Consider the following 56,028-nt stretch of genomic DNA (forward strand, 5'->3'; position numbering starts at 1 on the left):
CCAACGACAGCCGACCCTCCCGCAAATCCCGACTACACCGCGGGAACTGCTCCAACCGGCGCGCCACCGCCACGATCGTCTCAGCGTTACGAAACGAGGTCCCCAACTTCCACGCGATCAACCCCTCCATCGACTTCACCCCGGTGATCGCCCACAACCCGGCACCATCAATCTCGGCAGCGATCTGCGCAATACGCCCATCAATGGCATTGCGCTGACCCGCCAACTCCGCCAACTCCTCGAAACACACCTCAAGCCGATCAGACTGACGCACCACACCACCAGTGCCAGTACCAACCGCAACCCTCGAAGACATAACCCCATCCAACCAGCAGGGTCCGACAAAAACGGCCGTGCGACCACACCGCAGCGGCGCTATTTTCGATTGACCTTGACCGCTTCCCGGATCAAGGTCTTGAACGCTTCAGAGTCCAACTCGTCGCCTTCGTGAAGGTCGATGGAGCGCCCGACAGGCGCCTGGAGACTCGCGTTGAACAAGCTGTCCGGGTCGCTGATGGACGAACCCTTGGCGAAATTCACCTTGACCTTGCCCTTGTACATCTCCAGCGTGCAGATCAGGCCGTCCAACGAGAACGCCGGCACACCATCGGGATTCGACGGTTTGCGCCACTTGATCTCCTCGACGACGTCGGGCTCGGCTTCCTTGATCAGGGACCGAATCTCCTCGACCCGGTCAACACGCCAATCCTTGGTCATATCTCGAAGGTACGACTGAAGGTTCCGTCGAGGCTACCTCTGCGCTGAGGTTGGCTCACAACAAAAATCAACCAACTGCGCATGCGGACGAGAAATGACGGTTGCGGCACGCCGCATCCCGGAGCTGCGGATTGTCTTCCGCGCCGAGACGCCACGCACCCGGACGGCCTCACACGTTGAAGCGGAAGTCGACGACGTCGCCGTCGGCCACAGGAGCCGGCGTGGTAGCCGTGAGCTACGACTTCGCCTGGTGCGGAACACCGGTGAGGATGATCTCGGCGATACGGCGGGGCGCCTCAGCCAACATCGCGAGTGGGGCAGACCGCTTGGGAAGCCGCACATGTCGGCGACCCTTGAGGACGGCCTTGACGACCTCTTCGGCCACTCTTTCGCGGGGGGTGTCGACGGCAACCCCCCAGCGGTACGCACGCTGAAAGGACTTTGCGGTGGGCTCGTAGTTGTCGATCTTGGCGAGCAGGTCCGTTGGGATGGGCCCCAACTCCACGAGAGTGGTGCCGATCGGCAAACCACGGAAGTCTGTTCGCAGCCCCGCGGTGAAGTGCGACAGCGCCGCCTTGGAAGCTGAGTAGCTGACGAGGCCGGGGAACAGCACGATGCCACTGAGCGAAGACACGTTGACGATGTGGCCGCCGCCGCGTCGCAGCATCCCGGGTATCGCCTGGCGGCAGAGCTCGGCCGGCGCCAGATAATTGACGTCGGTGACTCGGCGCAATTCGTCTTCGGGTGCGTCGGTGAAGCACGCCGTACTTTCGATACCGGCGTTGTTGACCAAGACGTCGATCGGGCCGCCATCGTCTTCGACCCTCCGGATAAGGCCGGAAACCTGGGTCGAGTCAGAGAGATCGGCGGGGTGGACGGTGCCTCCGAGCTCGACCGCAAGCGACTCCAGGGAATCCCGGCTGCGAGCGACCAGCGCTACTCTGGCGCCAGCGCCGGCGAAGTTGTGTGCCAACGACTCACCGATCCCCCGCGACGCCCCTGTGATCAGTACGCGTTTCCCCCGGAGTTCCATTTTTGGATCCTACGCAGCAGCTTTGAGATCGTCAGGGATTCGAACGCCATTCGGTACCTGCTGACATCCAGCAGATCGTGGGGCCCCGCTGGATGCCTCTCCGCCAACCCTTGCACGTAGACGTTGCTTGAATTCGGAACTCAACGACGTCACCGTCAGCCATCGACTTGCGTTCCCCTCTCGACAGGACGAGGCTCAGGTGATGAAACCCAAGTGGGTCTCGAAGGTTCGGAATTGGTGGCAGGACCGCAGATACGGACCTTCGTACCGGCCACCACACAAACACGGCGGCAGCTGAACCCGGGCGCGCCCGTTCTATCCGAGAGCTGCGACAAGTCACTTCGCCGGCTTGGACGGTGAAGCGGAACTCCACCGCACGCCGGCACCGATAAACGTCACGCCAGCTCAGACCGGGGTGTACGCACCGCGTTCAGACGACCTTCTTGACCACGCTCGACTTGAGCTGCATGCGACCCAAACCGGGGACATTTGCGTCGATGTCGTGATCGCCGACGCCATCGGAGATGAGCCGGATTCCACGGACCTTCGTGCCGGCTTTGATGACCCCGCCACCGCCGCCCTTGACCTTCACGGTCGTCACGACGATCACAGTGTCTCCGTCAGCGAGGACGTTGCCGACCGAGTCCTTGACCGCGGCCCCGACGTGCGCAGAATCGACATCGGACACCTCATCAGCAGACCATTCGTGGCCGCACATCGGGCACACCAGGAGCGCCCCCTGCTCGTAGGTGAACGCCTCACCGCACGCCGGGCACGGCGGCAACTGATCTGACATTGTGGCGGACTCCTCGCCTGGCGGATTGTCGCGGTCAGCGTTGGCCGCGTTGGAACTAGCAGGTCACGGTCATGATGTGCTCGACCACGACGTCGTCACCCATCACGACCTGAGACATCACGGCCGGCTTAGACGTTGAAGCGGAACTCCACCACGTCGCCGTCGGCCATCACGTAGTCCTTGCCCTCGATCCGGACCTTGCCCGCCGCTTTCGCCGCGGCCATCGAGCCGGCCTCCACCAGGTCGTCGAAGGACACCACCTCGGCCTTGATGAAGCCCTTCTCGAAGTCGGAGTGGATGACGCCGGCCGCCTTGGGTGCGGTGTCGCCCTGATGGATCGTCCACGCCCTGGCCTCCTTGGGCCCGGCCGTCAGGTAGGTCTGCAGTTTGAGTGTGTGAAAACCGGCCCGCGCCAAGGCATCCAGACCGCGTTCGGTCTGGCCGATGGACTCAAGCAGTTCGGCGGCCGACTCCTCGTCGAGCTCCTGCAGCTCGGCCTCGATCTTGGCGTCGAGGAACACCGCGTCGGCCGGAGCTACCAGCTCCCGCAGCGCCGCCACCCGCTCCGTATCGGTGAGCACCGCCTCGTCGGCGTTGAAGACGTACAGAAAGGGCTTGGCGGTCAACAGATTCAGCTCGCGTAGCTCTGAAACGTCGAAACCCGCCGAGAAAAGCGTCTTGCCGCTGTCGAGGATCTTGCCGGCCGCGACCGCCGCATCGTAGACGGGTCGGCGGTCCTTGTGGGTGCGGGCTTCCTTCTCCAGCCGCGGCAGCGCACGTTCCAGCGTCTGCATGTCGGCCAGGATCAGCTCGGTCTCGATGACCTCGATGTCGGACTTGGGATCGACCCGGCCGTCGACGTGCACGACGTCGTCGTCGGCGAACACCCGCACCACCTGGCAGATGGCGTCACACTCGCGGATGTTGGCCAGGAACTTGTTACCGAGGCCTGCCCCCTCGGAGGCGCCTTTGACGATGCCCGCGATGTCGACGAAGGTCACCGGCGCCGGCAGGATCTTCTCCGAGCCGAAGATCTTGGCCAGCTCGGTCAGCCGCGGATCAGGGAGCGCCACCACTCCCTCGTTGGGTTCGATCGTCGCGAACGGGTAGTTGGCGGCCAGCACGTCGTTGCGTGTCAGCGCGTTGAACAAGGTCGACTTACCCACGTTCGGCAGTCCGACGATTCCCAGATTGAGGCCCACGGGAACCACAGTCTAAGCGTTGTGGTCGCCACGCCACCGAGCGCTGGCGGCGACCGATTGCCCGAGCCGGTACGGTCGACCTGTGTCAGAACAGCGCGCGCGGCCGGCGGTGGCTCCCGAGCACAGCTCTGCGCACCCCAATATCGCAGGGATTCCGTGGTGGGGCGCCATTCTGACAGCAGTTATCGCATCGGCGATCGGGTTCGCCTTCGACGCCGGGTCCGGCGGCGGCCAGCTCACCGCCGCGTTCGCCGCGCTCTACGTCGTCGGATGCCTGGTCGCGGTGCTCGCCGTGCAGCAGTCGAACCTTTTCACTGCAGTCATCCAGCCGCCTCTGGTGTTGTTCGTCACAGTGCCTGCCGCGTATTTCCTGATGCACAGCAGCGACATCCAGGGGCTCAAGGACATCTTGATCAACTGCGGCTATCCGCTGATCGAGCGATTCCCACTGATGTTCTTCACCTCCGCGGCCGTGCTGATGATCGGGTTGGCACGCTGGTATTTCGCGAAATCGGGCCACCAGTCCGGCACGCAGGACCGCGGGCGCCGCGCCCCGGCCGGCGCGGGGCTGTCCGCGAAGCTGTCCTCTCTGCTGGGCGGGTCGGCCGCCGACGGCGACGCCGCGGCCGACGAGCCGCCGAGGCGCCGTGCAACGGATCGCCGCCGCACCGCGCCGAAGCCGGCCGCCCGCAAGCCGTCGCGAGGCGACCGACCGGTCAAGCGGTCCGCCCCCCGCGCACGGCACGCGCCCGCTCCGGAGACCGAGATCATCGAGCCCGTCGCAGACCGGCCCCGCCGGCGCCGACCCAGACCGGAGGAGCAGCCCCCGACACCGGAGCCGCGGCGCCGCCCCCGGACGTCCTCGGCGCGGGAGCCGCGCGACGCCCGGTCACGCGATCCTCTTCCCCCGCGCGAACGCCGGAGCCCCTACGACGGCGACGATCGGTACGACCACCGGCCGGCGCGGGACCGGGGACCGCGGGAGCAGCCCCGGCGTCGAAGCCGCTTCGACGACCACGAGCCATTCGACCCGTACAGCTCCGCCGGCACCAGCAGCCACCACCCGATCTCGCGCGTGCGTTATCGGGGTGCCGACGACGTCGACGATCGGGCTGAACCCCGGAGCCGGCGGCGCAGCCCGCGGGACGCCGACGCCGACCGCTGGGAATTCGACATCTGAGCGCTCGGCCGACGGGGTTCAAGGTCCCCGGCGGCCGACGGCGCCGCGGTGCGGCCCTGGGCGGGTGAACAGCACAATCAGGCTGACGGCACCCACCCAGGCCGGAAAGACAAGCGTCACCCAGAGGCTCAGGCTGACGACGACGATCAACAGCGCCGCGACCAGATAGGTGATCACTGCCGTCCAGCGTGGCATCAGCCCGGTGCGAATCCAGATGGTGGCCAGCGAGATCATGAACACCGCGGCCGGTCGAACGCCCCACACATTGCTGATCTGAAGCATCAACGATCGGCCGAAGTAGATCAGCCCGTTGCTCGCCACTCCCGGAATCTCCGTGATGGTCAGAATCGCTCCGGCAATCCCCATCGAGACCGCCGTCATGGCCACGAAGAGAAGCCCACTGCCGAAGAACACCGACGCGAAGAACCGATCCTCGAAGTCTCCCAGCACATCCCGCATCACTCCGATGAACCAGAGAAAGGCGATGGCGGCCATCGGCGCCAACACCAGCGCCGCGCCGATCCGGGTTCGGCCGCCGTTGACCCACGCGATCTGGGCGAACGGATCGTCGGGGATGGCACTGCGCAGCAGGACAAGGCTGGCGGCGAACAGCACTGCAAACAACACTCCGGCGACAGCGGCCGAGCGTGGCGTCGTCAGCCGACGAAACTGCGGCTCGCCCTCGGCGTAGTCCATGCCGTCACAGCCTCAGCATCACTCCGAGAAGCGCGATGACGCCGAGGCCGGCGATCAGCGCCGCGAAGATCCCGGCCAGCGAGCCCGGCATGGGCCCGAAATCCGCCTGCAGTGCCTTCATCGCCCGGCGGTGCTGCACCCAGGCCAAGATGAGCGCGGTCAGGCCGATGACGATCATCGCCACACCGACGATCTGTGGGCTGACAAACGGGGCGCGCAGCCGCTCCGCGGTCGAGAGGTACCGAAAGATCTGGTAGATCGTGAACCCGAATGCGATCAACGCTGTCGCCGTCCGGATCCACGCCATCAGCGTTCGCTCCAGGGCGAGGCGGGTCCGTTCTGCCGCCAACCGGGTGTTCGGGTCCAGATTCGGGCTTGTCATGGGCACCTCTCACACGAGATGTGACGGCATCGCTGAAGTCGACGGCGCAGTTGGCGACCGAGATTACTATGCCGCTGTGGGCGTCCAGAAGGCCGCGACCACAACGTCGCGGGCGGGCCTTCGACAGCGAAAGGCTGCGAGACATGGGCGACAAGCCGAACATCCTCATCATCTGGGGCGACGACATCGGCCAGAGCAACCTGAGCTGCTACAGCGACGGGCTGATGGGATACCGCACGGCCAACATCGACCGGATCGCCGCCGAAGGTGCACGCTTCACCGACTACTACGGCGAGCAGAGCTGCACAGCGGGCCGGGCCGCGTTCATCACCGGCCAGAACCCCTATCGGACCGGACTGACCAAGGTCGGTATGCCCGGTGCGCCCATCGGGCTGCAGGCCGAGGACCCGACGATCGCGACCGCACTCAAGGCGCAGGGGTACGCCACCGGCCAGTTCGGCAAGAACCACCTGGGCGACCGCGACGAATTCCTGCCCACCATGCACGGATTCGACGAATTCTTCGGCAACCTGTACCACCTCAACGCCGAAGAGGAACCGGAGAACGTCGACTATCCGAAGGACCCGGAGTTCCGCAAGAAGTTCGGACCCCGCGGCGTCATCCGGGCGTGGGCCAACGGCGACGGCACCCAGCGCATCGAGGACACCGGCCCGCTGACCAGGAAGCGCATGGAGACCTGCGACGAAGAGTTCCGCGACGCCGCAATCGATTTCATCAAGCGCCAGCACGAGGCCGACACCCCGTTCTTCGTGTGGTTCAACTCCACCCACATGCACTTCCGGACCCACCCCAAGCCGGAGAGCATCGGCCGGTCGGGGCGTTGGCAGTCGGAGTACCACGACACGATGCTCGACCACGACGACATCGTCGGCGACCTGCTGAACACCCTCGACGAGCTCGGCATCGCCGATGACACGATCGTCATGTACTCCACCGACAACGGCCCGCACATGAACAGCTGGCCGGACGCGGGCATGACGCCGTTCCGCAACGAGAAGAACTCGAACTGGGAAGGCGCGTACCGGGTTCCGGCAGTGGTGCGCTGGCCGGGACGGATTCCGGCCGGCACCGTACTGAACGGCATCGTCAGCCACAACGACTGGTTCGTCACCCTGCTGGCCGCGGCGGGAGATCCCGACATCGCCGAAAGACTGTGCGCCGGAACCGATCTCAACGGCACCACCTACAAGGTGCACCTCGACGGGCACAATCAGCTTGACTATCTCACCGGAGCGACCGACGAAAGCCTGCGGCAGTATTTCTTCTACGTCTCCGACGACGGCGACCTGACGGCCCTGCGATACGACAACTGGAAGATCGTCTTCCTGGAGCAGCGGGCGGCGGGCACGTTGCAGGTCTGGCTCGAGCCCTACACCGAGTTGCGCGCACCGAAGCTGTTCAACCTGCGCACCGACCCGTACGAGCGGGCCGACATCACGTCGAACACGTACTTCGACTGGGTACTCGACCGGGTTTTCGTCTTCACTCCGGCGCAGGCGTTCGTCGCACAGATGCTGCAGACCCTCGTCGAGTTCCCGCAACGTCAGGCTTCTGCGAGCTTCAACCTCGAGCAGGTGATGGCGAAGCTGCAGGCCGGCATCCCCGATTCCTGACCGCCGGCCTGCCCGACGTCAGGGGATCGCGCGCAGGAAGCGGCCCGCCGCGTCCACCGCAGGCCCGGAACTGCCTGCGTCGCTGACGAACACCGCGAGCGCCAGATCGCCGCGGATGCCGACGAACCAACCGTGGGCGTGCTGATCGTCGATGTATTCGGCGGTTCCGGTCTTGCCCAGCAGGCCGGGGATGTCCTGCAACTGGGTGGCGGTGCCGTCGGTGATCGTCTCGCGCATCATCGCCTGCACCTGCTCGTCCACCGAGGGGGGCAGCGGTTCCGGGGTGCGGTCGGGCACGCCCGGCTCCCCCGCCACGATCGTCGGCGCGGGCACCGAACCGTGCGCGAGGGTCGCCGCCACCAGCGCCATACCGAAGGGTGACGCGGTGACCTTGCCCTGCCCGATGCCTTCCTCGACCCGCAGCGCGGAGGTGTCGGCGACGGGCACCGAGCCGGTGACGGTGGTCATGCCGCGTGCGACGTAGTCGATGCCGAGGCCGAGCTGGGCGGCGGCCTTGGTGAGCCCGTCCGGCGGCAGATTGACCGCGAGCCGGCCCATGGTGGTGTTGCAGGAACGGGCGAACGCGGTGTGCAGCGGCACGTCGCCGAGGTCGAAGTTGTCGTCGTTGGGGATCTGCCTGCCCTCGATGTTCTCGGTGCCCGGGCAGGCGACGATGCTGTCGGGGGTGACCTGCCCGGCTTGCAGCGCCGCCGACACCGTCACCGTCTTGAAGGTCGATCCCGGCGGATACAGACCGGTCAGCGCGATCGGGCCCTGCGCGTCGGCGGGGGTGTTCTGCGCGACGACGAGCAGGTCACCCGTCGACGGCTGGATCGCCACGATCGCGGCCGGGGTGGTCAACGGCGCCAGCGCGGCCTCCGCGGCGAGTTGCATACCGATGTCGAGGGTGGCCGCGATGTCGCCGACGGGTTTGGCGTCCTGCCCGCCCACCCTCTGGGCGCCCGCGGCGGTCTCCGCGATGATCGCCCAGCCGGCGGCGGCGTCGGTGCGCTGTTGCCAGAGGTCGGACAGTCCCGCCAGGGTCGGTGACGTCAGGGCGCGGTCGGTGGCCAGCAGTCGGGTCTGCGGACGCAGTGTCACGTGCGGTGTCGCGGCCAGCTGTTCCTCGATGGGCGCCAGGTCCTCCTCGCGCAGCGTGATGGCGGTGACCGGTTGGCCCGACGCCGCGGCCAGGTCAGCGCTCAGCGATGCCGGCGTGACTCCCGGCGCTATCGGGTTCAGCAGGGCGGCAACGGTATTCACGTCATTCGCGTTGATGCCGGGTGCGACGTCGACGAGGGTGACCACATGCTGGGTCAGCAGTTCGGCGCCGGTGCGGTCCAGCACCCTGGCCGCGGGTTGCGGGACGAGGGTGCTGTAGGACAGCGGCCCCTGGTCGAGACCGGGGGCGACCGTGGCCGCGTTCCATCCGATCGTCCAGTCGTCACCGGCGGCGGTTGCCGTGCCGTCGGTGGTGTAGGACCACTCGTTGCGCTTCTCGGGCCCGAACTTCCACGTCGCCGCCAGGGTGAACGTCGCCGAGTCCTCCTCGCGCCGGGTCGCGGTCACCTCGAAGCCGACGTCGGTGCCGAGGCTGGCGAAGAGCCTGCCGAGTGTGTCCGAAGCCGCGGCCTCGTCGCCGGTCAGGGCGGCGGCCGCCGGAGCGTCGCCGCGGCTGAGCGCATCGACGAAGCTACGCAGGGTCGACTCGAGCCGGTCCTCGGCGTCGCTGCAGCCGGCGAGCAGCAACATCACGGCGAGCAGGGCCGCCGCGCTTCTGCGGCTTGTGCGGACGATCACTCGCAGCGGGGTCACGGAGGTCGAAGGTACCCGCTACTGGCGGGCCGGACGGATCTCCCGAGGTAGGGCGAACACGAGTGTCTCGTTGGCGGTGGTGACCGGTTGCACGACGTCGTAGCCGTGCTCGGCGAGCCGGTCGAGGACCCCGCGGACGAGGATCTCCGGGACCGAGGCGCCGGACGTGACACCGACGGTGGTGACACCGTCGAACCACGCCGGGTCGATGTCGTCGGCGTAGTCGACGAGGTGGGCTGCAGACGCGCCGGCACCCAGCGCGACCTCGACGAGCCGCACCGAGTTCGACGAGTTCTTCGATCCGACCACGATCACCAGCTCGCACTCCGGTGCCATGGCCTTGACCGCCACCTGCCGGTTCTGGGTGGCGTAGCAGATGTCGTCGCTCGGCGGATCCTGCAACGTCGGGAACTTCTCCCGCAGCCGGCGCACCGTCTCCATCGTCTCGTCGACGCTCAGCGTCGTCTGGGACAGCCAGATGACCTTGTCCGGGTCCCGCACGGTGACCTTGTCCACCGCGTCGGGATTGTCGACCACCTGCACGTGATCGGGTGCCTCGCCGGCGGTGCCGACCACCTCCTCGTGGCCTTCGTGGCCGACGAGCAGGATGTCGTAGTCGTCGCGGGCGAAGCGCTTGGCCTCGTTGTGCACCTTGGTCACCAGCGGGCAGGTGGCGTCGATGGTCCTCAGGTGGCGGGCAGCGGCCTCTTCGTGCACCGTCGGCGCGACCCCGTGGGCGGAGAACACCACGATGGCCCCCTCGGGCACCTCGTCGGTCTGTTCCACGAAAATCGCGCCGGCCTTGGCCAGGGTGTCGACGACGTAGCGGTTGTGCACGATCTCGTGACGGACGTAGATCGGTGCGCCGTGCTTCTCCAGCGCCCGCTCGACGGTCTCGACAGCACGGTCGACGCCCGCGCAGTACCCCCGCGGTTCGGCCAGTAGCACCCGCTTACCTGTGACGTCGCCGGCAACCGAGCCCAACGCTGTCCGGCTGGCACCGGGAATCCCCATATTGACGGTCGGCGGCATGACTCAAGGGTACTTGGCGGTGGACATTTTGCCCGTGGCGGAACTCGGCGGCTTCCGCACTTTGACATCATCGGTTGTTGAGGCAGGCTGTGCCCATGTCGACTGCACCGTATGGCGTCCGTCTGCTCGTGGGTGCGGCAGTGACCGCCATCGAGGAGACCCGCAAACTCCCCCAGACCATCCTGATGTATCCGATGACCATCGCGAGCCAGCTCGCCCAGCTGGTCATGAAGATGCAGCAGGACGTCGCCGTCCTGGTCATCAAGGGCGACGAGACGCTGGAATCGATCTTCCCTCCCAAGGACGAACAGCCGGAGTGGGCGACGTTCGACGAGGATCTCCCCGGCGACGACGATGAGGTCGGCGCGGCGGCGGCGCGCGACGGGGAACGGCTGACCGAAGGCCGGTTCGCGTTGTTCAGCGGGGAGGCCGACGCCGCCAGGGCGTCGGCCTCGGACGACACCTCGGCGCCGTCGACGGCGGCGTCCCCGGATGCTCCCGAGATCGTGGCCGAGATCGAGTACGAATCGCTGACGCTGGCCCAGCTGCGTGCACGGCTTACCTCGCTGCGCCTCGCGGACCTGGAGGCGCTGCTGTCCTACGAGGAGTCCACCAAGGCGCGGGCCCCGTATCAAACCTTGTTGGCCAACAGGATCACCCGCGCGTCGGCGAAGTGACATCCGCGCAGGGCCATTCGCCGGAAAACCCGTTTCCGGTGCGCGGCGTCGCGATCCGCGTCGCGGGCTGGATCGACAAGCTCGGCGCCGTGTGGGTGGAAGGGCAGATCGCCCAGCTGACCTTGCGCCCCAATTCCAGCACCGCGTTCATCACGTTGCGCGACCCGGCGGCGGACATGTCGCTGTCGCTGACGTGTCCGCGCGATCTTGTGGTCAACGCCCCGGTCAAGATGACCGACGGCACCCAGGTGATCGTCTACGGCAAGCCCAACTTCTACACCGGTCGGGGCACCTTCTCGCTGCGGGTCAGTGAGATCAGGGCGGTCGGCATCGGTGAGCTGTTGGCCCGGATCGAGCGGTTGCGCAGGCTTCTCGACGCCGAAGGTCTGTTCGATCCCCGCCTGAAGCGCCCGATCCCGTTCCTGCCCGGCACCATCGGCCTGATCACCGGGCGCGCCTCGGCCGCCGAGCACGACATCGTGGCCGTCGCGACCGGCCGCTGGCCCGCGGTGCGGTTCGCGGTGCGCAACACCGTGGTGCAGGGTCCCAACGCAGTCCCCCAGATCGTCGACGCGCTGCGCGACCTCGACGCCGACCCCGACGTCGACGTCATCGTGCTGGCCCGCGGCGGCGGCAGCGTCGAGGACCTGCTGCCGTTCTCCGACGAAACCCTGTGCCGCGAGATCGCCGCCTGCACCACCCCGGTGGTCAGCGCGATCGGCCACGAGCCGGACAACCCGCTGTGCGATCTGGTCGCCGATCTGCGCGCGGCCACCCCGACCGACGCCGCCAAGCGCATCGTGCCAGACACCGCGGCGGAACAGGCCCTGGTCACCGACCTGCGCCGGCGCAGCGCCCGCGCGCTGCGCAACTGGGTGAACCGGGAGGCACACACGGTGGCGCAGCTGCGCAGCAGGCCCGTGCTGGCCCGTCCGCTGGCCGCGATCGACGCGCGCGCCGAGGAGATCCACCGCGCCCGAGCCGCCGCCCGCCGCGACGTCAAGCGCCTGCTGGCCACCGAAGCCGACCGGGTCGGGCACCTTACGGCCCGGCTGACCACATTGGGGCCTGCGGCGACCCTGGCACGGGGCTACGCGGTGGTGCAGACGATCGCGACGTCGGGGGAACCGCACGTGCTGCATTCCGTTTCAGACGCGCCGGCGGGGGCACGGCTGCGGATCCGGGTCACCGACGGGGCCGTCACAGCGATCAGCGAGGGTAGCGAATGAAGCCTATTAGTGAACTCGGATACGAACAGGCCCGCGACGAGCTGATCGAGGTGGTTGAGCGCCTCGAGCACGGAGGCCTCGACCTCGACACGTCGCTGAAGCTGTGGGAACGTGGCGAACAACTGGCGAAACGGTGCGAAGAGCACTTAGCTGGTGCCCGTAGCAGAGTCGAGAAGGCGCTGGCCGCCAACGACGAAGCCGAGGACTGACCCGGAGCGAATTCGCCGCCGGGATCTCGAAATTGGAACACGTTTCAGTTACTCTGCCCGCATGGGTGATGCAACAACACCGACGACTGAACTCGGCCGGGTCCTGGTCACCGGCGGCTCCGGATTCGTGGGCGCCAACCTGGTCACCGAGCTCCTCGACCGGGGCCTGCAGGTGCGCTCGTTCGACCGGGTGCCGTCCCCGCTGCCCGACCATCCCGGCCTCGAGGTGGTGCAGGGCGACATCACCGACGTCGACGACGTCGCCCGCGCGGTGGGCACCGGCGCGGACAAGGCAGACACCGTCTTCCACACCGCGGCGATCATCGACCTGATGGGCGGGGCCTCGGTCACCGAGGAGTACCGGCAGCGCAGCTTCGCGGTGAACGTCACCGGTACCAAAAACCTGGTGCACGCCGCCCAGAAGGCCGGCGTTCAGCGTTTCGTCTACACGGCGTCCAACAGCGTGGTCATGGGTGGGCAACGCATCGCGGGTGGCGACGAAACCCTGCCCTACACCGAGCGTTTCAACGATCTCTACACCGAGACCAAGGTGGTCGCCGAGAAGTTCGTGTTGTCCCAGAACGGCGTCTCGGGCATGCTCACGTGCTCCATCAGGCCCAGCGGCATCTGGGGCCGCGGCGACCAGACCATGTTCCGCAAGGTGTTCGAGAGCGTGCTCGCCGGGCACGTCAAGGTGCTCGTCGGCAACAAGAACGTCAAGCTCGACAACTCCTACGTGCACAATCTGGTGCACGGATTCATCCTTGCCGCGCAGCATCTGGTCGACGGTGGCACAGCACCCGGTCAGGCCTACTTCATCAACGACGGTGAGCCGATCAACATGTTCGAGTTCGCGCGGCCCGTGATGGAGGCGTGCGGCGAACCCTGGCCGACCTTCCGCGTGTCCGGGCGGCTGGTGTGGTTCGCGATGACCATCTGGCAGTTCCTGCACTTTCGGTTCGGGTTGCCCAAGCCGTTGCTCGAACCCCTTGCGGTGGAACGGCTTTACCTGGACAACTACTTCTCGATCGGCAAGGCCGAGCGCGACCTGGGTTACCGGCCGCTGTACACCACCGAGCAGGCGCTCGAGCACTGTATGCCGTACTACGTCGACCTGTTCGGTCGGATGAAGGCCGAAGCCGCACAGCCTGCCGTACAGGCCGCCGCGCCGGTCCCCCCTGCTGGGTGACCTCACGGACTCGTCATCATGTGATGACGACGAGGGGAGGCACATGCCGCGGTTCTGTTCCGTCGCCCACGACGGCGCCCACATCCGGTATCTCGACTCCGGTGGCGACGATCTCGGCGCGCCCATCGTGTTCGTGCCCGGGTTCACCGACGTCGCCGACGACTACATCGAGACGCTTCCGGCCTTCGGCCGACGGGCTGCCGTCGTCGAACTCCGCGGCCACGGACACAGCAGGGCCGTCGCCGGGCCCTACGATTCGGACACTCTCGGCCGCGACGTCGGCGCGGTGATCGACGCCGTCACCGACGGACCCGTGCACCTGATCACGTTCTCCCGCGGCACCGCCTACGCCCTGACGTGGGCGCTCGCACATCAGGCGCGGGTGCGTTCGCTGTCGATCGGGGACTACGTGCCCGAGGAGATCGTGCTGACCGACGAGGTCATGCTCGGCCTGCTCGACGGGCGCTGGCGCGGATCACCGGTCCGCGACCGCGTCGATCCGGCCGCCGCGATCGCGACGGTGCGCGCTGCCCGCGCGCAGTCCTTCTGGGAACCGCTGGCCCGGTGGCAGCCCCCGCTGCTGGTCGTGCGCAGCCCCAACGCGACTGTGGTCGACGACGCCGCCTGGGCCCGGTACCGGAAGCTGTTCCCCCATGCCAGCTTTCACGAGTTCACCGACTCACCGCACGACATCTTCCGACCCGACCGGGGCCGATACCCGGCGTTGGTCCGCTCCCACGTCGACGCGGTGGACTGCCTGCCGGTCTGAGCGCCGCGGGCACACGGCAGGCGGCCTTCGCAGACCGCTCGAATTCGGCTCGGCCACCGCGTCATGGGAGGAGGATCGGACTCATGACCGAACCACAGGAGAACCCCGCGGCGCCGACCGTGACGTCGCAACCAGAGACGGCGGCAGGACCGCCACTCGGGCCGCCGCCGCCCACCGGCAGGGAAGACCGGTCCGGACGCGTGACCCACGTGGCAGCGTGGGTGGGCATCGTGGCCGGCGCCCTGTTCACCGTCTTCCTCGTCTTCCTGGCGGGAGTACTGCTGGGCAGGCAGTCCGCCGGAGACGACGGCTTCGGCCGCTGGCGCTACCACGACGGTTTCCACCACCGCGGCCAACAGTGGGCGCCCGGCATGGGCCAAGGCTACGGGCCGGGGATGTGCGGACCAGGTGGACCGGGGATGTACGGCCCGGGCATGCAGGGCGGTATGCCGCCGATGATGCCGGGCATGCAGGGCATGATGCCGGGGATGCAGGGACCGGCCGCGCCGAGCACGCCGAGCACGACGCCTCCCGCCCCGGCACGGCCCTGACGCCGCGCGGACCGGTTCGGCGGACAGGACATGCTCGACTCGTGGAATGACGGCCCCACCAAAGCGGCGATCATCGCGTTCGCCGAGGGAGCCGCCAAGGACGTCGCCCCCGAGGACCGGGTGGCCGTCTTCGACAACGACGGCACGCTGTGGTGTGAGAAGCCGGCATACATCCAGTTGGACTTCCTGGTGCGCCGGATGGCCGAACAGGTCGGGGCCGACCCGTCGCTGGCGGATCGGCAACCGTACATGGCCGCCGCGGCCGGTGATCTCGGCTGGTTCGGCGATGCGGTCACCAAGCATTACCTCGGTGACGACTCTGGAATCAAACTGCTTGCCGCAGGCATCCTTTCGGCGTACTCGGGCCTGACGGTCGAGGAACACGCCGAGCGGGTGAAGGCGTTCTTCGCCGCCGGCGAGCACCCGTCGCTGAAGCGCCCGTACACCGCCTGCGGCTACGCGCCGATGGCCGAGTTGCTGCGCTATCTGGAGGGCCACGGTTTCACCAACTACATCGCCTCGGGCGGGGGCCGCGACTTCATGCGGCCGGTCACGTATCAGATGTACGGGATTCCGCCCGAACGGGTGATCGGCAGCTCGGTGGGCCTCGATTTCGCGGACGGACACCTGAAGACGACGGCAACCCCGGAGTTTCTCGACGACGGCCCGGTCAAACCGGTCCGCATCTGGGATCGAACGGGCCGACGCCCGATCTTCGCCGCGGGTAACTCCAACGGCGACATCGAGATGCTGCAGTTCACCGCCGCCGGAACCGGCCCGTCGATGTCGCTGGTGGTGCGCCACGATGACGCCGAACGCGAGTTCGACTACACCGCGGGCGCGGAGAAGGCCCTGGAGATCGCGGGCACACACGGTTGGGCCGTCGCGAGCATGCGTGACGATTGGATCCGGATCTTTGGCTGAGCACGGCGCCGCTATGGTGTGGATCCCCGGGCAGACCGCGATCCTCGGCTCCGACTCGCACTATCCGGAGGAAGCTCCCGCACACCCGGTAACCGTCGAGGGCTTCTGGATGCAGCCGATGCAGGTCACAAACCGTGAGTTCGCCGAATTCATCGACGCCACAGGCTATGTCACCGTTGCCGAGCGACCGGTGAAGCCGGCCGACTATCCCGGCGCGCCGAGAGAGAATCTGCAGCCGGGGTCGATGGTCTTCACCAGGACCGGCGGCCCGGTCGACCTCCGTCATCTCAACCTGTGGTGGACCTGGACTCCCGGTGCGAACTGGCGTCACCCGGTCGGCCCGGCATCCTCGATCGACAAGCGCCTTGATCATCCGGTGGTGCATGTCGCGTACGAAGACGCCGAATCCTATGCCGCGTGGGCGGGCCTGGAACTCCCCACCGAAGCCGAGTGGGAGACGGCGGCGCGCGGTGGACTCACCGCAGCGACATACACCTGGGGGGATGTTCCTGAGCAACCCGGCCGGCAACTGGCGAACTACTGGCACGGCGACTTCCCCTGGCGCCCCGACCGAGGGTACGGCCGCACCCGCCCGGTGGGCAGCTTCCCGCCGAACCGCTACGGGCTGTTCGACATGGCGGGCAACGTCTGGGAATGGACGACCGACTGGTACGGCGATCGTCGTGACTACCAACCATGTTGCGCCGCAGAGAGTTACGACGCCAACCAACCGCAGTTCGAAGTGCCGCGCAGGGTGGTCAAGGGCGGCTCCTTCCTCTGCGCCGACAGCTACTGCCAGCGGTATCGGCCCGCTGCGCGCAGGCCGCAGCCCGTGGACACCGGCATGAGTCACATCGGCTTTCGCTGCGTCAAGCGATGATCCGCAGGTCGGAGATGCTGCGCTATGCGGGGTCTCTGGCCATGCGGACCAGACCAGGGACATCGGCGGGCTCGATCGGTCTGCCGAAGTAGTAGCCCTGAGCCATGTCGCAACCCCTGTCCCGCAGCCAGGCCGCGGTGGCCGGCCCCTCGACGCCTTCGGCCACCACGACGCTGCCCAGATCGTGGGTGAGGTCGATGACGGCACGGACGACCGCGGCGGCGCGGGGGTCGCTTGCCACCGCCGCGATGAAGTGACGGTCCAGCTTGATCTCGTCGATCCGCAGTTCGCGAAGGTAGGGCAGCGCCGAGAAGCCACTGCCGAAATCGTCGATCGCCACCCGGATACCCCGCTCGCGCAACTGTCCGAGTACCCCGGTCACCACATCGAAGTCGTGCAAGACGAGATCCTCGGTGATCTCCACCGTCAGCAGATCGGCGGGCAAGCTACGACGCTCCAGCGCCTGAGAAAGCGCGGACGGCAGTCGGGCGTCACGCAGGAACGGTGCAAAGAGGTTGACGGCCACCGGCATCGGCACTCCGTCCGCCATCCACCGCGCCGCATCGTCGAGGACGTTGTCGAGCACCACATCGGTGACCGGCCGCATCAGCCCGTGCTGACGCACCAGGGGCAGGAACGCGTCCGGGCTCAGCATTCCCAGCTGCGGGTGCGGCCACCGGAGCAAGGCCTCCACTCCGACGATGAAGCCGGATCGCAGATCCACGATCGGTTGGTACACCATGCGGAATTCCCGGTTGTCGATGGCCCGGCGCAGCTCACCCAGCAGCCGCACCTTGGCCGCGCCGTCAGGCCAGTTCTGAGGCGAACCCCGTTCGGGCGCAACCACATCAGGTGCTGCCGACGCAAGGGTCGCATCGAAGACGTGCACGCGCGACGACCGGGATCTCTTCGCAACGGCCATCGCGGTCTCGGCGCGCATGACCATGGTCTCCGGCGCCACCTCCGCCTCCCCGGGGGAGGCGGCCGCAACCCCGACGCTGGGGCGCAACAGGATGTGCTCACCGTGCAGCAAGAACGGCTCGTTGAAGGCATCCACGACCCGTTCTGCAATCAGCTTCGAATCGTCATGCTCGCCTTCGAGGAGCACAGCGAACTCGTCGCCCTGGATCCGGGCGACGGTGTCCCCGGCGCGCACACAGTCGGCGATCCGCTGACCGACCCTGGCCAGCAGACTGTCTGCTTCGGGATGGCCGACGCTGTCGTTGACCAACTTGAAGTCGTCGAGGTCCAAAGACACCACCGCGACAGAGTGGCCTTCGCGGGAACTCAGCGTCAGCGCGTGTGCAAGCCGGTCGTAGAACAATCTCTGGTTCGCCAGTTCCGTCAACGGATCACGCAGTGCCTGCTCGGCGGCGGCCCGCAACAGCTGCCGGTTCTCCCATGCCGCGACCACCTGCCGTAGACACACCGCGACCACGATGACCGGGACGACTAACTGCTCCAGACCCGACATGACCAGTGGCGGTCCTATTGTCCCGGCCAGCAGCAGCGGAACGTAGGGCGCCCACAGCGCAGTGTTCGACGGCACCAACACGATCGGCATCCGGAACTGCGGATTCTCGCGGCTCAGCTGCGCTGCGGCACAGATCGCGACAAGAGCCACCGCCCAGCCGAGGTCGATGAAACTCCCCGTCCGATAGCTGTCCACCGCAACGCCGTAGGCGAACGCGCTGTCGGTGAGTGTCATCACAGCGAACCCGAACACCAGCAGCGCCGGCACCGCCCGATGCGCTGCGTCGACGCGGGCAAGGACCGCCACAGCCACCGCGAGAATCACCATGTCGGCGACGGGATAGAAAAATGCGAGCCCGAGCGCGAGTTTGTCGTCGCGATAGGCCTCATAGACGCGATCCAGCGCGAAGATCCACGCCAACAGGAACGAACACAACGCGACTGTCACGCCGTCGAGCGCGATCCGGAGTGTGGCCTGGCGCCCGGACCAGGCGTCGAACGGAGCCATTCCCAGCACCGCGGGGACCACGAGAACGCCGAAGGCCAGATAAAAGAAGTCGGCCGGCGAGGGGAACGGCTCGACTCGCAGCACGTACTCGCACACCAGCCAGATCAGGTCGGCGACGGCCCAGGCCGCCATCGCGGCCGCCATGGTCGCCCACGCGCGGCGCTGGCGTCCTTCCAAGGACTTCGCTGTCAGCACCGCGCACACCGTCGCAAAGCTGGACAGGGCCACGATGATGACGTCGTCGAGAACGGGCACCCATGCGCCGTCCCCGCCGACGGCAAGCACCACCGTCAGTGCGACCGTCAGCCCGACCGGCACTGCTGTACATGACCCCAGCAGAGGGGGTCGTCCACCACTCACGGCGCTCCCATGGGCCTCACCACCACTGACGGATCGACGCTAACGCAAAATATCTGCTCAAGGCGCCGTTTGCTGAATGCCCGGACCGCGGGACGCCACTGCCACCGGGCCCGCGATGAGTTCGGCGCTGTGGAGCGGTCGATACGGCAGACCCCAACCCACAAGGAGCCCACATGAGAAAGCTCACCGCAGGTCTGTTCATCGCGCTGGACGGCGTCGTGGAAGCGCCCGACCAATGGCATTTCCCGTACTTCGACGACGCGATGGGCGAGGCGGTGAACGCCCAACTCGGCTCGGCGGACACGCTGCTGCTCGGCCGGGTCACCTACGACAGCTTCGCCGGGGCCTGGCCGCTGCGGGAGGCCGAGGGCGGCGAAGACGCCGAGTTCGCCAAAGCCCTCGGCGACGCGCGCAAAATCGTGGTGTCCCGGCAGAACCTGCGCTTCTCGTGGCGCAACTCCGAGCAGATGACCGGCGGCCTCGTCGAGGCCGTCACCGCGCTGAAGAACGGACCTGGTGACGGCGACATCGCGATGAGCGGTTCACCGTCGGTCGTCCGTCAACTCCTGCAGGCCGGCCTTCTGGACGAGCTGCATCTGCTCGTGCACCCGATCGCGGTGCGCAAGGGTGCGCGCCTGTTCGACGAGGGGACCCCGATCCCGCTGAAGCTGCTGACGTCGAACACGTTCGACAGCGGGGTAGTGCACCTGGTGTACACCCGCGACGACCAGACCCGCTCCGGCGGGTATGAGGACGCGAAGTCCCGTTTGTAGCGGGACGGCCGCGCTCAGCCCGTTTCGGCCGTCCGCTTGATCGCCTCGAGGGTGGCCGGGATGCCGCTCCTGGCCGCCTCGCTGCGCTTGGCGATCTCGGCGTCCCCGGTCTCCCCGTAGCGTTCGCGGAGTCCGGCGACACCTTCGGGCAGCAGCTCCCACGATTCGGTGAGGCGGGTGCCGCCGTCCTCGGCCGCCATCTCGTAGCCCCAGTACGTCCAGCCGTGGTTGACCTCCCACGCGAACTTGCGACCGGGATCGGCGGCCACCACCTGGCAGCGGGCCTCCCAGGTCCGTTCCGGTGTCACGTTGCGGCCGGTGAACCACGCGCCCACCTGGGGCCCCGCACCGTCGTCCCACCAGCAGGCCCTACAGACCGGGCTCCACTCGCCCATCCTGGTGACGTCGGCCACCAGCGCATACAGCTGCTCGGGCGATACGGCCACAGAGATCGACTCGGACATCTTCAGCTCGGTCACGCCGGTGATTCTGCCAGCCCACGACTATTGCGCTTTCCAGTGCCGGGTGTGAAGTTGGAACGCGTTCCACACCATCGTCGAAAGGCCAACCGGATGAGCGACAGTAGCGATCGGGCCGGCAGGGAGGCCGTCGTCGTCGGCGGCGCCTCCGGCATCGGGTGGGCCACGGCGACCGCGCTGGCAGCCGAGGGGTGCCGGGTGACGATCGCCGATCTCAACGTCGAGGGGGCCCGCGAGCGCGCCGCCGGGCTGGGCGCCGAGCACGCCGCGGCCCATGTCGACGTCACCGACGAAGACTCGGTGCAGCGACTGTTCGAGGACGCCGGCCCGATCGACATCGCGGTGAACTGCGCCGGATTCAGCAATGTCGGTCTGATCACCGACATGACCGCCGCGGATTTCCGCGCCGTCATCGACGTGTGCCTGACCGGCGCATTCATCGTCACCAAACACGCGGGCAGGCACCTGCGTGAGGGCGGCTCGCTGGTTCAGATCAGCTCACTCAACGGCAGGCAGCCCGCGGCCGGGATGAGCGCCTACTGCGCGGCCAAGGCCGGGCTGTCGATGCTGACCCAGGTCGCCGCGCTCGAACTGGGCCCGCGGGGCATCCGGGTCAACGCCGTCGCCCCCGGCTTCGTGCACACTCCCCTGACCGCCGCGGCCGCCTCGGTGCCCGGAGTGGTGGAGGACTACGTCGACAACACCGTGCTCGGCCGCGCGGGCACCGCCGAGGACATCGCCAATGCCGTTGTCTACCTCTGCGCTCCGGGATCCTCGTGGTTGACCGGTGAGGTGCTCGACATCAACGGCGGCGCCCACCTCAAGCGCTACCCCGACGTGATGGGGCATGTGATGAGGCTGGTGGAGCAGTCGTCGTGAGGTTCACGGGGAAGCACGCCATCATCACCGGCGGCGGATCCGGGATCGGCGCCGCGCTGTGCCGCGCTCTCGATCGGGCCGGCGCGCAGGTCGTCTGCACCGACATCGACGAAGCGGCCGCCGGTGCGGTGGTGTCGACGCTGAGCCCGCGCGCCCGGGCCGCCCGTCTCGACGTCACCGACGCCGCCGCGGTGCAGGGCGTCGTCGACGACGTCGTCGCGCGGACGGGACGCCTCGACCTGATCTTCAACAACGCCGGCATCGTGTGGGGCGGTGACACCGAACTACTGACGCTCGACCAGTGGAACGCGATCATCGACATCAACCTGCGCGGTGTCGTGCACGGCGTGGCGGCGGCCTACCCGCAGATGCTGCGACAGGGCCACGGGCACATCGTCAACACCGCGTCGATGGCCGGGCTGACCGCCGCCGGTCAGGTCACCAGTTACGTGGCAACCAAGCATGCCGTCGTCGGGCTGTCGATGGCGCTGCGCTCGGAGGCGGTGCCCCGCGGTGTCGGAGTCCTCGTGGTCTGTCCCGCCGCCGTGGAGACCCCGATCCTGGACAAGGGCGCGGTCGGCGGGTTCGTCGGCCGTGACTACTTCCTGCAGACCCAGGGCGGCAGGGCCTACGACGCGGACCGGCTGGCCCGGGACACGTTGCGCGCCGTCGAGCGCAACAAGGCCATCCTGGTCAAACCGACAGTGGCACAAGCACAGTGGTGGTTCGCCCGGCTGGCTCCCGGGCTGATGAACCGAATGGCGATGAGGTTCGTCACCGGACAGCGCACCCGACAGGTGGACCGATACCCGTCGAGCGCCGCCGACACGGGATAGGGTTGCGCTCGGCATCCGAACGGGAGCCGGGAGGGCGCGGATGAGAGACGATTTCACCCTCACCCAGAAGCGCGCGCTTGCGGTGCTGACGGTGATCGCGCTGGCATTCGCCGCCTACTTTCTGCGCACCTACTTGCTGCTCATCGCCATCTCCGCGGTGCTGGCCTACCTGTTCACACCGTTGAACAACCGGTTGCTCACCAGGATGGGGTCGGGGGCGGCCGCGACGGTGACCCTGCTGGCCGCGATCGCAACGGTGGCGCTGCCGCTGTCCGGCGTCGCGTTCCTGGCCTTCCTGCAGATCAGCCAGATGGTGACAGGCATCAGCCAGTGGGTGGAGAGGACCGACTTCACAGCGCTGGGCCAGCGACTGCTCGACTCGGCCAATCAACTGCTGGCCCGCATTCCGTTCATCGACACCACGCTGACGCCGGAATCGGTGCGCGACGCGCTCGCCACCATCGGCCAGAAGGCCGGCGAGTTCGCGCTGGGCTTCGCCCGCGACTCGGTGGGCGGGATCGTCGCAATGGTGACCGCCCTGATCCTCTTCATCTACGTGTTCCTGGCGCTGCTGACCAACGGCACCAAAGTGCTCGACCTGTTCCGCGACCTGAACCCGTTGGGACAGCAGGTGTCCGACATCTACCTGGCCAAGGTCGGGGCGATGGTGTCGGCGACGGTCAAGGGGCAGTTCATCATCGCCGTCTGTCAGGGCGTCGCCGGGGCGGTCTCGGTGTACATCGGCGGCATCCACGACGGCTTCTTCATGTTCGTCATCTTCCTTACGGTGTTGTCGTTCATTCCGTTGGGCGGCGGCATCGTGACGATCCCGCTGGGTGTCGGGATGGCGGTGTTCGGCAACCCGGTGGGCGGCATCTTCGTCATCGTGTTCCACATCATCGTGGTGACGAACATCGACAACCTCCTGCGTCCGTTCCTGGTGCCCAAGAGCGCGCACCTGCACCCGGCGTTGATGCTGCTCGCGGTGTTCGCCGGGCTGCAGATGTTCGGGTTCATCGGCATCGTGCTCGGACCGGTGCTGATGATCGTGATCGTGACGACGATCAGCGTCTACCTCGTCGTGTACAAGGACGCGCCGATGGAGTCGATCACCGGCACCGGCGGCGACCCGGCGGACGACGACGCGGTACGGGAGATCCCGTGGTGGCGCCGCCTCCTGCCGGGCAAGCCCAAGCCCGCACCGGAGCCCGCTAAGTCAGCCGCTCCGTGAGGAATTCGACGACCCGTTTGCGCGCCTCGTAGGCGGGATGACCGTCGCGTTCGACCACCTGGTCGGTCAGCACCGAATGCGCCGCGCGGCCGATGCCGTGCGGGTTGCCCCGCTTGGAGCTGATCTCGATCACCTCGAACGCGTCCCCCAGTCGGGCCTTGAGGGTGGTGAACCGCGCCGCCGGGGCCATCGGGTCCTCGCTGAACCGCAACCCCAGCGCGCACAGTCCCTCGTCGGCGGCGCGGCGCTCGATCACCGCGAGTTCGGCTTCGGACAGGCCCGGATCGCGGCGCTGCTTCGGTGTCAGCGGCAGCGGCAGCGACGGCTGACTCATCACCGGGGCGAGCACGCTGTCGTCGACCGCGGCGGCCAGTGCGAACCCGCCCGTGAAGCACTGCCCGATCACGCCGACGCCCTTGCCCGGCGTGTCGTCGTTGAGCTCGCGCGCGAGCGCGCGCAGGTAGTGCGCGACCGGCCGGTCGGCGTTGGTGGCGAACGCCGCGAACTCCTTGGCGATGCACCCCTTCATCAGCACCGGCAGGGCGCCCGGCCCCAGCGCAGGCGCCCCGGGCGTCCCGAACAGCGACGGCGCCCAGACGGTGAAGCCGTTGTCCACCAGGTGATTACCGAGGGCGAGCACACCTGGGTGCAGGCCGGGCATCTCCGGGATGAGGACCACACCGGGGCCTTCGCCCTTGCGGTACACGTCGTAGGTGAGTCCGGCCGCCGTGAACGGCTCGGCGGTCCAGCCGCGCAGGTCTGCTTCTGGTCCGCTCATCGCGTCTCCTGGGTTACGTGACCGGCAGCGGCGCCTGGGATTGCGTCGCCGCCGCCAGCGTACGGTACTCGTCGGTACCTCCGGCGCCGGTCACGGCGAGTTGCGCAGGCCCGGTGGGGCCGCGGACCTGCGCCGTCCACACCGGCTCGGTGGGTTTCCCGTCGACTTCCCCGCCCTCGTAGACCACCCACCGGACACCGTCGACGTCCTGGGTTCCGGTCGGTACCAGCTCCGGGCTGAACGACGCGACCAGCTTGTCCTCGTCGGCATTGCTCTGGGTGATGCTCAGATACATCCCGCTCGGGGTCAGATAGCCGACGACGGCGCCGACCGCCCGCACCGGCTGCCCGGTCACCGGGTCGGTGCGTCCACCCTCGATTCCCTTGCGGCTGCCGGAGTTGGCCTGCCAGCCGTCGGGCAGCTTCGGCACCCTGATCGGGATCTTGAGCGCGGCCGCGTCGGCCTGCAGCGCGGCGGGCGCGTCATAGTCGGGCGCCGGCCCGGGTCCGGGACCTGTCGGCGCGAACGAGCACATTCCGAGCAGCCCGGCCAGCACCACACACGCCACCACCAGCGGCGCCATCGACCAGAACATGTCGCGGCCGTCCTGCAGGAGTCGCGACTTGGCGGGGGCGGCCACCGGCGTCATGACGTACTCGGCAGGGCGGTGGCCTGCGGCGTCAGACTCACGGCCCGGGTCCGCAGAGACCTCGGGACCCGGCTCGGGCGGCGTCGTCATGTCAGCCAGTATCCCAGCTCCCAATTGCCGACCCCCTAATGGGACAATCTGCCCATGAGCTCCTCGCGACGTGAAGCCCCAGACCGAAATCTCGCCCTTGAGCTCGTGCGGGTAACCGAGGCCGGGGCGATGGCGGCCGGCCGTTGGGTCGGCCGCGGCGACAAGGAGGGCGGCGACGGAGCGGCCGTCGACGCGATGCGCGAACTTGTGAACTCGGTGTCGATGCGCGGTGTCGTGGTGATCGGCGAGGGCGAGAAGGACAACGCCCCGATGCTTTACAACGGAGAAGAGGTCGGCAACGGCGACGGGCCGGACTGCGACTTCGCCGTCGACCCGGTCGACGGCACCACCTTGATGAGCAAGGGCATGCCCAACGCGATCTCGGTGTTGGCGGTCGCCGAGCGCGGAGCGATGTTCGACCCGTCGGCGGTGTTCTACATGCACAAGATCGCCGTCGGTCCGGACGCCGCCGACGTCATCGACATCACCGCGCCGATCGCCGAGAACATCCGCCAGGTCGCGAAGGTGAAGAACTCCAGTGTCCGCGACCTGACCGTGTGCATCCTGGACCGTCCGCGCCACCAGCAGCTGATGGCCGACGTCCGGGAGGCCGGCGCGCGCATCCGGCTGATCTCCGACGGCGACGTCGCGGGTGCCATCTCGGCGTGCCGGCCGAACTCGGGCACCGACATGCTGGTCGGCATCGGTGGCACCCCGGAGGGCATCATCGCCGCGGCGGCGATCCGCTGCATGGGCGGCGCGATCCAGGCCAAGCTGGCCCCCACCGACGACGCGGAACGCCAGAAGGCCCTCGACCGGGGCCACGACCTCGACCGGGTGCTGACCACCGAGGACCTGGTGTCGGGCGAGAACGTCTTCTTCTGCGCCACCGGGGTCACCGACGGTGATCTGCTCAAGGGCGTGCAGTACTACGGCGGCGGTTGCACCACCCAGTCGATCGTGATGCGGTCGAAGTCGGGCACTGTCCGGATGATCGAGGCCTACCACCGGTTGTCGAAGCTCAACGAATACTCCGCCGTCGACTTCACCGGCGACAAGACCGCCGCCTACCCGTTGCCATAGACCACCCCCACCAAACAGACGAACAGGGAGCCAATGACCGACAGCGCCGTCGACAACACTGAGTACCGCATCGAGCACGACACCATGGGCGAGGTGCGGGTGCCCAAGAATGCGCTGTGGCGCGCGCAGACCCAACGAGCGGTGGAGAACTTCCCGATCTCGTTCCGGCCGCTGGAGCGCACCCAGATCCGCGCGCTGGGCCTGCTCAAGGGCGCCTGTGCGCAGGTCAACAAGGACCTCGGGCTGCTGGCCCCCGAGAAGGCCGACGCGATCATCGCCGCCGCGGCCGAGATCGCCGACGGGCGCCACGACGACCAGTTCCCGATCGACGTGTTCCAGACCGGGTCGGGCACCAGCTCGAACATGAACACCAACGAGGTCATCGCAAGTATCGCGGCCGCCAACGGGGTCACGGTGCACCCGAACGACGACGTGAACATGTCGCAGAGCTCCAACGACACCTTCCCGACCGCCACCCACATCGCGGCCACCGAAGCCGCTGTGCGCCATCTGATCCCGGCCCTTGAGGTGCTGCACGAGTCGCTGGACGCGAAGGCTCGGCAGTGGCGTACCACGGTGAAGTCCGGCCGCACGCACCTGATGGACGCGGTGCCGGTGACGCTGGGCCAGGAGTTCGGCGGCTATGCGCGCCAGATCCAGGCCGGCATCGAAAGGGTAAAGGCGTCCCTGCCCCGCCTCGGCGAGCTGGCGATCGGCGGCACCGCCGTCGGCACCGGGCTGAACGCGCCCGACGGGTTCGGCGCGAAGGTCGTCGACGTGCTGGTCGACCAGACCGGCATCGCCGAATTGCGCACGGCGGTGGACTCTTTCGAGGCCCAGGCGGCGCGCGACGGACTGGTCGAGGCGTCGGGTGCGCTGAAGACGATCGCGGTGTCGCTGACCAAGATCGCCAACGACATCCGCTGGATGGGATCCGGCCCGCTGACCGGACTCGGCGAGCTGCAGCTGCCCGATCTGCAGCCGGGCAGCTCGATCATGCCGGGCAAGGTCAACCCCGTCATCCCCGAGGCCGTCACGCAGGTGGCCGCCCAGGTCATCGGCAACGACGCGGCCGTCACGGTCGGCGGGCTGTCGGGAGCGTTCGAGCTCAACGTCTACATCCCGATGATGGCGCGCAACCTGCTGGAGTCGTTCACGCTGTTGGCCAACGTGTCGAAGCTGTTCGCCGCCAAGTGCATCGACGGCCTGGTCGCCAACGACGACCACCTGCGTGAGCTGGCGGAATCGTCGCCGTCGATCGTGACGCCGCTGAACTCGGCGATCGGCTACGAGGAGGCCGCCAAGGTCGCCAAGCAGGCGCTGAAGGAGAAGAAGACCATCCGGCAGACCGTCATCGACCGCGGCCTGATCGGCGACAAGCTCTCCGAAGAGGAGCTGGACCGCCGGCTGGACGTGCTCGCGATGGCGAAGGTCCGCGACGGAAGCTAGCGCGAGGAGCCAGGGGCTGCGCGGAAGCTGGCGCGAGCGATTTCGTTCCCGGAAGATCTCTCAATCGCCTGACGAATCGTCAAGACAGGCACAAGATTAGGGGCGCATCGGACTCGCCGTCGGCTTCGTCGGCCCGGCGGCGGGTCATTCCAGGTACGAAATCAGGAGGCGCGGTGACCGCTACCCTCGACCCGACAACGGCGTCCACTCCGACCGCCCTGGTCACGACGGCCGCGAGCCAGCCCGCCCTGCGGACCGGTGCCGTCCTGCTGGGGTTGGCCTCACTGGTGGATCTGTCGAAGGCCAAACGCGGTCGGGGCGCGGATCGCGTGCTGGCGGTGTCGGGTGCGGCTGCCGCGGGATGGCTGCTGACCCCGCGATTTCGGCGCGGTTTTCGTCGCTGAGCGGCGATAACCACGCCGAAATCGCCCGGTCAGGGCGGAGTCCCGTAGAGGCTGCCGGGCGGTCGCGGACCGATCATCTGCGAGACGGTGACCAGGTGGTAGCCGTTCGCCCGGAGCACCGGGACGAACTCGGCCATCAAGTCGACTGTCGACGCGAAGGTGTCGTGTAGCAGTACCACCGAGTTCGGCCGAATCTGCTCCGTCAGCGCCGCGCGGGTGGCGGCGATGTCGGTGTCGTTCTCCCAGTCGAGCGGGATGACGTCCCAGTTGACCACCGCCAACCCCTGGCTGCCCGCGGCGGCCAGCACGGCGTCGTCGACCGCGCCGAAAGGCGGGCGCATCAGCGTGGGCCGTTCGCCGGTGGCCCGTTCGAGTACCTCGGTGGCCCTGCTCAACTGGGCCGGAAGCTCCTGCGGCGGGATCGCCGTCAAGTCGGGATGGCTCCAGGTGTGGTTGCCGATCTCCATACCGGCATCGACGATGCGCCTCGCCGCGGCGGGATCGGCGGCCACCTTGTCGCCGATCAGGAAGAACGTCGCCTCGGCGTTGTTGGCGCGCAGGGTCTGAAGCAACCGGTCGGTGAAAGGCCCCGGCCCGTCGTCGAACGTCAACGCCACGCATTTGACCCGTGCGCAGTCCACGCTGTCCGCCGCGGCGGGGGCTGGCACGGCGGCGATGAAACCGCCGACAAGCCCCAGCAGTATCGCCGCCGAGCGGATCCGGCGCGCTCGAGCACCCCGGGTGTCGTATTGCGCGCCGGATCCGCTCGTCACGGTCAAGGCAGGGCGCCGGGGCTGATTTCCTCCAGCATCTCGGTGACCAGGGCCGCGATCGGCGAGCGCTCGCTGCGGAGCAGCGTGATGTGGGCGAACAGCGGGTGGCCCTTGAGCTTCTCGATCACGGCCGCGACACCGTCGTGACGGCCGACGCGCAGGTTGTCCCGTTGCGCCACATCATGGGTCAGCACCACCCGGGAGCCGGCGCCGAGGCGCGACAGCACGGTCAGCAGCACGTTGCGCTCCAACGACTGAGCCTCGTCGACGATCACGAACGAGTCGTGCAGCGAACGCCCGCGGATGTGGGTCAGCGGCAGCACTTCGAGCATGCCGCGGGAGAGCACCTCTTCGAGCACCGCCGGGCTGGCGAGGCCTTCGAGTGTGTCGAACACAGCCTGGGCCCAGGGACCCATCTTCTCGCTCTCGCTGCCCGGCAGGTATCCGAGATCCTGTCCACCGACCGCGTAGAGCGGACGGAACACCACGACCTTGCGCTGGGTGCGCCGCTCCAGCACCGCCTCCAGGCCCGCGCACAGCGCCAGCGCCGACTTCCCGGTGCCGGCTTTGCCGCCGAGGGACACGATGCCGACCGACTCGTCGAGCAGCAGATCGAGGGCGACGCGTTGTTCGGCTGACCTTCCCCGGAGGCCGAACACTTCGCGGTCACCCCGTACCAGCTGCACCCTCTTGTCCGCGTTGACCCGGCCCAATGCGTGAGAGTTGCTGCCCAGCATGCGAATTCCGGTGTGGCACGGCAGATCGCGGGCGGCTTCGAGGTCGATCTCCCCGTCGGCGAACAACGCGTCGACGTCCGCGCCGGGCACCTCCAGCTCAGCCATGCCGGTCCACCCGGAGGTGACGACGTCCTGCGCGTGGTATTCGTCGGCCAGCAGACCGACCGCGCCGGCCTTGACCCGCAGCGGGATGTCCTTGCTCACCAGCGTGACGTGCTTGCCCTCGGCGGCGAGGTTGGCCGCCACGGTCAGGATCCGCGCGTCGTTGCTGTCGGTACGGAAGCCCGCCGGCAGCACCGTCGGGTCACTGTGGTTGAGCTCGACGTGCAGCGTACCGCCTTGCGCCCCAACCGGAATGGGCTGATCCAGGCGCCCGTGCTCCAGACGCAGATCATCGAACATGCGCAAGGCCTGTCGGGCGAACCAACCCAGCTCGTGGTGATGCCGTTTGGCTTCGAGCTCGCTGATGACGACCAGCGGAACCACCACTTCGTGTTCGGCGAACCTCGTGATGGCCCAGGGATCGGACAACAACACGGAGGTGTCGAGCACGTAGGTCCGGAGATCGGGTTGCCGGCTCTGCGATTGGGTCACGTAGCGCTCCTCGAGGCTGCGCGAGTTCCTGCGGCCCCACACGAACTTCTCGGTGGACACACAGGCGGTCTCAGGACCGGGGCCGGTCCTTTCAATCGGGACCGCCCGGACAGCAGAGCATGTCGCTAGCCATCGGAATCGACGCTACTCCGGGTGCCGCAATCACGCCCTGCAGGCGCGCCGGGGCCGAACGTCGCGTGCGTTAAGAGCTGATGAACTGCTTGAGTTCGGGCTCGTCGGCCAGGCCCCACGCGGCGATCCGGTCGGAGACGACCTTGCGCAGCTGGTCGCGGTCGAAGATGCCCGCCTCCGCGACCGTTGCCACCTTGTCCTGGTAGGCGTCGATGTCACCGCCGACGACGTCGAGACCGGCGGCGCGGCGCGCGATGGCCGCCACCGTTTCCTCGCGCGTGTAGGTCAGGCAGTGCGCGACGAGGTTGGCGAAGAACTCCTCGTGGCGTTCCTCGTCCTTGGCGATGCGACCCACCAGCGCCTTGAGCACCGGCTCGGTGATCTGCGCCTCGAGGTTCCTGCAGTACACGGCGTGCGCGCGCTCCCACAAAGCCATGAACGCCAGCGTCTCCACCTGGGTGTAGGTATCGGCGCGGTAGCCCTTCATCACATGCTCGACGCGGACGTCCTCGTTGGCAGCCGGGTCCACCTCACGGGTCACCACCAGGTAGTTGCGCAGCGCGATGGCGTGCAGGTGCTCCTCGGCGGTCCAGCGGCCCATCCACCGGCCCCATTTGCGCTCGAGGATGAAGTGCTCGACGAGCTCGCGGTGGTAGCCGGCGAGGTTGTCCTTGGTGATCAGCAGGATCTCGCACGCGTCGGTGACCGCCTTGGGCAGTGTCACCTGCGACGGGTCCCAGTCGCGGCCGCCGAGGAACGCGAAGTTCTCGCCCTCTTCGAACGGCACGTAGTCGTGGGCGTACCAGACGTCCTCGGTGTCGAGGTGACGCCGCAGCTCCTGCAGAACCACGGGCTCCAGTTCCAGCGTCAGCGCATTAGCGACAGGTTTCTGTGCCATGCAGTTACAGTAACCCAATTCTGTGGGAATCGTAAAATTCCCCGCCCGGCGCGTCGCCGAAATTGCATTCCAGCAGAAGAACACCGAGGCGGATTCATACGGTCAGTGCAACATCCATTGATTTGAGGAGTTGCTATGCCGTCGGGAGTGCCGGTGCCGTTGTCGGTGAAGCGGGTGTTTTTCGATTTGGTCTGTGGCGGGATGACCACCACGGAAGCGTCGGTGCAGGTGGGTGTGTCGCGCCGGACCGGATGGTCGTGGTGGCGTCACGCTAGGGGCATGAAACTGCGCAAAGGTGGCGACGGACTGGGTGGATTGGCGCAGGTCGGTGATCTGACCCGTACCGGCGGGCGTGGGCATCGGCTCAGCTTCACCGAACGCTATGAGATCGACCGCGCCTTACAGGCCGGGCTCAGCTACGCCGCGATCGGCGATCAACTGGGGCGCGACCGCTCGGTGATCTGGCGTGAAGTGCAGCGAAACCGGCTGCCCGATGGCACGTATCACGCGTTGATGGCCCATGCCCGGGCCACCGAGAACGCCCGCCGGCCCAAAGCGTTCAAACTCGACGACCCTGGGCTGTGCGCGGACATCGAGGCGTGGATGGACCAGGGCTGGAGCCCGAAACTGATCTCCCAGGTATTGGCCCGCGACGCCGGCAGTGCCAAGGTCAAGCGGGTGAGCCACGAAACCATCTACCAAAGCCTGTATGTCCAAACCCGTGGCCAGCTACGCGCTGATCTGCACAAATGTCTGTCCACCTCACGAACTCAGCGCAAGCCGCGCGGTCAGACTGAACGACGCGGCAGGTTCGGCGACGTGATGCGCATCAGCGCGCGGCCTGCCGAGGCCGCCGACCGGGCGGTGCCCGGGCATTGGGAAGGGGATCTGATCATCGGCGCCCGTGGTGGCAGCGCGATCGGGACTTTGGTTGAACGCAGCACCCGGTTCACCATCCTGCTGCATCTACCTGGCGATCACACCGCCGAGACCGTGGCTGCGGCGATGCTCAAAGCCATGGGCGATTTGCCCGACCATTTACGCCGTTCGATCACCTGGGACAGGGGCAGCGAAATGGCCGGATGGCAAGACATTTCGCTGCAGCTGCAATCACCGGTCTACTTCTGTGATCCGCACTCGCCGTGGCAGCGCGGCACCAACGAAAACACCAACCGGCTCCTGCGGTTCTGGTTCGAGAAAGGCACCGACCTCAGCGGCTACACCCCCGACGACCTCAAAGCCGTCGCCGACAAACTCAACACCCGACCCCGACCCACCCTCGATCTGGACACACCCGCCCAACGCATGGCCCAACTCCTTAGCCAAGCCGCCTAATGGTTGTCATAGCCACTTGACTTTGAGCGAGTGGCGTCCTGCTGGAATGCAATTTCGGCGGGGATCTACAGCGTGAGGCCCGGGTAGAGCGGGTTGGCGTCGAGCAACTCGGCGGCCGCGGCGCGCACCCGCTCCGCAGTGCCGTCGGCCAGCGTGTACTTGGCCTTCGACGGGCCGTTCGGGCCCGCGGCGGGCTGGGTGTTGCTCAGCACCTCCACGACCAGCTCGGCGACCCGGTCGAAGTCGTCGGCGCCGAAACCGCGGGTGGTCAGCGCCGGCGAACCGAACCGGATGCCGCTGGTGTACCAGGCGCCGTTCGGGTCGGCCGGGACTGCGTTGCGGTTGGTGACGATGCCGGAGTCCAGCAGCGCCGACTCGGCCTGCCGCCCGGTCAGCCCGAACGACGTCACGTCGAGCAGCACCAGATGGTTGTCGGTGCCGCCGGTGACCAGGCTGCCGTCCCGCTTGATGAAGCCGTCGGCCAGGGCCTGGGCGTTGTCGGCGACGGCCTGGGCGTACGCGCGGAACTCCGGCCGACGCGCCTCGGCGAGCGCGACGGCCTTGGCGGCCATCACGTGCGACAGCGGGCCGCCGAGCACCATCGGGCAGCCCTTGTCGACGGCGGGTGCGTACTCCTCGGTGGCCAGCACCAGACCACCGCGGGGGCCGCGCAGGGACTTGTGCGTCGTGGTCGTCGTGATGTGCGCGTGCGGCACCGGGTCCTCGTCGCCGGTGAACACCTTGCCCGCCACCAGGCCGGCGAAGTGCGCCATGTCGACCATCAGCGTCGCTCCGACCTCGTCGGCGATCTCGCGCATCTTGGCGAAGTTGACCCGGCGCGGGTACGCCGAGTAGCCGGCGACCAGCACCAGCGGCTTGAACTCGCGCGCCGCCGCGGCGACGGCGTCGTAGTCGATGAACCCGGTTGCCGGATCGGTTCCGTACTGGCGCTGGTGGAACATCTTGCCCGAGATGTTGGGCCGGAAGCCGTGGGTGAGATGCCCTCCGGTGTCCAGCGACATACCCAGCAGCCGCTGGTTGCCGAGCTTGGCCCGGAGCTTCTCCCAGTCCCCCTCGGACAGGTCGTTGACGTGCTTGGCGCCCAGCTCGGCCAGGCCCGGGGCCTCGACGCGGGTCGCCAGGATCGCCCAGTACGCGACCAGGTTGGCGTCGATGCCAGAGTGCGGCTGGGCGTAGGCGTACGGCGCCCCGAACAGCTCGCGGGCGTGCTCGGCGGCCAGCGCCTCGACGGTGTCGACGTTCTGGCAGGCTGCGTAGAACCGGTGCCCGACGGTGCCCTCGGCGTACTTGTCGGAGAACCAGGTGCCCATCGTCAGCAGTACCGCAGGCGACGCGTAGTTCTCGCTGGCGATCAGCTTGAGCGAACCCCGTTGATCGGCAAGCTCTTTGCGGGTGGCTTCGGCGACACGAGGTTCGACGGACTCGATCACCCGCAGCGCGGCGCGATAGGCCTCGCTGGCGGTGGCTGCGTAGTCGGCACCCTGACCTGACGGGGACGAAGAAGTCATGGCAGGAAGCCTAGTCGGGCCTGCGCTACCGAGATTGCACTGGTGGCCGTGACCGGCGACGATCTGCGACCGTCAGCGCAATATCGGCGTGCTTCGTCGGCTAGGCGGCCCGCAACGACGACGGGATCAGCGGCTCGTCCAGCAGCGTCCCGAACCGTTCCGCCAGGCTGACGCCGTCCGGGCGCGCGTCCAGCCATCCGCGCAGCAGCCGGTATCCCTCGACGTAGGTGCTGGTATAGGCGCGCCACAGCGGCGAGGACAGAAACCGCAGCATCTGACGCGCCCGCTCGTCGTTGACGAGCAGCCAGCGCTTCAGGAAGTCCGCGACGTCGTCGGCGTCACGGTGTTCGTCGTGCAGCATCAGCGCGGCGTCCTGACGGACGTCGGCCAGGGCGGCCGTCGCCTCGGCGATCGTCTCCGCCCGCTCACCGTCGAATCGCAGCCCGAGGTCGGCGTAGATCTCCGAGGCCCAACTCCCCCACCCCGGTCCGACCGCGGCGTAGAGCGCGAGGTCGGCCAGACCCTCGGCCATCAGGCACTGCGGGGTGTTGACCAGGAAAATCGTCTGCTCGATTTGGCCCTTGCCCTCGACGAGACCGGCCTCTTTGCGGCAGTGTTCGGTGTGATGGCCGGGGTAGGACTCGTGGGCCACCAGCCGCGGCAGGTTGGACATCTGCTGTTTGAGGTCGGCGTTGACCGCGACGGTCGACTGGTAGTCGCCTTTGTAGTAGTTGAACCCCGACCACGGCTTGTCCGTGACGACCTCGTAGGTGATGGTCTCGCGGGCCGGCAGCGGGAAGGTGGCGCGGACGCGGTCGCGCAGCGCGCTGGAGAACGCGTGGATGGCTTCTTCTAGGCGGGCCGGCGGGATCTCCTCGGCGGCGCGGTAGGCCTGGATCCGCTCGGCCAGCGGCCCGTCGCCACCGAGCGCGTCGTCGAGTTTGGCGTGCGCCTGCCGGTACCGATCGGGGTCGCCCTTGGTGATCCGGACGTCGAAGTACGCCTCGACCTCGTCGACGAAGCCGACCTGTTCGCCGGCGAATTTGCGTCCTGCGCAGGCCAGCGCGCGCAGGTGGGACCCAATGAACATGGCACGCCGCTCCTCCAGTCCGGCAGGCAGTTCGGTGAGCAGTCGCTCGGCTTGGCGCACCAGGTCGGCGGGGTCGGGTCGGGGTTCGGACTCCACCACGCGTCGCAGCGCGGGGTCACCGGTGAACGAGTCGACATAGCCTTCCTCGACCCTGTCGAAGCGCAGTCCGAGCAACAGGTATTCGCGGATCAGGGTGCCGGGCTCCATATGTACAAAGCTAACTGCAAGACTGTGCCCATGGCGCGGCTGAGCGAACCCAGCCCCTACGTGGAGTTCGACCGGACCCAATGGCGGGCACTGCGCATGTCGACCCCGTTGAAACTGACCGAGGACGAGCTCGTCCGGCTTCGGGGCCTCGGCGAGAAGATCGACCTGCTCGAGGTCGAAGAGGTCTATCTGCCGCTGGCCCGGTTGATCCATCTGCAAGTGGCGGCCCGGCAGGCGCTGTTCGCGACGACTGCCCAATTCCTCGGCGAACCCCAGCAGAACCCGGACCGTCCGGTCCCGTTCATCATCGGCGTCGCCGGCAGCGTGGCGGTGGGCAAATCGACCACCGCCCGTGTGCTGCAGGCGCTGCTGGCGCGCTGGGAGCACCACCCCCGGGTGGATCTGGTCACCACCGACGGTTTCCTGTATTCGAACTCCGAGCTGAGCCGACGAAACCTTATGCACCGCAAGGGTTTCCCGGAAAGCTATGACCGCAGGGGGCTGATGCGGTTCGTCACGGCGATCAAGTCGGGCGCCGACGCGGCGTGTGCACCGGTGTACTCACATCTGCTCTACGACATCGTCGCCGGCGAAAAGCAGATCATCGAGCACCCGGACATCCTGATCCTCGAGGGCCTCAACGTGCTGCAGACCGGCCCGGCGCTGATGGTGTCCGACCTGTTCGACTTCTCGGTGTACGTCGACGCGCGTATCGAGGACATCGAGAACTGGTACATCTCACGGTTCCTGTCGATGCGCGCGGGCGCGTTCGCCGACCCGGCCTCACACTTCCACCACTACTCCACGTTGACCGACGAGCAGGCGGTGTTCGCCGCCCGCGACATCTGGCATTCGATCAACCGGCCCAACCTGATCGAGAACATCCTGCCGACACGGCCGCGGGCGACGCTGGTGCTGCGCAAGGACTCCGACCACTCCATCAACCGTCTGCGCCTGCGCAAGCTGTAGCACCGCCCGCGTGGTTAACCGCGCCGATCACTTAGGGATACGACGCACGCCCTGGTACTGCAGTTCGGCCATCACCAGGGTGTAGACGCCGGTCCCGAGCGTGAGAGCGATGCCGACAGTCGTCAGCGGCCACACACCGATGACCACGACGGCGATGGTGGCGACGGTGAAGAGCGCGTTTCCTAACGCCAGCACCAATCCGGACCCTCGCACTGCCGGGCGCGCGGCGAGTGCGAGGACGACCGCGCTGAAGACGACGAACGACGCGCCGATCGTGTACTCGACGGACGGTGTCGTACCGGATATTTCGGCCACCTGTGGGGCGAAGATCAACAGGCCGATGCCTGTCAATCCGCTCAGAACAGCGTCGGCGCGCATCGCAACGCGCAGCAAGGTGTCGGTCGACTCGTTGAGTCGCGCGGAGATGGTTGTCGCCATGGTGGTGGTTCCCTTCTTTTCTTTTCTGGTGCGGATTCGAATATCTGGCCGGTACCGGAGCCGACGCCACGACCTCTTGTGACGGCGGCTCCGGACCGGTCATGCCGGGGTGCGGCGCACCCCGAGGTATTGCAGCCAGGCCAGGCCGACGGTGGAGGCGGTGAAGGCCACGGTCGCGGCCACACCGAACGTGGTCAGCGGCAGCCATCCCGCCGCGAGGACTACCGCGACGGCCAGGGTGAAACCGACGTTGCCGACGAGAACGGCGACGCCCACGCGGCGGACGTCGCGCATCCGGGCGGCGCTGTACAGCAGCGCGCCGTAGCCGACGAGCGCGGCGCCGACGATCCATTCGGCGGTCGGGGTGAGGCCGGACATCCGCGCGAGCGGATCGGCGGCCATCGCGACGAACAGTCCGACGCCGGCGCACAGCGTGGCGTCGGCGCGTATCGCGAAGCGCAGCAACTGCGGATCCGGACGGGTTGCCTGCCGGTGCCTGCTGGTGATGGCGGTCATGTCTGTCAGCGTCGGCGGCGGGCACTGCCAGATCGACGCCGGACACTGCCAAACGCTGCCAACCGCAGGTCAGCGCCCTGCGCCGAAATTGCATTCCAGCAGGCGTCCTCTCGACATTTGTCTGCTGGAATGCAATTTCGGCGGGTCTCGAAGCTAGTGGGCGGCGACGAGGTTGCTGCGCAGATCGGTGGCGATGACGCGCGCGGCCGCGTTCTGCCAGTTGTGCAGTGACCGCTGCGGCACCTCGGTGACCAGCCACTGCCAGGCCTGCCGGGCCGGCGGGTCCAGGCCGGCGGCGGTGGCGTTCTGCGCGTACGCGCGCACGCCGACGACGTACGGGAAGTACAGCGCGTTGTAGTGGCGCCACTGCTCGGTGGTGCCGAAGTCGCCGCCGTCGCGCGGTTTGAGGGCGGCGATCCGTTCGGCGAGCAGTGCCCGCAACTCGTTGGCGCGCTCCAGCGGCTGGTCGGGGGCGCCGCGACGGGACAACCGCTCGTCGATGACCGGCAGCGCGGTCAGCGGGCTGGCGACCAGTTTGGACAGGTCGCCGTAGTGGCCGAGCGCGCGGCGGGTGACACGCACGAAGGTGTCCTCGTCCATTCCGTCCAGCGGTCCCGCCGAGCGCAGCGGGAGCGCGGCCTCGGTGCCGCGCAGCGTGGCGCGGTCGGCGCGCAGGTCCGGGGAGCGGGAGAACGCGACCCGGTCCAGCAGCCCGGCGAGAGGGTCGGCCAGCACGTTGATCGCGATCGCGATGCCCAGGCTGGTGAACAGCAGCACCGCCAGCGTCGTGCTCTGGCCGGTCACCGCCAGCCCGATCAACAGCTGCCCGCCGAACAGCACGGCGACGACCGTGGTGCCGACGAACGACCGCAGCATGTCCTTGCGCAGCGCGTGGCCTTCGTCGAACGCGTCGCCGATGGCGACGGCGACGCCGAGCAGCGCGACGTCGAATCCGGTGGACGCCAGCGCCAGCCAGCTGGGCACCAGTCCGAGCGGAATCACCAGGATCGCGTTGCCCAGCGCGAAGAACAGGGTCGCGACGATGACGAAGCCGATGACCTGTCCCGGCTGCGAGCGGCGGACGACGGCGTGGATCATCGCGCCGACCGAAGGCAGCGACACCGCCGCGAACATCACCCAGTGCCCCAGGCGCAGCGGGCCGTCGACATCGCCCACCATCGTCGCGCCCAGGAACGCGACCGCTGCGACGCCCGCGACGAGCCCCACCTCACCGGCACGGCTGCGCCAGGTGTCACGCGGCCGGGACAGCTCCAGCAGCACGGCGAACCAGGCGATGCCCGGCACGGCGACGAGATAGATCTCGACCCGGCTCAAGGTCGCGGAGGCGCTGACCACGCGGACGGCATCCAGCGCCACCACGAGCGCGAAGCTGGTCAGCCCGGTCGCGGCCAGCACCAGCACGGCTTTGCGCGGATCCCGCGCCAACAGGTACAGCCCCAGCCACCAGCTCAGTGCGAAGACCAACGCTGACAGGGCGAGCATGGCTAGCGTCCGTAACGGCGGTGCCGTGCGCTGTAGTCGCGCAGCGCGCGCAGGAAGTCCACCCGGCGGAATTCCGGCCAGTAGGCCTCGGTGAACCACATCTCCGAGTAGGCGCTCTGCCACAGCAGGAATCCGGATAGTCGCTGCTCTCCCGAGGTGCGGATCACCAGGTCGGGATCGGGCTGTCCGGAGGTGTACAGGTTCTCCGAGATCGCCTCGGCGGTGACGGATTCGATCAACTGCTCGCCGGTGAGCCCGTTGGCCAGTTCCTTGCTCAGCAGCGCCCGCACCGCGTCGACGATCTCCTGGCGGCCGCCGTACCCGACGGCGACGTTGACGTGAAATGTGCCCCCGTTGCCGTCGGTGGAGGACACCGCATCGCGCAGCCGGCGTGCCGACTCCTCCCCGATGAGTTCGAGATCACCGACGGTGCGCACGCTCCACTGGTTGGCCGGTGCGCAGATCTCCTCGACGACCTCGGTGATGATCTCGATCAACGCCGACAACTCTTCGGTGTCGCGCTGCAGGTTCTCGGTCGACAACAGATACACCGTGGCCATTTCGATGCCGGCTTCCTGGCACCAGCGCAGCATCTCGGCGATCTTGCGGGCACCCGCACGGTATCCGTAGCTGACGTCGTCGTGACCTGACTCACGTGCCCAGCGCCGGTTACCGTCGCACAGAACGGCTATATGCCGGGGCAATTCAGACCGCGACGCCGTGAGCCCCTGACGCAGACGCAACTCGTAGAGCCGATACATCGGTTCCTTGAGGCGTCGCGGAATGAGGTCCACGATCATCCAGACTACTGTGACCCGAGGAAGCCTTTAGGCCACTCAGCGGAGGTGAAATGCCGACAACGCTCGAACCGTGGTACACGGCCGACTCACCGGGGGAACCGGAGGACCTTCCCGAAGCAGTCGCCGAAGGCGTCGCCCAATTCCTGGGCAAGCCGCGGCTGCGGGGCTGGATCCACGTGTACTCGGCGGTCATCGCGGTCATCTGCGGCGTCACCCTGGTCGCGGTGTCGTGGTCGTTGGAGTCGACACGCGCGGGCATCGCGACGCTGATCTACACGCTCACGATTGTGGCGATGTTCACCGTCAGCGGGGTCTACCACCGGGTCAACTGGACATCGGTCACCGCACGCAAATGGATGAAGCGCGCGGACCATTCCATGATCTTCCTGTTCATCGCGGGCAGCTACACGCCGTTCGCGTTGCTGGCACTGCCGGAGCGGGACGGCATGGTGCTGTTGTGGATCGTGTGGGCAGGCGCGCTGGCGGGTGTGGCGCTGAAGATGCTGTGGCCGTCGTCGCCGCGCTGGCTCGGGGTACCGCTCTACATCCTGTTGGGCTGGGTCGCGGTGTGGTTCATCGGCCCGATCGCCCACGGCGCGGGAGTGGCCGCGGTGGTGCTTCTGATCGTCGGCGGTGCGCTCTACAGCATCGGCGGCGTGCTGTATGCGCTCAAGTGGCCGAACCCGTGGCCGACGACGTTCGGGCATCACGAGTTCTTCCACGCCTGCACCGCGGTCGCGGCGATCTGCCACTACATCGCGATGTGGTTCGCCGTCTTCTGAGCACCCCTCGGCGCCACACCCCCTCGCGCCCCCGCCCCTCGGCGCGCGCCCCGGCGCGAGCGTGCGTGTCTGCGGGCGACACACCGCCAAATCACGCGATTGTGCGCACGCTCGCGACCCAGGCGACAGACAGCCCGCCGGCGCCTACGGCACGAGCGTGCGCAAACTCCGTCCACTGCACGGTGTGTCGGCCACAGACACGCACGGTCGCGCAGGCTACGCGCGCACGCTCGCCCAAGCTACGCGCGCACGGTCGCGCAGGCTACGCGCGAACGCTCGCGCAAGCTACGCGCGAACGCTCGCGCAGAAAGCGACTTGCTTAGGACAGCTGGGTGATGTTCTGCGGGCCCCAGTACGCCTTCATCGACGTGATCTGGCCTTCGCCGTTGAACGTCATCACCTCGATGGGCTCGATGCGCATCGCGCCGCCCACGGTGATCGCGAAGAGAAACGCCGCCTCGTGTCCGCCGGCGCGGAACGAGAGCAGCTCGGTCTTGATCTCGCCGCCCTGGATGGCCTTGTAGAACCCGGCGATGGCCTGCCGACCGATGTGCACTTCGCCGCCGCCCACCGGATCTTCGAGGGTGGCATCCTCGGCGTAGAGCGCGGCGACGTCGTCGGCGCTGCCGCTGACCACCGTGTCGAGGTACCGCTGGACGAAACCCTGCAAGACATCCGGCTCGAAACTCATGTGCGGCACGCTACACGGACGCCCCCAGCGCGGTGGCGAGATCCTCGACCGTGGTGACGGGCAGGTCACAGACCCGGCCGCGGCACACGTAGGCGGCGTCCGCACCGTCGACCCGGGGCCGGTCGCGCAGCAGCTCAGACGAATTCACCTCGCCACCCACCACGACGGCTCCGCCGGGTGCCAGCCTGCGCGCCGCGGCCAGCAGCGCCGAATCGGCCCCGCCCGCCACGGCGATCTGGATGGGTCCGCGCACGGCCGCTTCGGCCACCGCGAGCCAGTGCCCGGCCGAGCGCGGGACGCGCGCCAACAACACCGTAGCGCCGGCCATCGTCGCCTCCGCCGCGGCGGCGTAGCGCTGCGCAGCAGCCTCGGGTGCCAGATGTGCCGCCAGCTGCAACGCCTCGGCGATCAGCGACGCTCCCGACGGCGTCGCACCGTCGAGGGGATCCGACGGCCGCAGCATCAGCTGCTCGGCGTCGTCGGCGACGTCGAACCAGCGGCCGACCTCGGCGGAATCGGAGAAGTGGTCGAGCGCGAGATCCAGCAGGCCGGTCGCCTCCTGCAGCCACACCCGCTCCCCCGTCGCCTGGTGCAGTGCCAGCAGCCCGGTCGCCAGCGCCGCGTGATCCTCCAGCACCGCCATGCTGTCACCCACGACTCCGCCCAGGCTGGAGCGCCGGAGCCGGCCGTCCACAAGATGCGCGTCGAGCAGCGTCCGAGCGCATTGGATTGCGGCACTGAGATATTCGGGGCGATCCAGAACCGACGCCTCGACCAGCGCGGTGATCGCCAACCCGTTCCAGGCGGTCACCACCTTGTCGTCGCGCGTCGGCTGCGGCCGGGTGAGTCGCGCGGCACGCAGCGCATCTCGGACACGCACGAACCGGTCGGCGTCGTCGGGGTCGGCGCGCATCTGCAGCACCGATGCACCGCCTTCGAACGTTCCGGCCGCGGTGACACCGAAAAGCTCTGCAGCCCAACGTCCGTCACCCTCCCCGAGCACCTCGCACAGCTGCCCGGGAGTCCACACGTAGGTCAGCCCCTCGACCCCGGCGGTGTCGGCATCCAACGACGACACGAACATCCCGCCGACCCGCAGGTCCTCGATCAGAAATCGCACTGTCTCGTCGACCACTCTGTGCGCCAACGGATTTCCGGTTCGGCGCGCCCAGTGTGCATACACCCGCAGCAACTGGGCGTTGTCGTACAGCATTTTCTCGAAGTGCGGCACCACCCACGCCGCATCCACACTGTAGCGGGCGAAGCCGCCGCCGAGCTGGTCGTAGATGCCGCCGCGGGCCATCGCCTCACAGGCCCGGCTGACCGCCGCGAGCGGTGCCGGTGAGCCGGTGCGTTCGTGGTTGCGCAGCAGCGCCTCCAGCAGCGCTGACGGCGGAAACTTGGGCGCGGCGCCGAAGCCGCCGTCGACGGTGTCCTCATCGCGCAGCACCGCGGCCGACGCGTCGTCACACACCTCGGCTGCGACGGGCGGCCCGCCGCGCGGCAGACCGGAAGCCATCGACCGCAACTCCGCGGCGATCTTGTCCGACGTCTCCTCCACATCGGCACGCCGGGTGCGCCACGTGTCGACGACCGCGGCCAGCAGCTGCAGGAAGCTGGCCTTCGGGTAGTAGGTACCGCAGAAGAACGGCCGGCCGTCAGGGGTCAGGAAACAGGTCATCGGCCAGCCGCCCTGACCGGTCAGCGCCACGGTGGCGTTCATGTACACCGCGTCGAGGTCGGGGCGCTCCTCGCGGTCGACCTTGATGCAGACGAAGCCGGCGTTCATCGCGGCGGCCACCTCGTCGTCCTCGAAGCATTCGTGGGCCATGACGTGACACCAGTGGCAGGCCGCATAACCGATCGACAGCAGGATCGGCACGTCGCGTTCGGCGGCCAGCGCCAGCGCGTCCGGCGCCCACTGCTGCCAGTGCACCGGGTTGTCGGCGTGCTGCCTCAGATACGGGCTCGTCGCCCGTGCAAGCGAGTTCGTCGAGCCGTCAGCCCGACTCACGTTCCGTCCCGTCGGTCCGGTTGTCGTTGGTCGGATCCGGCTCGGCGGCGACGGAACCACCGTCGGCCGGCGCAGCGGCTGCAGTCTCGTCCTCGTCGAACGACTTCGGCAGCCGGCGCAGGTGCTTGTTCATCGACCACACCAGACCGAAGACGGCGATCAGCAGCAGCACCACGATGATCAGACCGAACGGGCTGGCCTTCCCGAAGTCGGGCCCGGTCTGCCGTGGGCTGTCCTGGGCCAGGGTCATCAGGTCCAGACCCAGCATCACCGCATCACTCACTCGTATCCCTCGATTCCGGCGAACAGGTGGGTCTCGGGCAGCGTTACCGGAACCCTGGACCGGGCCAACTCGAACTCTTCGGTCGGCCACAACCGCTGCTGCCACTCCATCGGCGTGGAGAAGAAAAAGCTGTTCGGGTCGATCTGCGTGGCGTGCGCCAACAGGGCCTCGTCACGCTGGGCGAAGTACTTGGCGCACTCGATCCGGGTGGTCACCCGCTTGGCGAGCAGATCCTCGTCCGGATCCCACTTCTCCAGCCAGGTGGCGAACGGACCTTCCTTGCCGTGCTTGGCGAACTCGTCCTGCAGCACCTGCATCCGCTGCCGCAGGAAGCCGTGGTTGTAGTACAGCTTCAGCGGCGTCCACGGATCGCCGGCCTCGGGGAACAGTCGGTGATCGGCGGCGGCCTCGTACGCGGCGACGGACACCTGGTGGCACTTGATGTGGTCGGGGTGCGGGTAGCCGCCGTTCTCGTCGTAGGTGGTGATGACGTGCGGCTTGAAGTCACGGATCACCCGGACCAGAGCGTGGGTGGGGACCTCGAGCGGCTCCAGCGCGAAGCAGCCCTCGGGCAGCGGGGGCGGCGGGTCGCCCTCGGGCAGCCCCGAGTCGACGAAGCCCAGCCAGTGATGCTCGACACCGAGGATCTCCGCGGCCCTGGCCATCTCGTCGCGGCGGATCTCGGCCATCCGGCCGTGCACCTCGGGCAGATCCATCGCCGGGTTCAGGATGTCTCCGCGTTCCCCGCCGGTCAACGTCACGACCATGACGCGAACGCCCTCGTCGACGTAACGCGCCATCGTCGCGGCACCCTTGCTGGACTCGTCGTCCGGGTGCGCGTGGACGGCCATCAACCGAAGTTCGCTCAACCTGGTCCTTCTCAGCTGGTCACCTGCTTGCCCACTCACGCACAAGTTCAACCACGCGAGTGGCCTTATAGTTCCAGGTCTAGTAGACCCATCCGAACGACGGGCATGCAAAACGAGATGATCGAACGACCCACCGCACGCTACGGGCGGCAGCGGCTCAGCCGGCGCACGCGCCGCTGGATCGCCATCGGGTTGACGGCATTGGTGGTGGTGACAGGTGTTGCGCTGGCCACCATCGCCTTCTCCCGCTTCGGTTCCAGCGAGGTCAAGGGCGAGCTGGGCGGCTACGAAGTCGTCGATCCCCAAACCGTCGAGGTGACGATCAGCGTCACCCGCGACGATCCGTCGCGACCGGTGGTGTGCATCGTGCGGGCCCGCTCGTACGACGGCGACGAGACGGGCAGGCGCGAGGTGCTGGTTCCGCCGTCGACGGACGCTACGGTGCAGGTCACCACCACCGTCACGTCGAGCAGACCAGCGGTGATCGGCGACGTCTACGGGTGTGGAACGGACGTACCCGGGTATCTGGTCGGAGGCTGAAGGAAGGCCACGCGACGAACTCCGGCCTGCGAAATCGTGAAATCCGGGTGGCCCGGCGGTGCTATGCTGGCCTGATACACGGTTCCTGCTGGGGCCGTGTATTGCTGCATTTTGGAGCGCAGAAGCGACGCTCGCGGTGGCGGCAATACACGCAGGCAGTTCCCGGCGCCGTGCCCAGAGCATCTTCACACGCGACAAGCGCGGAAGTAACAACGACAGGAGCGCGACATGACCGACACACAGGTCACCTGGCTGACCGAAGAGTCCTATGACCGGCTGAAGGCCGAGCTCGACCAGCTGATCGCCAACCGCCCCGTCATCGCCGCCGAGATCAACGACCGCCGCGAGGAAGGCGACCTGCGCGAGAACGGCGGGTACCACGCCGCTCGCGAGCAGCAGGGCCAGGAAGAGGCCCGGATCCGCCAGCTGCAGGAGCTGCTGAACAACGCCAAGGTCGGCGAGGCGCCCAAGCAGTCCGGCATCGCGCTGCCCGGTTCGGTGGTCAAGGTCTACTACGACGACGACGAGAAGGACACCGAGACCTTCCTGATCGGCACCCGCGAGCAGGGTGTCAGCGACGGCAAGCTCGAGGTGTACTCCCCCAACTCACCGTTGGGCGGCGCGCTGATCGACGCCAAGGTCGGCGAATCCCGGTCCTACACCGTGCCCAGCGGCAACACCGTCAAGGTGACGCTGGTCAGCGCCGAGCCGTACCACGGCTGATTCCGCGGGCGGCGGTCCCGCGCAGCCGCGTTAGTCTCCAGCACATGGCGCAGATCGCCGAGGACCTGTTCCTGCTGCTCGTCGACAACGCGTCCGCGCAGCCCGCGCTCGACGGATCGCGCCGTGAGCATGTGCTCGCGGCGGCGACCTTGCTCGATCTGGCCCACGCGTGCAGGGTCCGTCCCGCCGTGACGGGCGAGCCGGTTCCGGAAGGCAGGCTGGTGGCACTCGACGCCCCCGGGCCGCTGGATCCCGTGTCGGCCCGTGCGTTCGCCCTGCTGCGGGCCAAACCGCTGCGCCCTGACGCGGCGATCAAGAAGCTCGGCAGGGACAGTCAGAAGCTGTTGGTCACGTCCCTGACGCAGGCCGGCCAGATTCGTCCGACGGCCCGGCCGGGCAAGCTCTTCGGGCGTTCCCGGTCGTTTCCGCTGACCAATCGGGATCGGGTGGGTGCCGCGCGAGCAGCACTGATGGCAGCGTTGTTCGACCGGACGCCGCCCGCACCGGCGACGGCGGCCATCATCACCGTGCTGCACGCGGTCGACGGTCTCGGCGCCTTGCTGAGCCTCAACGATCGCGGCTGGCGCTGGGTACATGCCCGCGCGGGCGAGATCGCAAGCGGCAGTTGGGTTGACGAGTCACCGACGGCGCTACCGGAGGTGAACCTCGCGGTCACCGCGTCGGCGGTTCGCCAGGCGTTGGTTCAGCTGGCCTAGCCGGCCATCGGGCTCAGCCGGCCATCGGTCTCAGCCGGGCGCGCCCAGCGCCTGCTCGACATCTCCGAGCAGGTCGGCGACGTCCTCGATGCCGACGGACAGCCGCACCAGGTCGTCGGGCACCTCCAGCTGCGAACCGGCGGTGGAGGCGTGCGTCATCGCGCCCGGATACTCGATCAGCGACTCCACGCCGCCCAGCGACTCGGCGAGGATGAAGATCTCGGTGCGGGCGCAGAAGTCGCGCGCGGCCTGCGGGCCACCGCGCAGCCGTACCGACACCATTCCGCCGAATCCGCTCATCTGCCGGGCGGCGACGTCGTGGTTGGGGTGGCTGGGCAGGCCCGGGTACAGCACCGTCGTGACGGCGGGGTGTCCGTCGAGGAACTCGGCGATCGCGGCGGCGTTCTCGCTGTGCCGCTGCATCCGCAGGGGCAGGGTCTTGAGTCCACGAATGGTCAGGTACGCGTCGAACGGTCCCGGTACCGCACCGGCGCCGTTCTGCAGGAATGCGAACGCGTCATCGAGGGCTTCGTCGTTGGTCAGCAGCGCGCCGCCGACGACGTCGGAGTGCCCGCCGATGTACTTGGTCGTCGAGTGCAGCACGATGTCGGCGCCCAGGGCCAGTGGCTGCTGCAGCGCCGGTGAGGCAAACGTGTTGTCCACCAGCACCTTCGCGCCGGTGGCGGCGCCCACCTCGGCGATGGCGGCGATGTCGGCGATGGACAGCAGCGGGTTGGTCGGGGTCTCGATCCAGATCAGCTTGGTGCGGTCGGTGACGGCCGCGCGCACCCGGTCGAGGTCCCCCAGCGCCACCGCGGTGTAGCTGATGCCCCACAGGCTGAACACCTTGTCGATCAGCCGGAAGGTGCCGCCGTAGGCATCGTCGGGGATCACCAGGTGGTCGCCGGGGCGCAGCACGGCCCGCAGCACGCAGTCGGTGGCCGCCATGCCGGAGCTGAACGCGCGTCCGTGGGACGCCCCCTCCATCGCCGCCAGTGCACCCTCCAGTACGGAGCGGGTGGGGTTGCCGGTGCGCGAGTACTCGAAGCCGCCGCGCAGCCCGCCGACACCGTCCTGGGCGAACGTCGAGCTGGCGTAGATCGGGGGGTTGACGACCCCCGTCGCGGGATCGGGCCGGTACCCCGCGTGAATGGCCCTGGTCGCCGGGCCGAAGGCCCGATAGTGGTCCGAGGCGCTGCGCTGCTCACTCATGGTCGCCAAGGCTAGCGGTGTACAACTTGGACATGCCTGCCCACCAGCCGCTGCCGACGACCACCACGATCGAGAACCTGCTCGACCTCGACTCGCTGCTGAGCGCCGAGGACCGTGACCTGCGCACGATGGTGCGCGGGTTCGGGGAGCAGCGGTTGCGGCCGCAGATCGCGGAATGGTTCGAGGCCGGCCAGGTTCCGGTCCGCGAACTGGCCGCCGAGATCGGCAAGCTGGGCTTGTTGGGAATGCATCTGCAGGGGTACGGGTGCAGCGGTTCGACGGCGACGGCCTACGGGCTGGTGTGCCAGGAGCTGGAGGCGGTCGACAGCGGGCTGCGCAGCCTGGTATCGGTGCAGGGGTCGCTGGCGATGTTCGCGATTCACCGGTGGGGCAGCGAGGAGCAGCGCACGCGATGGCTGCCCGGGATGGCGGTGGGCGAACTGATCGGGTGCTTCGGCCTCACCGAGCCGGACTTCGGCTCCAATCCGGGTGGCATGCGCACCACCGCGCGCCGCGACGGCTCGGACTGGATCCTCAACGGTTCGAAGATGTGGATCACCAATGCCTCGGTCGCCGACGTCGCGATCATCTGGGCGCGGTCGAAGGAAGGGGTGCTGGGGTTCGCGGTGCCGACGTCAACGCCGGGGTTCCACGCCACCGAGATGACCCGCAAGCTGTCGCTGCGCGCGTCGGTCACCTCCGAGATCCACCTCGACGACGTCCGGGTCCCCGAGGACGCCAGACTGCCGGAGGCCCAAGGACTCAAGGCGCCGTTGAGCTGCCTGTCCGAGGCGCGCTTCGGGATCGTGTTCGGTGCGGTGGGCGCGGCCCGGGACTGCCTGCAGACCACGCTGGACTACGTCGGCACCCGCGCGGTGTTCGACCGGCCGCTGGCGGGATACCAACTGACACAGGCGAAGATCGCCGACATGGCGGTCGAGCTCGGCAAGGCCCAACTCCTCGCGCTGCACCTGGGCCGGCTCAAGGACGAAGGCAGGATCCGTCCCGAACAGGTCAGCGTCGGAAAGCTCAACAACGTCCGCGAAGCCATCAAGCTCGCCCGCCAGTGCCGAACCCTGTTGGGCGCCAACGGGATCACCTTGGAGTATCCCGTGCTGCGGCACGCCAACAACCTGGAGTCGGTGCTGACCTACGAGGGCACCTCGGAGGTGCACCAACTGGTGATCGGCGAGGCGCTCACCGGCGTCGGCGCGTTCCGCTAGTACCGCTTCGGGACGCACACGGTCCCGGTGAGCTTGTCGGCCAGAGTCTGCCGCCTGCGGTCCCAGAGCGGGAACAGAAAGCCGATGAAGCAGACGGCGGCGTCGAGTAGATGCACCGCCTGACGGAGCACCGATGCACCGAATCCCACCGGTCGCCAGGTCTTTTCATCGAGCACCTGGAATCTGAGCACCGACTTTCCGACGCTGCTGCCGCTGACGCCCTGCCGGTGCCCGTAGTTCCACACCAGGTACGCCACGGACACCGCCACCGTCAGCGCGAACGCGAGGTAGCCGACCGACGAGATCCCGGAACTGCAGGAGACACCGCCGTTGTCGAAGGTCACGCAGTCCAGGGTGGCGCTGCGCAGGGCCACCACCTCCCAGATCCCCCACGCCAGACCGAGCGGAACCATGTCCACGAAGAATGCAGCCACCCGTGCCGACCACGACGTGTAGACCCGCCTCGGCATCGCGGGCGGCTGCCCAGGCAGATTTCCGGTCATCGCTTCACCGGCCCGAGTGTTGTTGCCGCACAACACAATGTCGGCGTGCCCAAGGCAGCGGGCACGCCGACATCGGTGAGATCGGGACGCTACGGGACGGCAGGTGCGACGAATCCGCCGTTGAGTGTCCGGTAGGCGTACACCAGGATGAGCGCGGCCAGCGGGGCTGCCACGAGCAGGCCGACACCGCACAGCAGCGCACCCACGAACACCACGGCCACGCTGGCGAGCCAGGTGAGCAGCACCGGTCCGACGTTGTTCTTGCTCGTCTCGAAGCTCGACTTGATGGCGTCCATCGGCGCCAGGTTGCGGTCGAGCACCGCGATGGTCGTGAACATCAGCAGGAAGCTGGCGATGACGCCGGGCACGATGCACAGGAACAGGCCGACGGTCGTGATCACGCCGACGATCAGTCCGGCGATGATGACGTTGCCGACGTTGCGGGGCCGGAAGAACGACCCGACGGCGACCTGCTGGCCGTTGGCGATGTCGAAGATGCCGCCGAGGAACGCCGACTGGATGGCGGCGGTCACGATGAGCGACAGGAACCATCCGACGATCGCGACGATGGTCCCCGCGACACCGGTGGTGGCGTACGAGAACGAGAAGCCGCTGTCATCCGCGATATAGCTGGTGTCACCGGGCGAGACCAGTGCCTGGACGATGTTGATGATGGCCTGCAGGGCGATCACCACGATGCCGAACACCAGCGTCGCCACGATCAGCGGCATGGCGTTCTTGCTGAACTTGTTCCACGCCCAGTTGAACGCATCGCCGACGCTGTACGCGGGCGGACCGCCGACGGGCGGATAGCCCTGGGCGGGCGGCGGGAAGCCGCCCTGAGGCGGGCCGTAGCCGGCCGGCGGTGGGTAGCCGCCCGGACCCTGCGGCGGCGGATAGCCACCCTCCTGTGGGGGCGGGAAGCCACCGCTGGGCGGCGGCGGGTAGCCACCGCCGGATGGCGGAGGTGGCGGTGGCTGGTAACCCCCGGGCGGAGGCGGCGGCGGGTAACCGCCGGGTGGTGGAGGCGGGTAGCCGCCGGGCGGCGGATTCTCTGTCATCGATTTCTCCTGATCTCGGTCGCGGTCGAAGCGGTACGCGAACCGTCCCCATTATCTTTTCTGCGATGCTCCGCCGGCGCATGTTGACAGCCCGAAAATGTTTTGGCTCCCAAGCCTTCTCGCCGGCTACCTGAAACTTCGGAACGGACCTGCCGGTGCGGGACCCCGTCGCCCGCTGCCGGTGGCCGGAGTTCCCGATCTGGAAAGTAATCGACGGCGCAACCCAGATCAACAACATTCGCATTCCTGCCGTGGGCGTGCCGCCGTCCCCGGTGGCGTCGTGAACCCGCGGCGAGCGGAGGTCGATCGGTCATGGACGCCCTTCCGCTCGCACATGGCTGGACAAGCGTGCTCACCCTACCTGAGAAGAGGCGCCGAACAGCGCTTTCACGTGCGAGTCCGGCGCCGGAGGCGGCGCTGCCGGATGTGCCCGCCGCCGCCTGTCAGCGGCGGGCGTTGCCCTCGGAGAGGTACCCGAGGAGGTCGTGCCGCGTCAGCACGCCGACGGGTTTGCCCTCCTCGACCACCATCACCGCGTCGGACTCGCGCAGGGCCTTCGCAGCGGTGCTGACGAGTTCACCCACGCCGATCAGGGGCAGCGGCGGGCCCATGTGGTCGGCAACGGCGTCGGCCAGCTTGGCGCGGCCCTCGAACACCGCGGACAACAGCTCACGTTCGGACACGCTGCCTGCCACCTCACCGGCCATCACGGGAGGTTCGGCGCCGACGACGGGCATCTGCGACACCCCGTATTCACGCAGGATCCCGATGGCGTCGCGCACCGTCTCGGAGGGGTGGGTGTGGACGAGATCGGGCAGCGCGCCGGATTTTCCGCGCAGCACATCGCCGACCGTGGACTCTTCGACCGAACCGTCCAGCCTGCTGCGCAGGAATCCGTACGACGACATCCATGCGTCGTTGAAGATCTTCGACAGGTAGCCGCGGCCGCCGTCGGGCAGCAGGACGACGACCAGCGCATCGGGTCCTTCACGCTCGGCCACCTTGATCGCGGCCACGGCCGCCATCCCGCACGATCCGCCGACCAGAAGCGCCTCCTCGCGGGCCAGCCTTCTGGTCATGTCGAACGAGTCGGCGTCGGAGACCGCGATGATCTCGTCGGGCACCGACGGGTCGTATGCCGCAGGCCAGAAGTCCTCACCGACGCCTTCGACCAGGTAGGGGCGGCCCGTGCCGCCGGAGTACACCGAGCCCTCGGGGTCCACGCCGATGACCTTGACCCGACCCCCGGACACCTCTTTGAGGTAGCGGCCGGCACCGGTGATCGTGCCGCCGGTGCCGACGCCGGCCACGAAGTGGGTGACCTTGCCGTCGGTGTCGGCCCAGATCTCCGGCCCGGTGGTCTCGTAGTGGCTCTCCGGGCCCATCGGGTTGGAGTACTGGTCAGGCTTCCACGCGCCGTCGATCTCCTCGACGAGGCGGTTGGAGACGCTGTAGTAGCTGGCCGGATCCTCCGGCGCCACGGCCGTCGGGCAGACCACGACGTCGGCGCCGTAGGCGCGCAGTACGTTCTGCTTGTCCTCGCTCACCTTGTCGGGGCAGACGAAGATGCACTTGTAGCCGCGCTGCTGCGCCACGATCGCCAGCCCGACGCCGGTGTTGCCGGACGTCGGTTCGACGATGGTGCCGCCGGGCTTGAGTTCTCCGCTGGCCTCGGCGGCGTCGATCATCTTGATCGCGATCCGGTCCTTGGAGCTGCCGCCCGGATTGAGGTACTCGATCTTGGCCGCGACGGTGCCCGCACCCGGGGGCACCACCGAGTTCAGCTGTACCAGAGGGGTATTGCCGATGAGCTCACTGATGTGCCGGGCGATCCGCATGCGTCCATCGTCTCAGGCCCGCGACCGAGCAGCCAGGCGGCCTCCGGCACCGGTGCCCAGGCGGCCTGCGGCAGCGGTACCCAGGCCGCCCGCGGCCGCTACCAGGTGACCTCTCGGATGTACTCGCCGATCTGCTTGATGGACCGGTTCGCTTCCGAGACTGCGGGCGCACCGAGCTGGAAGACGTGCATCTGACCAGGCCAGACGCGCACCTCGACCGGTACGCCGGCGGCTGCCAGCAGTCGGGCGGCCTTGCGGGCGTCGCTGAGCAGGACCTCGGAACCGGAGACGTGGATCAGCGTCCGCGGCAGTCCCGGCTCGATGTGATCGAGCGGCTCGTACACCTCTTCGGGCTTGCCGTCGACCATCCGTCGCTCCGCGGCGGCCTCGATGAGTTCGACCAGGGCGTGGAACGCCTTGGGTGGGAACATCGCGTCGGTGCGGACGTTCGGATGATCGGCGCGGGCCTCGTTGTCGATCTCGAAAAGCGGCGACATCGTCACGATGGCTGCGGGCGTCTCGCCGACGAAGCCGTTGATGCCTTCGGCCTGCAGCCGCTCGGCGAGCGAGAGCGCCAGGTAACCGCCCGCGGAATCCCCGGCCAGCACGATCTGGTCGGGTTCGTAGCCGAGTTCGCGCAGCCACTTGTAGCCGTCGAAACAGTCGTCGAGCGCGGTGCCCACCGAGTGCTTCGGAATCATCCGGTAGTTCACGACGAGCACGGGCGCGTCGGCGCATTTGGAGAGGGCGGTCACCAAGCGGCCGTGCGTGTTGACACCGCAGGTGAGGAACGCCCCGCCGTGCAGGTAGAGAATCACGCTGCGGTGGCCGTCGGCGGGCAGCACCCCGGCGGCGCGGACCAGCTGCGCGTTGCAGTGCGGCAGGCCGATGGTGGCGCGGACGGTGCCGGGGGCGGGCTTGAGCACGCGGGCGGCAAAGTCGAGCAGACCCCACGGCCACGGCAGCTTGGGCGCGTAGCTGCCCACGGTCAGGAAGGGTTTGACGGTGGCCATCGCGGCCAATCCCATGAGTCGCCCGGCGATGCTCGGACCGTCTTCGACGACCTCGACGGGGGCACCGTCCGAGACCGGGAACCTACGGATTTTGCCCGCTCTAGCTGCGGCGATCGCAGCATGAGGAGTCGCGGGAACCTTGCTGGGTGCCGTCATCGCCACCACTTTCTACGCCGATGTAGAGCCGGGATAAGCCGAGTTATTCAGACAACCTCGTAACTTAGCTTCGCACTAGTAACCTTTATCACAATCGGTTAAACGTATTTGGTACCGGAGTTGATACCGCACTGTGACTGGGTATCGGCGTTACGACGCGGTTGTCCGCGCGATTCCGCTCTAAACTTGGCCCGTGGGCATCCGCGCATCGCGTCGGTCGGTCGCCCTGGCGGCCGCAGCCACGCTCGCATCGACGGGCACCGCTTATGTCGGGGCCCGCAACCTGCTGAGCGGTCAGGCCGACCAGGCCCGCCGCGTCATCCCCAAGTCGTGGGACATCCCGCCTCGCGCCGACGGTGTCTACGCACCGGGTGGCGGGCCCGTCGAACGCTGGCACCGGGGGGTGCCGTTCGACCTGCACCTGATGATCTTCGGCGACTCGACCGCTACCGGGTACGGCTGCGCAGCCGCCGACGAGGTGCCCGGTGTGCTGATCGCCAGGGGGCTGGCCGAGGAGTCGGGCCTTCGCATCCGGTTGAGCACCAAAGCCATCGTCGGAGCCACCTCGAAGGGGCTCTCGGGGCAGATCGATGCGATGTTCGTGGCGGGTGCTCCGCCCGACGCGGCGGTCATCATGATCGGCGCCAACGACATCACCAAGCCCAACGGGATCGGACCGTCGGCGCGCCGGCTGGGTCGGGCGGTGCGTCGACTGCGGGGCAGCGACGCCGTCGTCGTCGTCGGCACCTGCCCCGACTTCGGCGTCATCACCGCCATCCCGCAGCCGCTGCGGTGGGTGGCCCGCAGCCGCGGGCTGCGGCTGGCCCGCGCCCAGGCCGCCGCCGTGCGGGCCGCCGGCGGAGTGCCGGTGCCGTTCTCCGATCTGCTGGCACCGCACTTCTACAAGACTCCGGAGCTGCTGTTCTCCCCGGACATGTTCCATCCTTCGGCCGCAGGATACGAGCTGGCGGCCAAGCAGCTGCTGCCGGCGCTCGGTAATGCGTTGGGGGCGTTCGTCACCGAAGACTCCGCAGAGGCAGCGCTGGAGTCGAGGACCGGCGAGGACGGCTCGCTGCTGGGCCGACTCGGCGGCCTGAGCCGGCTGTGGCGGCGCTCGACCGGGGTGCCCGCACCGATCGTGGTGGCTGCGGGCTAGGTTTCTTGGAACAAGTTCTACACCGGAGGAGCCCTCATGCCCGAAGCCGTCATCGTCGCCACCGCACGCTCGCCCATCGGCCGCGCCGGTAAGGGCTCGCTGGTCTCGATGCGCCCCGACGACCTCGCCGCACAGATGGTCCGGGCCGCGCTGGACAAGGTGCCGTCGCTCGACCCACGCGACATCGACGACCTGATGATGGGTTGCGCGCAGCCCGCCGGTGAGGCCGGCTACAACATCGGCCGCGCGGTGGCGATCGAACTCGGCTACGACTTCCTGCCGGGCACCACGGTCAACCGGTACTGCTCGTCGTCGCTGCAGACCACCCGGATGGCGTTCCACGCGATCAAGGCCGGCGAGGGATCGGCGTTCATCTCCGCCGGTGTGGAGACGGTGTCGCGGTTCGGCAAGGGCGCCGCCGACGGGGCGCCGGATTCCAAGAACCCCATGTTCGACGAGGCGCAGGCCCGCACCGAGCAGGGCGCAGCGGGCGCCACCGAATGGCACGACCCCCGCGAGGACGGCCTGCTGCCCGATGTGTACATCGCGATGGGTCAGACGGCGGAGAACGTCGCCAACTTCACCGGCATCAGCCGCGAAGACCAGGACCACTGGGGTGTGCGCTCGCAGAACCGCGCCGAAGAGGCCATCAACAGCGGCTTCTTCGCGCGCGAGATCAGCCCGGTGACGCTGCCGGACGGCACCGTCGTCTCGACCGATGACGGCCCCCGGGCGGGCACCACCTACGACAAGATCAGCCAGCTGAAGCCGGTCTTCCGGCCGAACGGCACGATCACCGCCGGTAACGCGTGCCCGCTGAACGACGGTGCGGCAGCGGTGGTCATCATGAGCGACACCAAGGCCAAGGAGCTGGGGTTGACGCCGCTGGCCCGGATCGTCTCGACCGGCGTGTCCGGCCTGTCACCGGAGATCATGGGCCTCGGCCCGATCGAGGCCGTCAAGAAGGCGCTGGCCAACGCGAAGATGTCGATCGGCGACATCGACCTGTACGAGATCAACGAGGCGTTCGCAGTGCAGGTGCTGGGCTCGGCGCGGGAACTCGGCATGGACGAGGACAAGCTGAACGTCTCCGGCGGCGCGATCGCGCTGGGGCATCCGTTCGGCATGACCGGCGCGCGGATCACCGCCACGCTGCTGAACAACCTGACCACCCACGACAAGACGTTCGGCATCGAGACGATGTGCGTCGGCGGCGGCCAGGGCATGGCGATGGTCCTGGAGCGGCTCAGCTAGCGCGTCAATAGAATGCCGTTTCGATGACGACCATCGGAACGCCGCTGTCACCGCGCGCCACCAAAGTCATGCTGCTCGGCTCCGGTGAGCTCGGCCGCGAAGTGCTCATCGCGCTACAGCGCCTCGGTGTCGAGACCATCGCCGTCGACCGCTACGACAATGCGCCGGGCCAGCAGGTCGCCCACCACGCGCGCACCATCGCGATGACCGACCCCGATCAGCTCCGTGCGTTGATCGAAGCCGAACGTCCCGACCTTGTGGTGCCCGAAATCGAGGCCATCGCCACCCCGGCACTCGAAGCGCTCGAAGCCGAGGGCGTGACGACCGTCATTCCGACGGCACGGGCGGCGCGGCTGACCATGGACCGCGAAGGGATCCGCCGGCTGGCGGCCGAGACCCTCGGCCTGCCGACCAGCCACTACCGGTTCTGCGATTCGCTGGAGGAGCTGACGGCCGCCATCGAGGGTGGGATCGGGTATCCGTGCGTGGTCAAACCGGTGATGAGCAGTTCCGGGAAGGGCCAGTCGAAGATCGACGGACCCGAGGGCGTCGCGGCGGCCTGGGAG

The 56,028-nt window shown here is 68.0% G+C and carries 58 protein-coding genes (1 of these 58 only partly in view); 27 read left to right on the forward strand and 31 right to left on the reverse strand.

Annotated elements, in window-relative coordinates; translation table 11 throughout:
* The 5 genes from BN976_RS11515 to ychF form a co-directional block, all read right to left on the reverse strand.
* Positions 1-316, reverse strand: a 316-nt coding sequence (locus BN976_RS11515; RefSeq protein WP_122973968.1) for a DUF222 domain-containing protein, incomplete at its 3' end; no start/stop codon positions are given.
* A gap of 59 nt (positions 317-375) precedes the next feature.
* On the reverse strand, positions 376-717 hold the full coding sequence (locus tag BN976_RS11520) for a DUF1801 domain-containing protein (RefSeq protein ID WP_011781774.1): 342 nt from the start codon (positions 715-717) through the stop codon (positions 376-378).
* A gap of 235 nt (positions 718-952) precedes the next feature.
* On the reverse strand, positions 953-1,750 hold the full coding sequence (locus BN976_RS11525; RefSeq protein ID WP_011781775.1) for an SDR family NAD(P)-dependent oxidoreductase: 798 nt from the start codon (positions 1,748-1,750) through the stop codon (positions 953-955).
* Positions 1,751-2,180: 430 nt separating this feature from the next.
* Positions 2,181-2,546 carry a zinc ribbon domain-containing protein YjdM gene (locus BN976_RS11530; RefSeq protein ID WP_036370832.1) on the reverse strand — a complete coding sequence of 122 codons (366 nt, stop codon included), beginning with the start codon at positions 2,544-2,546 and terminating at the stop codon, positions 2,181-2,183.
* A gap of 128 nt (positions 2,547-2,674) precedes the next feature.
* Positions 2,675-3,748 (reverse strand): redox-regulated ATPase YchF, encoded by a 1,074-nt coding sequence (gene ychF, locus BN976_RS11535; protein WP_036370834.1) that lies wholly within the window; start codon positions 3,746-3,748, stop codon positions 2,675-2,677.
* A gap of 82 nt (positions 3,749-3,830) precedes the next feature.
* Here ychF and BN976_RS11540 point away from each other — a divergent pair, with 82 nt between their 5' ends.
* On the forward strand, positions 3,831-4,928 hold the full coding sequence (locus BN976_RS11540; protein WP_036370836.1) for a DUF6542 domain-containing protein: 1,098 nt from the start codon (positions 3,831-3,833) through the stop codon (positions 4,926-4,928).
* Positions 4,929-4,946: 18 nt separating this feature from the next.
* Here the strand turns inward: BN976_RS11540 and BN976_RS11545 are convergent, their stop codons facing one another.
* Both BN976_RS11545 and BN976_RS11550 read right to left on the reverse strand, forming a co-directional pair.
* Positions 4,947-5,624: a hypothetical protein gene (locus tag BN976_RS11545; protein WP_051558401.1), complete on the reverse strand. Its 678-nt coding sequence runs from the start codon at positions 5,622-5,624 to the stop codon at positions 4,947-4,949.
* A gap of 4 nt (positions 5,625-5,628) precedes the next feature.
* Positions 5,629-6,006, reverse strand: a complete 378-nt coding sequence (locus BN976_RS11550; RefSeq protein WP_036370838.1) for a YidH family protein — start codon at positions 6,004-6,006, stop codon at positions 5,629-5,631.
* Between the two features lie 143 nt (positions 6,007-6,149).
* On the opposite strand from BN976_RS11550, the gene BN976_RS11555 reads away from it, so the two are divergent.
* Positions 6,150-7,640, forward strand: a complete 1,491-nt coding sequence (locus tag BN976_RS11555; RefSeq protein ID WP_036370840.1) for an arylsulfatase — start codon at positions 6,150-6,152, stop codon at positions 7,638-7,640.
* 18 nt (positions 7,641-7,658) lie between these two features.
* Here the strand turns inward: BN976_RS11555 and BN976_RS11560 are convergent, their stop codons facing one another.
* Positions 7,659-9,392 carry a penicillin-binding transpeptidase domain-containing protein gene (locus tag BN976_RS11560; RefSeq protein WP_051558425.1) on the reverse strand — a complete coding sequence of 578 codons (1,734 nt, stop codon included), beginning with the start codon at positions 9,390-9,392 and terminating at the stop codon, positions 7,659-7,661.
* A gap of 81 nt (positions 9,393-9,473) precedes the next feature.
* The gene (locus tag BN976_RS11565) at positions 9,474-10,487 is read right to left on the reverse strand and encodes a 4-hydroxy-3-methylbut-2-enyl diphosphate reductase (protein ID WP_036370842.1); all 1,014 of its coding nucleotides are present in this window, start codon (positions 10,485-10,487) and stop codon (positions 9,474-9,476) included.
* Positions 10,488-10,582: 95 nt separating this feature from the next.
* On the opposite strand from BN976_RS11565, the gene BN976_RS11570 reads away from it, so the two are divergent.
* From BN976_RS11570 to BN976_RS11610, 8 genes are all read left to right on the forward strand, one after another.
* Entirely contained in the window at positions 10,583-11,164 is a 582-nt protein-coding gene (locus tag BN976_RS11570; RefSeq protein ID WP_036370843.1) for a lipid droplet-associated protein, read from the forward strand.
* On the forward strand, positions 11,161-12,393 hold the full coding sequence (gene xseA, locus BN976_RS11575) for an exodeoxyribonuclease VII large subunit (RefSeq protein WP_036370845.1): 1,233 nt from the start codon (positions 11,161-11,163) through the stop codon (positions 12,391-12,393). The genes BN976_RS11570 and xseA overlap by 4 nt, the downstream gene beginning before the upstream one ends.
* Positions 12,390-12,602: an exodeoxyribonuclease VII small subunit gene (locus tag BN976_RS11580; RefSeq protein WP_011781786.1), complete on the forward strand. Its 213-nt coding sequence runs from the start codon at positions 12,390-12,392 to the stop codon at positions 12,600-12,602. The genes xseA and BN976_RS11580 overlap by 4 nt, the downstream gene beginning before the upstream one ends.
* A 61-nt stretch (positions 12,603-12,663) precedes the next feature.
* On the forward strand, positions 12,664-13,791 hold the full coding sequence (locus tag BN976_RS11585) for a 3-beta-hydroxysteroid dehydrogenase (RefSeq protein WP_036370847.1): 1,128 nt from the start codon (positions 12,664-12,666) through the stop codon (positions 13,789-13,791).
* A gap of 43 nt (positions 13,792-13,834) precedes the next feature.
* Positions 13,835-14,560 (forward strand): alpha/beta fold hydrolase, encoded by a 726-nt coding sequence (locus BN976_RS11590; protein WP_011781788.1) that lies wholly within the window; start codon positions 13,835-13,837, stop codon positions 14,558-14,560.
* A gap of 83 nt (positions 14,561-14,643) precedes the next feature.
* Positions 14,644-15,111, forward strand: coding sequence for a hypothetical protein (locus BN976_RS11595; protein WP_084182283.1), 468 nt, complete (start codon positions 14,644-14,646; stop codon positions 15,109-15,111).
* Positions 15,112-15,141: 30 nt separating this feature from the next.
* Entirely contained in the window at positions 15,142-16,035 is an 894-nt protein-coding gene (locus BN976_RS11605; protein WP_036370849.1) for an HAD family hydrolase, read from the forward strand.
* A 13-nt stretch (positions 16,036-16,048) separates the two neighbouring features.
* The gene (locus tag BN976_RS11610) at positions 16,049-16,915 is read left to right on the forward strand and encodes a formylglycine-generating enzyme family protein (protein ID WP_036370851.1); all 867 of its coding nucleotides are present in this window, start codon (positions 16,049-16,051) and stop codon (positions 16,913-16,915) included.
* A gap of 22 nt (positions 16,916-16,937) precedes the next feature.
* On the opposite strand, the gene BN976_RS11615 is transcribed toward BN976_RS11610, so the two are convergent.
* Positions 16,938-19,214, reverse strand: a complete 2,277-nt coding sequence (locus BN976_RS11615) for a putative bifunctional diguanylate cyclase/phosphodiesterase (protein ID WP_235622038.1) — start codon at positions 19,212-19,214, stop codon at positions 16,938-16,940.
* 215 nt (positions 19,215-19,429) lie between these two features.
* Between BN976_RS11615 and BN976_RS11620 the strand changes: the two genes are divergently transcribed.
* Positions 19,430-20,029 carry a dihydrofolate reductase family protein gene (locus BN976_RS11620; protein ID WP_036370855.1) on the forward strand — a complete coding sequence of 200 codons (600 nt, stop codon included), beginning with the start codon at positions 19,430-19,432 and terminating at the stop codon, positions 20,027-20,029.
* A 14-nt stretch (positions 20,030-20,043) separates the two neighbouring features.
* Here BN976_RS11620 and BN976_RS11625 read toward each other — a convergent pair whose 3' ends face one another.
* Complete coding sequence (locus BN976_RS11625) at positions 20,044-20,493, reverse strand: SRPBCC family protein (RefSeq protein ID WP_199558945.1); 450 nt, start codon at positions 20,491-20,493, stop codon at positions 20,044-20,046.
* A gap of 108 nt (positions 20,494-20,601) precedes the next feature.
* On the opposite strand from BN976_RS11625, the gene BN976_RS11630 reads away from it, so the two are divergent.
* Genes BN976_RS11630 through BN976_RS11640 form a run of 3 tightly spaced genes read left to right on the forward strand, consistent with a single transcriptional unit; the run spans position 20,602 to position 23,454 of the window.
* Positions 20,602-21,387 carry an SDR family NAD(P)-dependent oxidoreductase gene (locus BN976_RS11630; protein WP_036370859.1) on the forward strand — a complete coding sequence of 262 codons (786 nt, stop codon included), beginning with the start codon at positions 20,602-20,604 and terminating at the stop codon, positions 21,385-21,387.
* Positions 21,384-22,223 (forward strand): SDR family NAD(P)-dependent oxidoreductase, encoded by an 840-nt coding sequence (locus BN976_RS11635; protein WP_011781796.1) that lies wholly within the window; start codon positions 21,384-21,386, stop codon positions 22,221-22,223. The genes BN976_RS11630 and BN976_RS11635 overlap by 4 nt, the downstream gene beginning before the upstream one ends.
* Before the next feature lie 40 nt (positions 22,224-22,263).
* A complete protein-coding gene (locus BN976_RS11640; RefSeq protein ID WP_011781797.1) occupies positions 22,264-23,454 on the forward strand; it encodes an AI-2E family transporter in 1,191 nt (396 codons plus the stop codon).
* Here BN976_RS11640 and BN976_RS11645 read toward each other — a convergent pair.
* Positions 23,435-24,232, reverse strand: coding sequence for a dienelactone hydrolase family protein (locus BN976_RS11645; protein WP_011781798.1), 798 nt, complete (start codon positions 24,230-24,232; stop codon positions 23,435-23,437). The two genes, BN976_RS11640 and BN976_RS11645, sit on opposite strands and share 20 nt — an antisense overlap.
* A gap of 13 nt (positions 24,233-24,245) precedes the next feature.
* Complete coding sequence (locus tag BN976_RS11650; protein WP_011781799.1) at positions 24,246-24,971, reverse strand: DUF4245 domain-containing protein; 726 nt, start codon at positions 24,969-24,971, stop codon at positions 24,246-24,248.
* Between the two features lie 54 nt (positions 24,972-25,025).
* Between BN976_RS11650 and glpX the strand changes: the two genes are divergently transcribed.
* From glpX to BN976_RS11665, 3 genes are all read left to right on the forward strand, one after another.
* Entirely contained in the window at positions 25,026-26,054 is a 1,029-nt protein-coding gene (gene glpX, locus BN976_RS11655) for a class II fructose-bisphosphatase (protein ID WP_011781800.1), read from the forward strand.
* A gap of 33 nt (positions 26,055-26,087) precedes the next feature.
* Positions 26,088-27,503 (forward strand): class II fumarate hydratase, encoded by a 1,416-nt coding sequence (locus BN976_RS11660; protein ID WP_011781801.1) that lies wholly within the window; start codon positions 26,088-26,090, stop codon positions 27,501-27,503.
* A 173-nt stretch (positions 27,504-27,676) separates the two neighbouring features.
* The gene (locus tag BN976_RS11665; protein WP_011781802.1) at positions 27,677-27,907 is read left to right on the forward strand and encodes a hypothetical protein; all 231 of its coding nucleotides are present in this window, start codon (positions 27,677-27,679) and stop codon (positions 27,905-27,907) included.
* 29 nt (positions 27,908-27,936) lie between these two features.
* On the opposite strand, the gene BN976_RS11670 is transcribed toward BN976_RS11665, so the two are convergent.
* The 3 genes from BN976_RS11670 to BN976_RS11680 form a co-directional block, all read right to left on the reverse strand.
* On the reverse strand, positions 27,937-28,680 hold the full coding sequence (locus BN976_RS11670) for a polysaccharide deacetylase family protein (RefSeq protein ID WP_011781803.1): 744 nt from the start codon (positions 28,678-28,680) through the stop codon (positions 27,937-27,939).
* A gap of 2 nt (positions 28,681-28,682) precedes the next feature.
* Positions 28,683-30,011: an RNA 5'-3' helicase PhoH2 gene (locus BN976_RS11675; protein ID WP_049778261.1), complete on the reverse strand. Its 1,329-nt coding sequence runs from the start codon at positions 30,009-30,011 to the stop codon at positions 28,683-28,685.
* Between the two features lie 202 nt (positions 30,012-30,213).
* The gene (locus BN976_RS11680) at positions 30,214-31,041 is read right to left on the reverse strand and encodes an acyl-ACP desaturase (protein WP_011781805.1); all 828 of its coding nucleotides are present in this window, start codon (positions 31,039-31,041) and stop codon (positions 30,214-30,216) included.
* A gap of 135 nt (positions 31,042-31,176) precedes the next feature.
* On the opposite strand from BN976_RS11680, the gene BN976_RS11685 reads away from it, so the two are divergent.
* The gene (locus tag BN976_RS11685; protein ID WP_011778787.1) at positions 31,177-32,376 is read left to right on the forward strand and encodes an IS30 family transposase; all 1,200 of its coding nucleotides are present in this window, start codon (positions 31,177-31,179) and stop codon (positions 32,374-32,376) included.
* Between the two features lie 65 nt (positions 32,377-32,441).
* On the opposite strand, the gene BN976_RS11690 is transcribed toward BN976_RS11685, so the two are convergent.
* Both BN976_RS11690 and BN976_RS11695 read right to left on the reverse strand, forming a co-directional pair.
* The gene (locus BN976_RS11690) at positions 32,442-33,905 is read right to left on the reverse strand and encodes a glycine hydroxymethyltransferase (protein WP_011781806.1); all 1,464 of its coding nucleotides are present in this window, start codon (positions 33,903-33,905) and stop codon (positions 32,442-32,444) included.
* Between the two features lie 100 nt (positions 33,906-34,005).
* Positions 34,006-35,202: a hypothetical protein gene (locus BN976_RS11695; protein ID WP_036370863.1), complete on the reverse strand. Its 1,197-nt coding sequence runs from the start codon at positions 35,200-35,202 to the stop codon at positions 34,006-34,008.
* 30 nt (positions 35,203-35,232) lie between these two features.
* Here BN976_RS11695 and coaA point away from each other — a divergent pair, with 30 nt between their 5' ends.
* Positions 35,233-36,171, forward strand: a complete 939-nt coding sequence (gene coaA, locus BN976_RS11700; RefSeq protein ID WP_011781808.1) for a type I pantothenate kinase — start codon at positions 35,233-35,235, stop codon at positions 36,169-36,171.
* Between the two features lie 27 nt (positions 36,172-36,198).
* On the opposite strand, the gene BN976_RS11705 is transcribed toward coaA, so the two are convergent.
* The 4 genes from BN976_RS11705 to BN976_RS11720 form a co-directional block, all read right to left on the reverse strand.
* Positions 36,199-36,609, reverse strand: coding sequence for a hypothetical protein (locus tag BN976_RS11705; protein ID WP_011781809.1), 411 nt, complete (start codon positions 36,607-36,609; stop codon positions 36,199-36,201).
* 99 nt (positions 36,610-36,708) lie between these two features.
* Positions 36,709-37,125 (reverse strand): hypothetical protein, encoded by a 417-nt coding sequence (locus BN976_RS11710; RefSeq protein WP_011781810.1) that lies wholly within the window; start codon positions 37,123-37,125, stop codon positions 36,709-36,711.
* A gap of 153 nt (positions 37,126-37,278) precedes the next feature.
* On the reverse strand, positions 37,279-38,628 hold the full coding sequence (locus BN976_RS11715) for a hypothetical protein (protein WP_011781811.1): 1,350 nt from the start codon (positions 38,626-38,628) through the stop codon (positions 37,279-37,281).
* 2 nt (positions 38,629-38,630) lie between these two features.
* Positions 38,631-39,422 carry a (2Z,6E)-farnesyl diphosphate synthase gene (locus tag BN976_RS11720; protein WP_036371366.1) on the reverse strand — a complete coding sequence of 264 codons (792 nt, stop codon included), beginning with the start codon at positions 39,420-39,422 and terminating at the stop codon, positions 38,631-38,633.
* Between the two features lie 56 nt (positions 39,423-39,478).
* Here BN976_RS11720 and trhA point away from each other — a divergent pair, with 56 nt between their 5' ends.
* Positions 39,479-40,210 carry a PAQR family membrane homeostasis protein TrhA gene (trhA, locus tag BN976_RS11725; protein WP_011781813.1) on the forward strand — a complete coding sequence of 244 codons (732 nt, stop codon included), beginning with the start codon at positions 39,479-39,481 and terminating at the stop codon, positions 40,208-40,210.
* 319 nt (positions 40,211-40,529) lie between these two features.
* On the opposite strand, the gene BN976_RS11730 is transcribed toward trhA, so the two are convergent.
* Genes BN976_RS11730 through mca form a run of 4 tightly spaced genes read right to left on the reverse strand, consistent with a single transcriptional unit; the run spans position 40,530 to position 44,067 of the window.
* Positions 40,530-40,901 (reverse strand): nuclear transport factor 2 family protein, encoded by a 372-nt coding sequence (locus BN976_RS11730; protein ID WP_011781814.1) that lies wholly within the window; start codon positions 40,899-40,901, stop codon positions 40,530-40,532.
* A 10-nt stretch (positions 40,902-40,911) separates the two neighbouring features.
* The gene (locus tag BN976_RS11735) at positions 40,912-42,915 is read right to left on the reverse strand and encodes a thioredoxin domain-containing protein (RefSeq protein ID WP_011781815.1); all 2,004 of its coding nucleotides are present in this window, start codon (positions 42,913-42,915) and stop codon (positions 40,912-40,914) included.
* Positions 42,902-43,198, reverse strand: a complete 297-nt coding sequence (locus BN976_RS11740; RefSeq protein WP_011781816.1) for a hypothetical protein — start codon at positions 43,196-43,198, stop codon at positions 42,902-42,904. Before BN976_RS11740 ends, BN976_RS11735 begins: the two co-directional genes overlap by 14 nt.
* Positions 43,195-44,067, reverse strand: a complete 873-nt coding sequence (gene mca / locus BN976_RS11745) for a mycothiol conjugate amidase Mca (protein ID WP_011781817.1) — start codon at positions 44,065-44,067, stop codon at positions 43,195-43,197. The genes BN976_RS11740 and mca overlap by 4 nt, the downstream gene beginning before the upstream one ends.
* A 117-nt stretch (positions 44,068-44,184) precedes the next feature.
* On the opposite strand from mca, the gene BN976_RS11750 reads away from it, so the two are divergent.
* The 3 genes from BN976_RS11750 (at position 44,185) to BN976_RS11760 (ending at position 46,046) form a co-directional block, all read left to right on the forward strand.
* Positions 44,185-44,607, forward strand: a complete 423-nt coding sequence (locus BN976_RS11750) for a DUF4307 domain-containing protein (protein WP_036371368.1) — start codon at positions 44,185-44,187, stop codon at positions 44,605-44,607.
* A gap of 228 nt (positions 44,608-44,835) precedes the next feature.
* The gene (greA, locus tag BN976_RS11755; RefSeq protein ID WP_011781818.1) at positions 44,836-45,330 is read left to right on the forward strand and encodes a transcription elongation factor GreA; all 495 of its coding nucleotides are present in this window, start codon (positions 44,836-44,838) and stop codon (positions 45,328-45,330) included.
* Positions 45,331-45,374: 44 nt separating this feature from the next.
* Positions 45,375-46,046, forward strand: coding sequence for a GOLPH3/VPS74 family protein (locus BN976_RS11760; protein WP_036370865.1), 672 nt, complete (start codon positions 45,375-45,377; stop codon positions 46,044-46,046).
* 30 nt (positions 46,047-46,076) lie between these two features.
* On the opposite strand, the gene BN976_RS11765 is transcribed toward BN976_RS11760, so the two are convergent.
* Positions 46,077-47,258 (reverse strand): cystathionine gamma-synthase, encoded by a 1,182-nt coding sequence (locus BN976_RS11765; protein WP_011781820.1) that lies wholly within the window; start codon positions 47,256-47,258, stop codon positions 46,077-46,079.
* Between the two features lie 32 nt (positions 47,259-47,290).
* Here BN976_RS11765 and BN976_RS11770 point away from each other — a divergent pair, with 32 nt between their 5' ends.
* Complete coding sequence (locus BN976_RS11770) at positions 47,291-48,481, forward strand: acyl-CoA dehydrogenase family protein (protein WP_109489604.1); 1,191 nt, start codon at positions 47,291-47,293, stop codon at positions 48,479-48,481.
* Here the strand turns inward: BN976_RS11770 and BN976_RS11775 are convergent.
* From BN976_RS11775 to BN976_RS11790, 4 genes are all read right to left on the reverse strand, one after another.
* On the reverse strand, positions 48,478-48,984 hold the full coding sequence (locus tag BN976_RS11775) for an Rv1078 family RDD domain-containing protein (protein WP_036371372.1): 507 nt from the start codon (positions 48,982-48,984) through the stop codon (positions 48,478-48,480). The genes BN976_RS11770 and BN976_RS11775 overlap by 4 nt on opposite strands.
* Positions 48,985-49,073: 89 nt before the next feature.
* Positions 49,074-50,045, reverse strand: a complete 972-nt coding sequence (locus BN976_RS11780) for a membrane protein (protein WP_011781823.1) — start codon at positions 50,043-50,045, stop codon at positions 49,074-49,076.
* 443 nt (positions 50,046-50,488) lie between these two features.
* Positions 50,489-51,883, reverse strand: a complete 1,395-nt coding sequence (locus BN976_RS11785; RefSeq protein ID WP_011781824.1) for a cystathionine beta-synthase — start codon at positions 51,881-51,883, stop codon at positions 50,489-50,491.
* A 98-nt stretch (positions 51,884-51,981) separates the two neighbouring features.
* A complete protein-coding gene (locus BN976_RS11790) occupies positions 51,982-53,052 on the reverse strand; it encodes an alpha/beta hydrolase fold domain-containing protein (RefSeq protein WP_036371375.1) in 1,071 nt (356 codons plus the stop codon).
* Positions 53,053-53,245: 193 nt separating this feature from the next.
* On the opposite strand from BN976_RS11790, the gene BN976_RS11795 reads away from it, so the two are divergent.
* The 3 genes in view from BN976_RS11795 to purT are tightly spaced (at most 36 nt apart) and all read left to right on the forward strand, a layout consistent with a single transcriptional unit that may run on beyond the window.
* Positions 53,246-54,208, forward strand: coding sequence for an SGNH/GDSL hydrolase family protein (locus BN976_RS11795; RefSeq protein ID WP_011781826.1), 963 nt, complete (start codon positions 53,246-53,248; stop codon positions 54,206-54,208).
* Positions 54,209-54,244: 36 nt separating this feature from the next.
* Complete coding sequence (locus tag BN976_RS11800) at positions 54,245-55,462, forward strand: acetyl-CoA C-acetyltransferase (RefSeq protein WP_011781827.1); 1,218 nt, start codon at positions 54,245-54,247, stop codon at positions 55,460-55,462.
* Positions 55,463-55,485: 23 nt separating this feature from the next.
* Positions 55,486-56,028: the 5' portion of a formate-dependent phosphoribosylglycinamide formyltransferase gene (gene purT / locus BN976_RS11805; protein WP_036370867.1), read on the forward strand. It continues 660 nt past the right edge of the window; the window shows 543 of its 1,203 coding nt (coding positions 1-543); the start codon lies at positions 55,486-55,488; its stop codon lies beyond the right edge, outside the window.

The sequence above is a fragment of the Mycolicibacterium austroafricanum genome (genome assembly GCF_000612725.1).
Taxonomy (GTDB): domain Bacteria; phylum Actinomycetota; class Actinomycetes; order Mycobacteriales; family Mycobacteriaceae; genus Mycobacterium; species Mycobacterium austroafricanum.

Coding starts and splice junctions, on each gene's coding strand:
- BN976_RS11690 (WP_011781806.1), bottom strand. CDS start 33,905: ATGACTTCTTCGTCCCCGTCAGGTCAGGGTGCCGACTACGCAGCCACC.
- BN976_RS11525 (WP_011781775.1), bottom strand. CDS start 1,750: ATGGAACTCCGGGGGAAACGCGTACTGATCACAGGGGCGTCGCGGGGG.
- BN976_RS11715 (WP_011781811.1), bottom strand. CDS start 38,628: ATGCTCGCCCTGTCAGCGTTGGTCTTCGCACTGAGCTGGTGGCTGGGG.
- BN976_RS11785 (WP_011781824.1), bottom strand. CDS start 51,883: ATGCGGATCGCCCGGCACATCAGTGAGCTCATCGGCAATACCCCTCTG.
- BN976_RS11565 (WP_036370842.1), bottom strand. CDS start 10,487: ATGCCGCCGACCGTCAATATGGGGATTCCCGGTGCCAGCCGGACAGCG.
- BN976_RS11530 (WP_036370832.1), bottom strand. CDS start 2,546: ATGTCAGATCAGTTGCCGCCGTGCCCGGCGTGCGGTGAGGCGTTCACC.
- BN976_RS11580 (WP_011781786.1), top strand. CDS start 12,390: ATGAAGCCTATTAGTGAACTCGGATACGAACAGGCCCGCGACGAGCTG.
- BN976_RS11640 (WP_011781797.1), top strand. CDS start 22,264: ATGAGAGACGATTTCACCCTCACCCAGAAGCGCGCGCTTGCGGTGCTG.
- BN976_RS11750 (WP_036371368.1), top strand. CDS start 44,185: ATGATCGAACGACCCACCGCACGCTACGGGCGGCAGCGGCTCAGCCGG.
- BN976_RS11710 (WP_011781810.1), bottom strand. CDS start 37,125: ATGACCGCCATCACCAGCAGGCACCGGCAGGCAACCCGTCCGGATCCG.
- greA (WP_011781818.1), top strand. CDS start 44,836: ATGACCGACACACAGGTCACCTGGCTGACCGAAGAGTCCTATGACCGG.
- glpX (WP_011781800.1), top strand. CDS start 25,026: ATGAGCTCCTCGCGACGTGAAGCCCCAGACCGAAATCTCGCCCTTGAG.
- BN976_RS11650 (WP_011781799.1), bottom strand. CDS start 24,971: ATGACGACGCCGCCCGAGCCGGGTCCCGAGGTCTCTGCGGACCCGGGC.
- BN976_RS11630 (WP_036370859.1), top strand. CDS start 20,602: ATGAGCGACAGTAGCGATCGGGCCGGCAGGGAGGCCGTCGTCGTCGGC.
- BN976_RS11705 (WP_011781809.1), bottom strand. CDS start 36,609: ATGGCGACAACCATCTCCGCGCGACTCAACGAGTCGACCGACACCTTG.
- BN976_RS11610 (WP_036370851.1), top strand. CDS start 16,049: ATGGTGTGGATCCCCGGGCAGACCGCGATCCTCGGCTCCGACTCGCAC.
- BN976_RS11605 (WP_036370849.1), top strand. CDS start 15,142: ATGCTCGACTCGTGGAATGACGGCCCCACCAAAGCGGCGATCATCGCG.
- BN976_RS11550 (WP_036370838.1), bottom strand. CDS start 6,006: ATGACAAGCCCGAATCTGGACCCGAACACCCGGTTGGCGGCAGAACGG.
- BN976_RS11520 (WP_011781774.1), bottom strand. CDS start 717: ATGACCAAGGATTGGCGTGTTGACCGGGTCGAGGAGATTCGGTCCCTG.
- BN976_RS11660 (WP_011781801.1), top strand. CDS start 26,088: ATGACCGACAGCGCCGTCGACAACACTGAGTACCGCATCGAGCACGAC.
- coaA (WP_011781808.1), top strand. CDS start 35,233: ATGGCGCGGCTGAGCGAACCCAGCCCCTACGTGGAGTTCGACCGGACC.
- BN976_RS11775 (WP_036371372.1), bottom strand. CDS start 48,984: ATGACCGGAAATCTGCCTGGGCAGCCGCCCGCGATGCCGAGGCGGGTC.
- BN976_RS11620 (WP_036370855.1), top strand. CDS start 19,430: ATGAGAAAGCTCACCGCAGGTCTGTTCATCGCGCTGGACGGCGTCGTG.
- BN976_RS11790 (WP_036371375.1), bottom strand. CDS start 53,052: ATGACGGCACCCAGCAAGGTTCCCGCGACTCCTCATGCTGCGATCGCC.
- trhA (WP_011781813.1), top strand. CDS start 39,479: ATGCCGACAACGCTCGAACCGTGGTACACGGCCGACTCACCGGGGGAA.
- BN976_RS11770 (WP_109489604.1), top strand. CDS start 47,291: ATGCCTGCCCACCAGCCGCTGCCGACGACCACCACGATCGAGAACCTG.
- BN976_RS11730 (WP_011781814.1), bottom strand. CDS start 40,901: ATGAGTTTCGAGCCGGATGTCTTGCAGGGTTTCGTCCAGCGGTACCTC.
- BN976_RS11695 (WP_036370863.1), bottom strand. CDS start 35,202: ATGGAGCCCGGCACCCTGATCCGCGAATACCTGTTGCTCGGACTGCGC.
- BN976_RS11590 (WP_011781788.1), top strand. CDS start 13,835: ATGCCGCGGTTCTGTTCCGTCGCCCACGACGGCGCCCACATCCGGTAT.
- BN976_RS11645 (WP_011781798.1), bottom strand. CDS start 24,232: ATGAGCGGACCAGAAGCAGACCTGCGCGGCTGGACCGCCGAGCCGTTC.
- BN976_RS11800 (WP_011781827.1), top strand. CDS start 54,245: ATGCCCGAAGCCGTCATCGTCGCCACCGCACGCTCGCCCATCGGCCGC.
- BN976_RS11680 (WP_011781805.1), bottom strand. CDS start 31,041: ATGGCACAGAAACCTGTCGCTAATGCGCTGACGCTGGAACTGGAGCCC.
- BN976_RS11765 (WP_011781820.1), bottom strand. CDS start 47,258: ATGAGTGAGCAGCGCAGCGCCTCGGACCACTATCGGGCCTTCGGCCCG.
- BN976_RS11585 (WP_036370847.1), top strand. CDS start 12,664: ATGGGTGATGCAACAACACCGACGACTGAACTCGGCCGGGTCCTGGTC.
- BN976_RS11780 (WP_011781823.1), bottom strand. CDS start 50,045: ATGACAGAGAATCCGCCGCCCGGCGGCTACCCGCCTCCACCACCCGGC.
- BN976_RS11625 (WP_199558945.1), bottom strand. CDS start 20,493: ATGTCCGAGTCGATCTCTGTGGCCGTATCGCCCGAGCAGCTGTATGCG.
- BN976_RS11545 (WP_051558401.1), bottom strand. CDS start 5,624: ATGGACTACGCCGAGGGCGAGCCGCAGTTTCGTCGGCTGACGACGCCA.
- BN976_RS11560 (WP_051558425.1), bottom strand. CDS start 9,392: ATGTTGCTGCTCGCCGGCTGCAGCGACGCCGAGGACCGGCTCGAGTCG.
- BN976_RS11570 (WP_036370843.1), top strand. CDS start 10,583: ATGTCGACTGCACCGTATGGCGTCCGTCTGCTCGTGGGTGCGGCAGTG.
- BN976_RS11555 (WP_036370840.1), top strand. CDS start 6,150: ATGGGCGACAAGCCGAACATCCTCATCATCTGGGGCGACGACATCGGC.
- BN976_RS11595 (WP_084182283.1), top strand. CDS start 14,644: ATGACCGAACCACAGGAGAACCCCGCGGCGCCGACCGTGACGTCGCAA.
- BN976_RS11685 (WP_011778787.1), top strand. CDS start 31,177: ATGCCGTCGGGAGTGCCGGTGCCGTTGTCGGTGAAGCGGGTGTTTTTC.
- BN976_RS11760 (WP_036370865.1), top strand. CDS start 45,375: ATGGCGCAGATCGCCGAGGACCTGTTCCTGCTGCTCGTCGACAACGCG.